Below are 47,652 nucleotides of genomic sequence, written 5' to 3' on the forward strand. Positions count from 1 at the left end.
ACTGAGGGCAGGTTGGAGGCCGAGAAATGCTGGTCGATCTCGGCTTGGTTTGCGCTTGCCTGGCCTGACGGCGGCGTATCGCTGGCGTCGGCGAGGATGCTGGCGTCGCCACACTCCTCGAGCTGCTGGATCAAAGAAGGCCACTTGCCCTGTGGGATGTAGAGGTCGGCAAACCCGACAAGGATCGCATCCGCCGGGCCCATGCGGGTGCCGGTGGTGCCAAGATAAGCGCCAAGATGGCCCGGCGCATGGGCGAGGATCATCGAGCCGCCGACATCCGGGACAAGGCCGATACCGCATTCGGGCATGGCGATCTGGGAGCTTTCGCCGACGATGCGGTGCGAACCGTGACAGCCCACGCCCATGCCGCCGCCCATGGTGAAGCCCTGAAGGAAGCTGACGACGGGTTTTTCGTATTCGTGCAGCTTGGCATTCATGCGGTATTCGTCGCGCCAAAAGGTTTGGCCAAAGCTGAAATCGCCTGCCTTGCCAGTGGCATAGAGGTCGGCAATGTCACCACCGGCACTGAACGCCTTGTCGCCCTCGGCGTCGATCACGATGAGCGCGACCTCGTCATTGTTGCGCCAGTCGTCCAGCGCGGCGTCGATCGCCTTGACCATTTCGTAGGTGACGGCATTCAGCGCCTTGGGGCGTTGCAGGGTGATGCGCCCGGCGCGGCCCTGAATACGGACGGAGATGTCAGACAATGGACGAGTTCCCGGTGTGTGAAACAGTAGGCATGCGACCGCACGGGTGGGCGCAGAATGCGCCCGCCATGGGGCGGGCGGGCGCATGCCGGATCGCTCGCGATCCGGCTAAGATGACGAGTACGGTATTCACGCGGCATCCGCGATCATCTGACGCGAGACGATCAGGCGCATGATTTCGTTGGTGCCTTCCAGGATCTGGTGCACCCGCAGGTCACGGACGATCTTTTCGATGCCATAGTCGGCAAGGTAGCCGTAACCGCCATGCAGCTGCAGACAGCCATTGGCAACCTCGAAGGCGACATCGGTGACCATCAGCTTGGCCATGGCGCAGAACTTGGTGGCGTCATGGGCCTTGTTGTCGAGCTTCCACGCGGCTTGCCGTAAGAAGGTGCGGGCGGCCTGAAGCTTGGTTTCATACTCTGCGAGACGGAATTGCAGCGCCTGGAACTGGTTGATGGATTTGCCGAAGGCCTTGCGCTCGGACATGTATTGCATGGTGAGGTTCAGGGCGTTCTGTGCGCCGCCAAGGGCACCGGCCGAGATGTTCAGGCGGCCACCGTCAAGACCGGCCATGGCGTAGGAGAACCCTTTGCCTTCGTCACCGATGCGGTTTTCATGCGGCACCTTGCAGTCATCGAACTGGACCTGCGCGGTGGGTTGGGAAAGCCAGCCCATTTTCTTTTCCAAGCCGCCAAAGGACAGGCCGTCGGCGCCGTCTTCGACCACGACGGTCGAGATGCCCTTGGGGCCGTCTTCGCCGGTGCGCACCATTGTGACATAGGCATCCGAGTAGGAACCGCCCGAGATGAAGGCCTTGGTGCCGTTCAACACGTAGGAATCGTTGGTTTTCTCGGCGCGGGTTTTGAGCGCGGCGGCGTCCGAGCCCGAGCCGGGTTCGGTCAGGCAGTAGGAGAAGACCTTGGACATGGTGCAGAGGTCGGGCAACCATTTCTGCTTGGTTTCCTCGCTGCCGAACTTGTCGATCATACCGCCGCACATGTTGTGGATCGACAGGAACGAGCCAACCGAGGGGCAGGCCATGGCAAGGGCTTCGAACACCAGCGTGGCGTCAAGGCGCGAGAGGCCCGAGCCACCGTATTCCTCGGACACATAGATGCCGCCAAGGCCCAGCTCGGCGATTTGCGGCCAAAGCTCTTTCGGGATGGTGCCCGCGGATTCCCATTCCTGCGCGTAGGGCGCGATATGTTCCTGGCCAAAGCCGTAGGCCATGTCAAAGATCAGGGTCTGTTCTTCGCTGAGTGCAAAATCCATCGCGCGGGTCCTTCTTGGTTCACCTGGGCCAGTGTCACTGGGCCCTGTTCCGAATTGAACGAGTGTTTAATTCCGAATTCTTACAGGAGTTTTGCAGGCCGTGAAATGGGGATTTGCGCCGGTCACGTAACGCTGACAGTACCCTTCATGCCGGGATGCCATTTGCAGAAATACTTGAACGTGCCTTTTTCGGCGAATCTGATGGAGCCGCTGGCGCCGCCAGAGAGGCTCTTGGTGCTCCAGCTCTTGTCGCGGGCGGTTGCGGTGTGCTCGAGCCCGTCCTCGTTCTTCCAGGTCACGGTGTCGCCGGGTTTGATGGTGATCTTGGCGGGTTTGAACTTGTTGCGCCGGATGGTGACTGTGTGGGTGGCGGCGTGGGCTGGGGTGGCCAATGCAAGGGGGGCGGTCGCAAAAAACGCTGTCGCTGTACGGCGGGAAATGGGTTTCATAAATAGTCTCCTGTTTCGCGTATTGCGGACAGGCTATCACAGATCGGCGTGGAATTCCTCGACCAGGTGGCGGACCACCGCCTTCAAAGCGTCCTCGCGGGTGTATTCGGCCTCGATCGCATCTTCGAACACGGCGCGCTGACGGTCGGCGGCGGTGCCCTGGGTCAGGATGTTGCGGGCGTTTTCAACCTCGGCCACGCAGCCCAGGGCCTCGGCATCCTGGGCGGTCAGTTCGATCATGTCGTCGATGGCCTGGGAAAACGGAATGATCTCGCCGGCGCCGAAGTCGATCAGCCCTTCGCGAATGCCATACCGCTGGGCCCGCCAGCGGTTTTCGGCAATCAGGAAGTTGTCGTAGAGCCGCCAGCGCTGGTTCTTCTGACGCAGCCGCCAGAGCATGCGCGACAGGGACTGGATCAGGGCGGCCAGGGTGAGGCAGGTTTCGAGCCGGGGCGACACGTCGCAGATGCGCGACTCAAGCGTCGGGTAGCGGTGCGAGGGGCGCAGGTCCCACCAGATTTTGGTGCTGTCTTCGATCAGGTCCAGATCAACCAGGGCGGCGACCGAGCGTTCATATTCGCCCCAGCCGTCCATTTTCGGCGGCAGCCCGGTGCGCGGCAGATTGTCGAATACGGTGAGGCGATAGCAGGCCAGGCCGGTATCTTCGCCATACCAGAAGGGTGAGGAGCAGCTGAGCGCCAGAAGATGCGGCAGGAAATAGCTGAGCTGGTTCATCAGGTCGATCCTGAGCTCGTTATCTCCGATGCCGACATGGACGTGGTTGCCACAGATCAACAGGCGCCGAACCACGCCGCCGAGGTCATCGCGCAAGGAGTCATAGCGGTCCTTGCGGGTGTGGTGCTGTTGCCGCCAGTCCGAGAACGGGTGGCACGAGGCGGCGATGGGGGCGAGGTTGAAATCGCCCGCCACCTGGGCGACGGTTGACCGCAGGCGTTTAAGGTCTTCGCGCGCCTCGGCGACATTGGTGCAGACCTTGGAACCGATCTCGACCTGGCATTCGAGGAATTCGGGGCTGAACTGACCCTCCAACTCGGAGGCGCAGCGTTCCATCAATTCGGCCGGAGCCGGCGCAAGATCGAGGCTGTCGCGGTCGACGAGCAGGTATTCCTCTTCGATGCCGATGGTAAAATCGGGGGTGGATTGGGCCATGCTGCACCTCCTGTCGGCTCGGAGCGGTTTGCGTGCGATGGGTCGAGTTCAACAGGTCGGCGGGCGGATTTCAAGTCTGGCGGGGATCAGTTTCGACAGCCGGATCGTACGCGAGCGGAGAAATCGCGATTTCACGAACCATTCATGCTAGGCTTGTGGCATTGCGAACAGGCTTTGAACAAAGGCCATTTTGAAAAACGGATTGGAGATTGAATTGTCGGTTACGAGACAAGTGGTTGGAATCCTGTGCGGTCTGGCCTTGGCCACCGGGGCAGCCGGGGCAAGCGACCAAGCCGCGTCGGTTCAATATGCCTGGGTTCAGCATGGCGGGCCGAGCGGCGCGGTGGTCCGGGCGATCAGCACGAGCAAGACCTGCCCGCAATTGAACCATGACGGGGAAGTCAGCAAAATGCATTTGCGCATGGATGCGCCGCCACACGGGTTCGAAGGGATATATGTCTGCGAAGCCGGTATCGCGCAGACCGCGCAGGGGCTGAGCATCGGACCGGTTGCGTTGCCGCCACCGGCCAAGGTGTTGGACCGGGTGGCGGTGATCGGTGATACCGGGTGCCGGGTGAATTACGGAGAGGTGCAGAATTGTACCGGCGATGGCAATGGCCCGGCCTGGGATTACCAGGGGATCGCCGATGCGGCCGCCAAATCCAAACCGGACGTGGTGATCCACGTCGGTGACATGCACTACCGCGAACATACCTCGGCCTGCGGGCAGAGCTGCAAACACGAGAATATCGGCTTCAACTGGCACAGTTGGGAGGCGGATTTCTTTCACCCCTCGAAGACGCTGATGCAGGCGGCGCCGTGGATCATGGTGCGCGGCAATCACGAGGATTGCGGTCGGGCCTGGCGCGGGTGGTTTTACTTCCTGGATCCCAACCCGATGAGCCGCAGCACGTGGCCTTTGGATTGTCCGGCGGCCTCGGAAGGGGAAAAGTCGTGGTTCTATACTGATCCGTATTCGCTTGAATTTGATGGGGTCCGGGTGATCGTGATGGATAGTTCCTACATCGCCGATGACTACCATACACCGGATCCTGCCACGGTGGCGCAATATGCGTCCGAATTTGGCATGGTCGAAGACATGGCCGGGCAGGACGCCAAGCCAAGCTGGTTGGTGACCCATCGGCCGTTCTGGGCGGTGGCCAGTTGGGGCACATCAAACGCCGGGCCGACCGATGCGACATTGCAGGCGGCCCTGGCGGCCAGCACACAGGGCAAGCTGCCGGACAATGTGAAGGTGACGCTGGCGGGGCATATCCACCTGATGCAGAGCCTGAGCTTTGCCGATGGGCGGCCGCAGCAGATGGTGTTTGGCAACAGCGGTACCAAACGTGACCCGGGGTTGGCCGATAACGGGCAGCTGCATGCCAATGTGGTGCGTGCTTTGGCCCGGCTGGGCGTGGCGCAGACGGGTTTTGCCTGGTCCGAGACCTTTGATTTCGGGCTGATCACACCGGATGCCAACGGCTGGACAGCCGCGGTGAAGGCCAAAGATGGCAGCACGATTGCCAGTTTCCCGATCCAGAAGTAGCGCGGTGTCGGCCGGCGCTCTGCGTTACAGACATGCCCGCAGCTCATCCATGGAACGCGCCGGGTAACCGCACCAGTCGAGTGCCTCGCGGGCCGAGCGGGTGACCAGAATGCGGTAATGCGGGTTGTCTCCATAGGCCAGTTCGAACATCCGGGCCATGCCGAAGGTGAGGTCACGCGGGGCGTAAAGCGCGGCATGGGTGATCATGGGTTGGGCGGCATAGCTGGCATAGGTCATCGCGACCAACGCCGTCATCTGGGGATAGTCCATGTCGACATCGACAACCGCTTCGAGGTCGAAAATCTGGGTCTGGCCCGGTGTATAGGCGGGGTTGTCCAGATAACGGGCATAGCTGTCACGAAGGTCGGCAAGAGTGATGCAGCCAATGCCTCTGGCATATACGGTTCTGCAATCCGGTAAGATGGCCAGTTCAAATGGCATTAGGGTCACCTTTCAAATCAGCGTAGCGATAAGGTGGTTGAATTACAACCTTGCGTTGCATTCGGCGGATGTCAATGTAATCGGCTGCCGCAGCTGCCCCTGGGGTTGGGTCAGGCACCTCTGTCGACGGTGCAGACCCAGGCGATCGCATCGTCAAGATCGTCAAACAGCCGGGTGACCACCACGTTCGACGTCTCGGTCAGGTTTTCGAAAATGCGTGCAAGGCCAAAGGTGGTATTGTCAGGGGCGAAGATGGCGCAACGCAGCCCGGTTTCAGTCTCGGCATAGGCCCGGGAAAACAGCGAAAAGACCGAGAAAAAGTCGGCGAACCCGGCATCGGTGCCGGTCATGTCGCTGAGATCCGCGAGATGCGGAAGGGCGGGATCGAAATCGGAAGAGGCGCGGAAGGTGTTGAACATGTCCTTGATCTCGGCAGCTGTGATGGCGCCCTGATAGTGGACATGGATATAGGCCTGATCGGGAAGGATTTCGTAATGGGTGGGCATTGGTCGTGGGTTTGCTTTCGCATTGGTTATTGTGTTGGGGTGATAGAATGGCCGAACACAAAAACACCCGCCGATTGAATCGGCGGGTGCAATCTAGTCTGTTTTTCCGGCGTGTCGAACCGGAAATTTTGTCTCAGTCCATCGGTTTGAAGTGGAACTCGCCGCCTTCCTTGAGGCCCGAGGGCCAGCGCGAGGTGATGGTCTTGGTGCGCGTGTAGAACTTGAACGCGTCGGGCCCGTGCTGGTTCAGATCGCCGAAGACCGATTTCTTCCAGCCGCCGAAGGTGTGATAGGCCAGCGGCACCGGGATCGGGACGTTGATACCGACCATGCCGATGTTGATCCGGTTGGCGAAATCGCGGGCGGTGTCACCGTCACGGGTGAAGATCGCGGTGCCGTTGCCGTATTCGTGATCCATGGCCAGCGACAGGGCTTCTTCGTAGGTCTGGGCGCGCACGGTCGACAGGACGGGCCCGAAGATCTCGGTTTTGTAGATGTCCATGTCCTTGGTGACGCGGTCAAACAGGTGCGGGCCGACGAAATAGCCGTCTTCATAGCCTTGCAGGCTGAAACCGCGGCCATCGACCACCAGTTCGGCGCCCTGATCGACGCCGGTTTGTACCAGGCGCTCGATATTGGCCTTGGCGGCGGCGGTGACAACGGGGCCATAATCGACATCATTGCCATCGGTGTAGGGGCCGACCTTGAGCTTTTCGATGCGGGGCACCAGTTTTTCGATCAGGCGGTCGGCGGTTTCTTCGCCCACCGGCACGGCAACCGAGATTGCCATGCAGCGTTCACCGGCGGCGCCGTAACCGGCACCGATCAGGGCGTCGGCGGCCTGATCCATGTCGGCGTCGGGCATGACGATCATGTGGTTTTTCGCACCACCGAAGCACTGGACACGCTTACCTTGCGCGCAGCCGGTGCCGTAGATGTATTCGGCAATCGGGGTCGAGCCGACAAAGCCGATCGACTGGATGGTCTGGTTGTAAAGGATCGCGTCAACCGCTTCCTTGTCGCCGTTGACAACCTGCAACAGGCCTTTGGGCAGACCGGCCTCTTCCATCAGTTCGGCCAGCATCAGCGGCACCGAGGGGTCGCGTTCGCTGGGCTTGAGGATGAAGGCGTTGCCGCAGGCGAGCGCCGGGGCAAACATCCACATCGGGATCATGGCCGGGAAGTTGAACGGCGTGATGCCGGCAGTGACGCCCAGCGGCTGGCGCATGGAATACATGTCGATGCCGGGGCCTGCTGAATCAGTGTATTCGCCTTTCAGCATCTGCGGCGCGCCGATGCAGTATTCGACAACTTCAAGGCCACGCTGCACGTCACCGGCGGCATCCGGCAGCGTCTTGCCGTGTTCGCGCGACAGCGCCTCGGCCAGCTTGTCCATGTCGCGATTCAGCAGGTCGACAAATTTCATCAGCACGCGGGCGCGACGCTGCGGGTTGGTGGCGCCCCATGCGGGTTGGGCGGCCTCGGCGGCGGCAACAGCGGCTTCGAGCTCGGCCTGGTTGGCGAGCGGCACTTTGCCCTGAACCTCGCCGGTATGCGGGTTCATGACATCTGCGAAACGGCCGGACGTGCCTTTGACGTGCTCGCCATTGATGTAGTGGGTAAACTCTTGCATGGGGGTCTCCTCCGATCAGGTCTGCGTGGAGTTTAGTCTTGCGGAATTGCCCGGAAAAGAGGCAAGGTTTCAAAAGATGTTTTGCAAAAATGCAAAGAGACGGAAATGAAGCCGCAATGGGATGATCTGAAAGTCTTTTTGGCCGTGGCGCGGGCGGAATCCCTGTCCGGGGCCGGAAAACGGTTGAAAATGGACCCGGCCACGGTGGGGCGCAGGATTGCCCGGCTGGAAGAGGCAATGGGGGTGCCACTGTTTTCCAAATCGCCGACGGGATACGTGATGACGCAAGAGGGCGAGCGGCTGATGCCGCATGCGGTGCGGGCAGAACAGGCGCTTGAAGCGGCGGAAACCGAGATGGCCGGGCAGGGCGGCGCACTCAGCGGTCAGATCCGACTGGGGGCGCCCGATGGCAGCGCCAACTTCCTGCTGCCGCAGGTCTGTTCAGAGATCGCAGCCGCCAATCCCGAGCTGGAAATCCAGATCGTGGCGCTGCCGCGGGTGTTCAACCTCAGCAAACGCGAGGCGGACATGGCGATCATGGTCAGCCGCCCCGAGACCGGGCGGCTGCTGGTCAGCAAACTGACCGATTACAAGCTGCATCTGGCGGCGGGGACGGATTACCTGCGCCGCAACGGGCCAATCAACACAATGGAGGACCTGAAGGATCATCGGATCGTGGGGTACATCCCGGACATGATCTTCGACAAGGAGCTCGACTATCTGCATGACAAGGCCTTTGACCGGGTGCAGCTGGCCAGCAATTCGGTTTCCGTTCAGATCAACTGGATCCGGCAGGGTGGAGGAGTCGGGGTGGTGCATGATTTTGCGCTTCCGGCCGTGACCGGGGTGAAAAAAGTGCTGACCGATCAGTTCAGCCTGACCCGTAGTTTCTATCTGGTGCGCCACGAGGATGACCGGCGGCTGGAGCGGCTCAATCGTTTTGCGGCGCTTCTGAGTGACGGGGTGCGGCGCGAAGTGGCGCGGTTGGAGCGCTTGGCGTAACCGCTCGGACTCACACTGTGGTTGATCCTGTGGCTTGACAGATTGCCGCATCCCGGCGACGGTTGGGATATTAAACAACAAAAACCGGAGGATGGCCGATGCTCGTGCACCAGATCTTGAAATCCAAGGGCGATGCCCGCGTGATTACCGTGGCGCCGGGGACGTCGGTGTCCGAGGCGGCGCAGATCCTGGCCGAGCGCCGGATCGGCGGGTTGGTGGTGTCCGAGGATGGCAAGACGGTCAGCGGCATCATCTCGGAACGCGATATCGTGCGCTCCCTGGCGTTGCGCGGCGCGGTCTGTCTGGACGAGAAGGTCGACCAGATGATGACCCGTAACCCGGTGAGCTGCGGCAAGGGCGAAAGCGCCGACGAGGTTCTGGAAAATATGACCAATGGCCGGTTCCGCCACATGCCGGTGGTCGAGGGCGACGAGCTGGTCGGGATTGTCACCATCGGGGACGTGGTCAAGGCACGGATGGACGAACTGTCGATGGAGAAAAACGCGCTGGAAGGCATGATCATGGGGCATTGAGCCCCTGTTTGTGGCGGCACATTCGTAGAAATACGAACTTGTATTTGATTGCGTGATACTGCATTGCAGCGTAAGAATATTACGCAGCCGCAGAAAACAGGAAAAGCCCATGCGCGTCGGACTTTACCCCGGAACCTTTGATCCGATCACGCTGGGTCATACCGATATCATCCGCCGGTCGGCCACGCTGGTGGATCGGCTGGTGATCGGGGTGGCAATCAACCGCGACAAGGGACCGTTGTTCAGCCTGGAAGAACGGGTTGAGATGATCGAGGCGGAATGTGCCCATCTGAGCCGCGAAACCGGCACCGAGATCGTGGCGCACCCGTTCGAGAATCTGTTGATTGACTGTGCCAAGGATGTCGGTGCGCAGATCATTGTGCGCGGATTGCGCGCGGTGGCGGATTTCGAATACGAGTTCCAGATGGTCGGGATGAACCGGGCGCTGGATGACAGTGTCGAGACGGTGTTTCTGATGGCCGATGCACGGCGCCAGGCAATCGCATCGAAGCTGGTGAAAGAGATTGCCCGGCTGGGAGGGGATGTCTCGAAATTCGTCCCCGAGGCGGTGAATGCGAAACTGCTGGCCAAGTTGGGACGGTAAGCCGGTTGTTGTTGGCCTGAAGCAGCCATTCGAAAACCCCGTCGCACGTCTTCCTTTTGCCAGAAATATCCCGGGGGGTCTGGGGGGCAGCGCCCCCCAGCCGGTCGGATTGCGAAGCAATTCGAAAGTCTGCTTCAGTCCAAAAGAGGACCCTCAGCGCCAGAAGGCCATCCACTCGATCATGTCTGCCATCTTGCGCAGCAGAAAAAGGATGCTTTCCCCACCATTCAGGAAGCTGTCGAGCCCGAGAAGCCCCAGAATCAGCAGTCCGAGAATGATGGCAATCTGGTTGGTCATGGATACCCCGGTACAAAAAAACCTGCCGGGGGTATGCCCCAGCAGGTCGATTTTCACAAGGCGCTGGCCGAGGTGCTCAGAGTTTGCCCATCGCAACGGCGACGTCGGCCATGCGGCAGGAGAAGCCCCATTCGTTGTCATACCAGGCCAGAACCCGCACGAGGCGGTTGCCCATGACCTTGGTCTGGGCCGGGGCGAAGATTGAGCTTTCCTCGGAATGGTTGAAGTCGATCGACACCAGCGGGGCCTCCTCATAGCCCAGAACGCCCTTCATCGAGGTGGCGGCGGCTTCGGCCATCACCGCGTTGATGTCGTCGACGGTGACGTCCCTGGATGCCGTGAAGGTCAGGTCCACGGCCGAGACGTTGGGGGTGGGAACGCGAATGGCGCTGCCGTCGAGCTTGCCGTTGAGTTCCGGCAGAACCTCGCCAAGCGCCTTGGCGGCACCAGTGGAGGTCGGGATCATCGACATGGCGGCGGCGCGGGCGCGGTAGAGGTCCTTGTGGCGGCGATCGAGCGTCGGCTGGTCGCCGGTATAGGCGTGGATCGTGGTCATGATGCCCGATTCAATGCCAACCGTATCATTGAGGACCTTGGCAACGGGGGCCAGGCAGTTGGTGGTGCACGACCCGTTCGAGATCATCACGTCTTCGGCGGTCAGCTGGTCGGTGTTGACCCCAAAGACGATGGTCTTGTCGACATTCTTGCCCGGGGCCGAGAGCAGCACCTTCCTGGCGCCGTTCCTGATATGGGCGTTGGCCTTGGTGCCGTCGTTGAATTTGCCGGTGCATTCCAGCACAACATCGCAGCCCGACCAGTCAAGTTCGTCCATGTCATAGGTCGAGAACATCTGGATGTCGCCTCGACCAAGGTTCAGGGTGCCGTCGCCGATGGTGACTTCGCCGGGGAAGCGGCCATGCACGCTGTCATACTTGATCAGATGGGCAGCGGAGTCGATCGGGCCGGTGGCGTTCAGCTTGACGACCTCGATATCGTCGCGGGTGGCGGCGATGTGGCTGAGGGTGCAGCGGCCGATGCGGCCAAATCCGTTGATGCCAACTTTGATGGTCATGAGGTGCGCTCCTGTGGGAATAATCCTGAACTTGGCGCTGTCTTTAGAGGGGATTGTCCCGCGCTGGTAGGGGGGATTTGGCATTGATAGCGGTAACTTGGAGGGGGTTGCGCTAACAGTTACGCCGGTTGTGGTGGCGGAGAGGGCAGCAGCGGGGGCCAGCCCCCGCACCCCCGGGATATTTTCGGCAAAAGGAAGTGTTGGGTTGGGCTTGACGGTTGCCGGGGTGGGGGACTAGCGTTCAGGCGCTCAAGTGGGCCCGCAGTGAGCCGAAACGGTGTGTGCCATTCTCGAATGTCGAAGGAGGATGTCATGGAAGAGCAAAAACCGAAAAGACGTGGGCGCGGGGTGAAGCGCGAGGGGCCGGTGGTGGCCGACGCTTTCAATCTGGGCCGGGCGACGGGGCGGGTCAGGGCGCATCAGTTGAACGACGGACAGATCGCCGAGTTTCGCGCCCGGGCGCTGGAGCTGTTGGAAGACTATGGCGTGGTGGTGATTCACCCGAAGGCGCACGCCGCTTTAATCAAGGCGGGCGCGACCGTGGGGAGCGCGGCGGATCGGCTGAAGTTGCCGCGTGGGCTGGTCGAGGAAGCGTTGCGCGAAACGCCGAAAGAGGCGCGATTGTGCGGCAAGGCTGCAGGGCGCGAGATTGCCCTGCCTCGGAGCGACGGGCAGTTCATCATGCGGACCGGAACCGGGGCGCATGGCTATGTCGATCCGCGGGACACCAAGTATCGCAATACCGACATGAAGGCTGTGCGCGAGATGGGGGCGGTGGCCGAGGGGCTGAACCAGGTTGGCTTTGTGGCGCATCCGTTTGTGCACGGGGTGCCCGAGGTCTGTGCCGATCTGCATGCCTTTGGCGAGATGGTAAACCGCACGACCAAGCACAACTGGATCCAACCTTATGGCAAGGAGGCGGTGGAGTATCTGATGCGGATGGCTGCCGTCGCGGCAGGGGGTGAGGCCGAATTGAAGGCCAACCCGGTGGCAAGTTGCATCACCTGTTCGTTCACACCGCTTGAGTTCAAGTACATGGACACCGAGTGCATCATCCAAGCGGGCAAGTTCGGCATTCCGCTGCATGCCTGTTCTCTGCCTTCCGCCGGGGGCTCGGCGCCGTTGACGGCAAGCGGCATGGTGCTGATGGCGGCGGCCGAGATTGTGGCGATGGTGGTATTGGCGCATGTGCTGGCACCGGGCGTGCCGGTGATTGCAACGCCACTGATGTTCACGCTCGATATGGCGACGGGCAGCGCGATGCAGTCCTGCCCCGAAAGCATCCAGATGGCGGCGATGGCGATCCAGCTGATGAAGGAAGGGTTTGGCCTGCTGGCGCATACTTACGGGTCGGGCTCGGACACGCCGGACGGGGATCGCCAGTCGATGGCCGAGCGGGCGATGCTGGGGCAGCAGGTGGCATTGGCGGGTGCGGATATCCTGGGGGGCGTGGGCCAGTTGGAGACGGCGACCGTGTTTTCACCGGTGCAGGCGGTTTTGGATGACGAGATCGGCTCGGTGATCCGCAAGGCGCTGACCCCGCCCGAGGTGAGCGCAGATGCGATGAATTTCGACGAGGTGATGGGGGTGCGCGTTGGCGGGCATTTCCTTGAAAGTGCGCAGACGCTGGATTTGTGCCGCGAACAGCACGTGCCCACCGTGTTCCTGCGCCAGGGGCGGGACGATTACGAAAAATCGGACCGTCGCACGGCGTTTGATGTGGCGCGCGAACGAGCCCTGGCGTTGATTGATGCCGCGCCGGAGGAAGGGTATCTGTCCGAAGATCAGAACCGCGAGATTGCCGATCTGGTGCAGGCCGGGGAGAAGGTGGTGCTTGAGGCGGCCAGCGGGTCGATGGACGTGATCTGACCCTGCGTCGGGGTTTGTAATCCGCTGGCGTTGAGGGCAAGATTGACCGTGGGACGGTGCGCAGTGAATGCGCACCCTACGGTGTTGCGCTAAGGACGAGGTGAGGCATGAGCGGGTTACTGGCACTGCTCGATGATGTGGCGGCGATTGCCAAGGTGGCAGCGGCGAGCGTGGATGATATCGCCGGTCAGGCGGCCAAGGCGGGGGCCAAGACCGCCGGCGCGCTGATCGATGACGCGGCGGTGACGCCGGCCTATGTCCAGGGATTCGAGGCGCGCCGGGAGTTGCCCATCGTCGGGCGGATCGCTCTGGGCTCCATTCGCAACAAGATGCTGATATTGCTTCCGATTGCGCTGTTGCTGTCCGCCTTTGCTCCGTGGATGATTGCACCTTTGCTGATGTTGGGGGGGGCGTATTTGTGTTTCGAAGGGGCCGAGAAGATCTGGCACAAGCTGTTCCCGCATGAGCATGTTTACGATGCGGCGGAGCATTCCGTCGGCGACCCGTCGCATCTGGAGGAAGAAAAGATCGCCGGTGCAATCAAGACCGATTTCATCCTGTCGGCCGAGATCATGACCATTGCGCTGGCGGCGATTCCGCAAAGCTCGTTCTGGTTCGAGGCGGCGACGTTGGCGATGGTGGGCGTGGGTGTGACCGTGGCGGTCTATGGCAGCGTTGCGGTGATCGTGAAGATGGATGATCTGGGCCTGCTGATGGCGAACAAGGGGCGGCTGGGCATGACCCGGGCGCTGGGGCGCGGGATCGTGGCTGGGATGCCGGGGTTCCTGGCAACGCTGATGGTGATCGGCACGGCGGCGATGTTGTGGGTTGGCGGTTCGATCATCCTGCACGGGCTGCACGAGATCGGCGTGCATGCGCCCTATGAATTGGTGCATCACTGGGCCGAAGCGGCGGCGCATGGTGTGTCCGAGGGGTTGGCTGGGGCGGTCGAATGGCTGAGCACGGCAGGGATGGATGCGGTATTTGGGCTGGCCGTTGGAGTGGTGCTGATCCCCATCGGTACGCGGGTTGTGGGGCCGGTTTGGACGGCGGTGTTCGGGAGCAAAGCGTAAGCTATGTCGGTTTGCCCTGTTATTCCCGGAAGGACGAAAACTAGTGAAACCTGTTGACATGGGAACACGCTGGGAATGGTGTTCGCTCGCTCGGGGCCTACGGATCTAAGATGCTCAACCTCTATTGCCTCTTTCACAAGTGTGGAAACAAGTATGTCGCAAACGCGCACCGTCAGTATCGTGGCAGCAGCGTGGACTTTGTCCCGGACGTGGTCCCGGAACAGGCGGGGTCGGTTCCGTCCTTTGATCAAGCGAACCGGGCCATAAACGTTCGGTGTCGCAATTTCGGTTTTGACGATTTGAACGACAACGGGCTTCTGGACATGCCCGATGTCCGATTTCTGGTTTTCACCCGCCACCCTGCCAGCTTTATCCTGAGTGCAGTGAAGTACCACCTGCGGGGCACTGAACGCTGGGCGCAATCGGAATTGCTGTCCAGGATTGGTGATGTTCCCCTGACCCCCGCGCTACAGGGGGCCCGGAATGCAGCAGAACAGCAAATCATCGCGATACGGCAGTTTCTGGGCATATACGAGCGTCAGGCCAGTCTGGTGCCATTGTTCGATGATGAGCGGGTGATGCGGGTCACGTGCGAGGAGCTCTTTACCACGACGTCGGACGATTTTTTTCAAGGTGTGGCCGAATTTCTGAGGGTCGGGCACAGCCGGCGGTTTGTGCAGGCTCTGAAGAACGCCTCGCCTGCGTATAAGGCGGATCTTCCAAAGCACTCCACGGGTGCTTTTAGATTGACCAATCCTTACTCGTTATTGGAGCCAGAGGCGCAAGCCGAATATGACAAGGAGTTCAGGGGGATCGAGAAAGTCCTAGGATACGGCTGAGCTCGGCGCGGATGGGCGCGGTGTTAATCCCGATGGCCACGCGGTGTGTCGGGCCGGTTTGCTAAGCGTTATTTTGGGGACGTGACGCACAAGGGGATATGCGGCAGGCGCCTATCCGTCTTTCTTCTTCCTGCGCACACTGATGAGCAACCCGATTGTCAAAAGCGCGATGGCGAGCATGCTGAGCGGGCTGAGGGTTTCGCCTAGGATCACTACGCCCAGCAGGCCTCCGGTGCCCGGCACGGCGGCAAGGATGATCGAGGTATTGGCATTGCCGATATTGCGCGAGGCATGGGCGATGAAGATCAAGCCGACCAGGTTGGGGATGAAGCCCTGGTAGATGCCCTGAAGCAGCAGGGGCTGCCATGATGCATCGGCCAGGCCCGAGGGCAGCCACAGCGCCCAGACCGGCAGGTAGAGCAGGGCGTTGACCACGGTGCCGCAGAAGATCACCTGCATCGCACCAAGCGACCAGCGCTCGGACAGGATGACATAGGTCGAAAAGAACAGGGCCCCGACGATGAACAGCAAATCGCCGATCCAGGCGTGTGCATGGCCGGCAGCGAAGCTGTCCGAGGCAAGAACCACGGTGGAGACCAGGATCAGCGCCGCGCCCAGAACCTGACGCGGGCCGGGGCGGGTACGGAACAGGAAGATGCCGAAGAGGATGCTGATCAGCGGCAGGATCCCGTTCATGAAAATGCCGCCATGGGCCGCCGGGGCATAATGGAAGGCGGAAAAGACGCTGAGGATATAGACCGGGCCGAGGATGAAGGAGATCACCGCGATCCGGGTCAGGGTGAGGTCGCGCCAGGGTTTGTAGTAGAGGCTGAGCGGCACGCCGATCAGCGCGGCCAGACCATAGCGCATGGCGGCGAGGTCATAGATCGTCAGGCTGCTGTCAGCGGCCAGGCGGCTGACCACCAGCCAGCCCGACCAGACGAAGACGATGCTCCACGCGGCGGCAAAGCCGGTGATCTGGGAGGGGGATTGCGTGGTCATGGGGGCGCGGCCAGTGCTTGAAACCATACGGCGAAGGGCCGTGAGGCAGCAGTAGGCGGTGGGTTGGAGAGAGGCAAGGGGGTGGCGTGGGCTGCGGTGTGAGGCTGGCTGGCACAAACGCCGTTTTTGCGGACAGAGCGGAATTTGGCTTTGCTGTTCTTTCGCGCGTTGGGGGTGACGCTTGATTACCCCTTGAGGACCGTCTTGTCGCTTGCCAAGAACTCCTCCACCCACACGGGAACTTTTAGCCCGCCAGCAACTTCAGCGTCTAGCGTCTGTTCCATTTCTTTGATGCGTTCCAGGTTTTGGATTGCTTCGTCCAACCGTTCGTAGGAAACAACGACGACGCCATCTTGGTCCGCGACGATCATGTCCCCTGTTTCGACCTCCTGTCCACCAATCTGCACTGGAAATCCTATTGATCCAGGTCCGGTCATATTCGGGGATGCGGGCGTCAGACCTGAGCACCAAACAGGCAAGCCAACGGGCACAATACCGTCATAGTCGCGAACGGGACCGTCGGTTACAAAACCCGCGGCGCCGTTGTTTTTCATCATGCCAATAAGTCTGTCTCCAGCCGCTGCGCAACCGGAATGCGCGGCAAATGCCGAGACGACCACTTCGCCCCCCTGAATGAATTTGAGTGCCGCAAATGTTGCAAGAACATCCGCGGGGCCGCAGTCGGCGGTCAACGCTGGTCCAGCAGCAACGCTTCGCAAATCACGACCGCCGCCAATTGGCTGGATTTTGGACGACAAAGCGCCACCGCCGAACAGTGCATCAACAACGAAACCTGTAGGCACGCCCTGAAATGCCGCTATTTGAGCATCCGACGGACGCCGCATCGAGGTCTTGATAGTTAGGGTCGGCGGAGCTTCGATCATTTTCGCATCCTAATCCAAAAGGTGATTTGGGTAGGGTGCAATAATTCCATGTTGTTCGCAATGTAACGCGATGCGCTATGAAGGCGGGCTTAAGTGTCAAGGCCCGCTTCGGGCTCAAAGCCGACATTGCCCAGCTGGCGCGGTAGAGGCCAATCGGGCAATGTCGTTATTGCCAAGGATCACATCAGTGATTTGACCTTCTCGGCCACAGCCTCTGCCGTGATGCCGAACTTCTCGAACAAAGTGCCGGCCGGGGCCGAAGCGCCGAAGCCGTCCATGCCGACAAAGCCGGATTTCACCGCGCGGCCACGTTCACCGGCCAGCCAGCGGTCCCAGCCGAGGCGCGCACCGGCCTCGATGCCAACCCGGACGGGGCCGGCGGGGAGGACCTTGCGGCGGTAGGCCTCGTCTTGCTGCTCGAAAAGCTCCCAGCAGGGCATCGAGACAACGCGGGTGCCGATACCTTCGGCCTGCAACAACTCGCGCGCGGCCATGGCGACCGAGACTTCCGAACCGGTGGCCATGAGGATCGCCTGGCGCTTGCCTTCGGCCTCGGCCAGGACGTAGGCGCCTTGGGACACAAGGTTTTTCTGCTTGTGCTCGGTCCGGAGCGTCGGCAGACCCTGGCGGGTGAGGGCCAGAACCGAGGGCGTGTCCTTCGATGTCAAAGCCAGTTCCCAGGCCTCGGCAGTTTCCACCGTGTCACAGGGGCGGAACGTGAGCGAGTTGGGGGTGGCACGGCAGATCGCAAGATGTTCGATCGGCTGGTGGGTGGGGCCGTCTTCGCCGACGCCGATGCTGTCATGGGTCATGACAAAGACCGACGGGATGCCCATCAGCGCAGCCATCCGCATCGACGGGCGGGCGTAGTCGGTGAAGACAAAGAAGGTGCCGCCATAGGGGCGCACGCCGCCATGCAGCGCCATACCGTTCATCGCTGCCGCCATGGCGTGTTCGCGGATGCCGTAATAGACATAGCGGCCTTTGCGGTTGTCGGTGTCAAACACACCGAGATCGCCGGTCTTGGTGTTGTTCGACCCTGTCAGGTCAGCCGAGCCGCCGATTGTTTCGGGCAGCACCGGGTTGATGACTTCCAAAGCCATTTCCGATGATTTCCGGGTGGCGACAGTGGGGGCCTCTTCCGAGATCTGGCGTTTCAAAGCGCGGACGCGGCCAGCAAGCGATTTCGGCACGTCGCGGGCGTAGATGCGGGCGAACTCGGCCTGGCGGCGTTCCGAGACGTCGGCGAGGCGGGCCTCCCAAGCAGCGCGATCTTCGGCGCCGCGGGCACCAACCTCTTCCCACCAGGATTTGATTTCGTCGGGCACCTCGAACGGGCCTGTGGTCCAGCCGTAGGTGGACTTGGCGTCCTGCAATTGGCCCTGATCGGTCAGAGCACCATGGCCTTTGGAGGTGTCCTGCGCGGCGTGACCGAGTGCGATATGGGTTTTGCAAGCGATCATCGAGGGTTTGTTGGTTTTCTTGGCGGCCGTGATGGCGGCGTCGATTTCATCCGGGTTATGGCCGTCGATTTCCTGCACATGCCAGCCGGCGGATTTGAACCGGGTGACCTGATCGGTGCTGTCGGAAAGGTCGACCGGGCCGTCGATGGTGATGTTGTTGTTGTCCCAGAAGACGATGAGCTTGCCCAGGCGATGGCGACCGGCAAGGGTAATCGCCTCCTGGCTGACGCCCTCCATCAGGCAGCCATCCCCGGCAATGACATAGGTGTGGTGATCAACGATTTTCTTGCCGTAACGGGCGCGCTGAATTTCTTCGGCCATGGCAAAGCCGACGGACATGGCGATGCCTTGGCCCAACGGGCCGCCGGTGGCTTCGATGCCCGGGGCGTGCCCGTATTCGGGGTGACCGGCGGTGATGGCGCCCCACTGGCGGAAATTCTTGATCTGATCCAGGGTCATTTCCGGGGTGCCGGTAAGATAGAGCAGCGAATAGAGCAGCATCGAGCCGTGGCCCGCTGACAGGATGAACCGGTCACGGTCGGGCCAATCGGGGTTGGCGGCGTCGAATTTCAGGTGTTTCGAGTAAAGTACCGTGGCGACATCGGCCATGCCCATCGGCATGCCGGAGTGGCCGGAATTGGCAGCGGCAACGGCATCGAGCGTCAAAGCGCGGATGGCGGCGGCGCGCATCCAGTGATCGGGGTTGGCGGCGCGAAGGGCGGCGATGTCCATGATGGTGTGATCCCTGTTAGGTAGCGTGTTGAGGCCCTGTTAGCAGCCTGCTTGTTAGCGGTAAATGCGCTAAATCGCGCTGATACGGAGGGATTACGGGAGGCCGATTGATGTGATGCGGCGGCGGAACCGAGGCCGTGGCAGGATTGTTGGTTTGGAATCAAGGATGAAGGCTTTAAACTTGATGCAATCTGGCAAGCCGGGCTTGATTCGCGTGACGCGGGAAATAGCTCTGATAGAGCAGATCGAGGCCGGGCGTGGACGCAGACGCACCGGGTATGGCGGCCAGAGCGTGCCCGGAACTACGGGCAAGTTGAACGAGGCGCAGAGAAAAAAGGACGGGGTATGAGCCAGGTTGAAGAACTGGAAAGCCGGATCACCAGCGCGCTGGACCGGATCGCCAAGGGGGTAGATGCCCTGGGTGGATCGGTCGAAGCCGCGGACCCGGAGGAGCTTGAAAAGGTCAAGGCCGAATTGGAGGACGAAAAGCTGGCCTCGGCGCAGCTGGAAGAGCGGATCAAGGCGCTTCATGAAAAGGAAGAGGCCCGGATGGCAGACCTGAAGGCACAGGTCGACACCCAGGCCGAGACCCTGAGCCAGTTGGATGACACGTTGCAGCGGTTGCGCAGCGCCAACGATCAGTTGCGCAGCGCCAACGCAGCCTTGCGAGAAGCCAATGAACAGGGTGTGGGTGAGCCGCATCTGATCAACAAGGCAATGCTTGCCGAGCTCGAGGCGCTACGTGCTGCACGGGCGGCGGATGTGGCCGAAAGCGAGGCTGTTCTGAGCGCGCTGGATGACTTGCTCAAGGCCGGGGAGGACGCGTAATGCCCGAAGTTGAAATCAATATCGGCGGTCGCGCCTTTGAAGTGGCCTGCCAGGCCGGTGAAGAACACTACCTGCAAACGGCAGCGGCGATGCTGGACAAGGAAGCGACGACCCTGTCGAGCCAGATCGGGCGGCTGCCGGAGGCGCGGATGTTGTTGATGGCGGGGCTGATGCTGGCCGACAAGACCGCCGGTCAGGATGACAAGCTGCGCGACCTGAAGGCCAAGCTGGACGATGCGCTGAGCGAGCTGGAAAAGCTGCGGAATGCGCCGCCGCCGGAGCCGGAGCAGGTCCAGGTGGCCGTGGTACCCGACAGCGTGACCGACAGCCTGGCGGAACTGGCTGCGCGCGCCGAGGCGCTGGCAGCGGAAGTGGAAGAAAAAGCGGGATAAGGTCATCGCCGGACGGTGGGTTGGAAACCCACGCTACGGACGATCCCTGTAGTATCGCAGAACGAACAGGCGGATTGCCGAGGCGAGGCCGCTGTCAAACCCGCGGGCTTCGTCGATTTCGGCGGCGAGGGCGTTCAATGGCTGACCGCGCTCGGCAGCGATGTCGCGGAAGGCCTGCCAGAATTCCTCTTCCAGCGAAACGCTTGTGCGGTGGCCGCGCAGGGTGAGGGAATGCTTGACCGGGCGGCTCATGTCTCGGGGTCGCGCTTCTTGCCGTCAAGCTCGCGGGTCGCCTTATCGGCGCGCGCCTGGTCGAGCGACTTCCGTGCCTTTGAACGACCAAATTTAACCGCATTTTCATCGGCTTGTGCGCGTTTTTTCACCTTTGCCCGGGCCTTGCGAGCCTTGTTGAAATTGACGATCTCAGCCATCGGCAGGTCCCACCATTTCTTCTGGCCGCACAATGCGGTCGAAGGTTTCTTCATCCACCAGCCCGAGCGCCAGCGCCTCTTGCCGCAGGGTGGTGCCATTGGCATGCGCGGTCTTGGCCAGACGGGTGGCAGCATCATAGCCAATCTCAGGGGCCAGCGCCGTGACCAGCATCAGGCTTTGTTCCATCAGCATCGCGATGCGGGGTTCATTGGGTTCCAGCCCGTCGATCAGGTTGTCGGTGAAGGCCGAGGCGGCGTCACCCAGTAGCTGCATGGATTGCAAAACGTTGTAGGCCATCATCGGTTTGAACACGTTCAGCTCGAAATGCCCCTGCGCCCCGGCAAAACCCACGGCGGCGTCATTGCCCATGACCTGGGCACAGACCTGTGTCAGGGCCTCGCATTGGGTCGGGTTGACCTTGCCGGGCATGATCGACGAGCCCGGTTCGTTGGCAGGTAGGATCAGCTCGCCCAACCCCGATCGCGGCCCCGAGCCGAGAAAGCGAATGTCATTGGCGATCTTGTTGAGGGATGCGGCGACGGTCTTGAGGCTGCCGGACAGTTGCACCAGGGCGTCATGGGCGGCCAATGCTTCGAACTTGTTGGGGGCGGTGACAAAAGGCAGGCCGGTGATGGCGGCGATTTCTTTGGCTACGGCAACGTCCCAACCTTTGGTCGTATTGAGACCGGTGCCGACGGCGGTGCCGCCCTGGGCCAGTTCGTAAATGTCGGCAAGCGCGGTTTCGAGCCGCTCAACCCCCCTGGCAAGCTGGTGGGCGTAGCCTGAAAACTCCTGCCCGAGGGTCAGCGGCGTCGCGTCCTGGGTGTGGGTCCGGCCAATCTTGATGATGTGATCCCAGGTGGTGGATTTGACCGACAGCGCCCGGTGCAGTTTGCGCAGGCCCGGCAGGGTCACATCCCGTGCGCTGGTGGCGATGGCGACATGCATCGCGGTGGGGAAGGTATCGTTCGAGCTTTGCCCCATATTGACGTGATCGTTGGGATGGACAGGGGATTTGCTGCCAATGGCACCGCCGAGAATCTCGATGGCGCGGTTGGCGATCACCTCGTTGGCGTTCATGTTGGACTGGGTGCCGGACCCGGTCTGCCACACCACCAAAGGGAAGTGATCGTCGAGCATGCCGCTGGCGACCTCCTGCGCGGCGGAAGAAATCGCGCCGGCCAGGTCCGCGGGCAGGCGGCCCAGATCGGCGTTGACCGAGGCGCAGGCCTGTTTGATCACGCCAAGCGCACGGACGATGGCGACCGGCTGTCGCTCCCAGCCGATGGGGAAATTGCTCAGCGAGCGTTGGGTCTGGGCACCCCAGTAGCGGTTTGCGGGCACTTCGATCGGGCCGAAGCTGTCGGTTTCGGTTCGGGTTGTGGTCATGTCGGTCCTCTGCGTGGTGGTGGGCTCAAAGAACGGCGGCAATCACCACCACTTCGATCATGTCCTTGCCGGCCAGATCGGCACCTACGCAGGCGCGTTGAGGCCAGTTTTCAGGTGGTCCGACCCAGTCGCACCAGACCGCGTCCATGGCCGGCTTGTCGGACATGTCACGCAGGTAGACCGTGGCCTGAATCAGGCCGGATTTTCCGCTGCCCGCCTGGATCAGCAGCTCTTCGATGGTCGCCAGCGTGTTGCGGGTCTGGTCTTCGATCGTGGCGCTTTCACTGGTGTCAGTGGCCACGGCGTAAACCCGGCCGTCATGGATGACGGCGGGGCTGCGGCCGGGATAGCGGCTGGGCAGGCGGGTGATCATTTGCGGAAACTGTCGAGGCTGACCACTTCGGCATCCTGATGGCTGTCGTCGGTGTCGACGTGATCGTCGCCGTCATCCGGGGTCGGGTCGTCGTCGTCGCCGTTGTCATCTTCGTCTTCTTCATGGCTTTCGAAGCGCAGGCCGAATTCGACCGAGGGATCGACGAAGGTCTGGATCGCATCGTATGGGATGTGCAGCGGTTCCGGGCTTTCGCCGAAATTCAAGGTGACCGAGAAGCCGTCATCGCTGACCTCGAGCGCGTCGAACCAGTGCTGCATGACCACGGTCATTTCTTCCGGGTAGCGTTCACGTAGCCACGGGGCCAGCTGGGCCTCGGGGTGGTTGGTGTCGAAGGTGATGAAGAAGTGATGCGCGCCGGGCAACCCGTTTTCCGCAACATCTTGCAGAACCTCCTGAATAAGGCTGCGCATAGCGCGGTGCATGAGGCTGCCATAATCTATGCTGCGCGTCATGTGGGTCTTTCCTGATCGGTCGTCTGCGTGGGTCTCGATTCTCACCATACGAAATTTGCCGGAAAGCGAAAGGGGGCAGGCGCGGGCTTAGAGGAATGAGCTGAGGTGGCCGGCACCAAGCCCTGCCAGTGCCATCGCTGCCAGTACCGGAATCATCGGCCAGCGCAGGATCATGAGAAGGAGCGCGGCCAGTACGGTGAGCAGGGCGGCGGTGAGGTTGAGGCTGGCGAACACCGGCATTGGGCCCGCGGGGGTGTTGAGGGTTTGGGCAAAGAGCGCGTGCAGAGCAAACCACAGCGACAGGTTGGCAATCACCCCGACCACCGCAGCGGTGATGGCGGTCAGTGCCCCTTGCAGGCGGGGGCGCGACAGCAGGTGTTCGACGTAAGGGGCCCCGGCGAAGATCCACAGGAAGCAAGGCACGAAGGTGACCCAGAGCGTTAATGCGCCGGCGGTCAAGGCCAGCCCGATGCCGCCCTGGCCGTGCCCGGCAAGAATGGCGGTGAACTCGGTCACAAGGATCAGCGGGCCGGGGGTGGTTTCGGCCAACCCGAGCGCGTCTATCATCTGGCCGGTGGTGATCCAGCCGTGATCGACGACAAGCGATTGCGTCATCCAGGCCAGCACCGCGTAGGCGCCGCCGAAGGTGAGCACCGCGAGCTGTGAAAAATAGAGCGCGATGTCGGTAAGGAACCGGGCGTTGAACGCCATGCAGAGAAGGATCGGGGCGGACCAGAGAGTGAGCCAGATCGCGATTGTGCGGAGCGTATGGGCGTGGCGGACCGGTTCTGTCGGCCTGGGATGGGTTTGCGGCGTGGTGTTGAGCAGCGCTCCGGTCAAGGCGGCCAGCGCGATGATCAGCGGGAAGGGCAGTTGCAGGGCGTAGATCGCGACAAAGGCGAGGATGGCCAGCGTCCAGCCAAGCGCGCCGGTCAGAGCCTTGGCTGCGACTTTACGCAAGGCCCCGATGACGATGATGATGACGGTCGCCTTGATGCCAAGGAAGGCCGACTGTACCGCGGGCAGCGTGCCGAACTGGAGGTAGAGCATGGCAAGCACTGCGATGATCAACGCACCGGGAATAACAAAAAGAAGGCCCGCGATCAGGCCTCCAAGTGTGCCGCGCAACCGCCAGCCGGCATAGGTGGCGAGCTGCATCGCCTCGGGGCCGGGCAGGAGCATGCAGAAACTGAGCGCGCCGAGGAAGCTCTTTTCGCTCATCCAGTCACGCAGTTCGACCAGCTCGCGGTGCATCAGGGCAATCTGCGCGGCGGGGCCGCCGAAGGACAGAATCCCGATGCGGCCAAAGACCCGGGTCAGGGCGGCAAGGCTGGGGGTGGTCATCGGTTTTCTCCGTCGCGGCGTGACGCTTTTTTAGGGCGTTGACGGGATTGCGGAAAGCAGAAAGCCGGTAAAGGAAGTGCAGGCTTCTGTTGCCAGGTGCCTGCGAACCCCGCCAAACGCTGCTAAGCGAGAGGGCTTAAGTTTTCGATAGATCGAACTGCTTACGCAGCCAGAGCCATCGGAGCTTTGTTGTCGTTTGCAACTAGCTTAGTTGAACCGATAACGGTGGTATCTCACCGGGACAAAGCTAACCCCTTTAGACGTTCGTCGATCCTATTTCGGCCCCATGATCCCCAAACGAAGGATATTTGGTGGAGCCGCCGGGTACCGCCCCCGGGTCCGATCCGCTTATTACGAGCGCGTTTATGTCCATAGTCCCGAAGGACATCTTCGATATAGGGTGCACGGCGGGATATCTCAACCCCGGGAAGTATTTGCGAAACAACGGCCCCGCGGATTATCGTGAATTGGGCGGAGGCGATCCTGCCCGATATTTTTATGGAGGATTAAGATGAATACGATTGTGAAAGTGGCCCTTGGGGGCATGTTCATATTTGGTGGTATGCCGGTTTTTGCACAGACCAACCTAGAACAATGCGGCCGCTATCCGGTCAATGAATCAAGCTATGCCTGCGAATGTGCGCCGGGTGAAACGTCCGGGTCGGTCTGGGGCAGCGGGCCTTACACGGCTGACAGTGACCTGTGTCGTGCGGCGCGTCATGCCGGTGTCATCACCCCGAAGGGTGGCCAGATCACGGTGGCGAGGGTGGCCGGCAAGGACGCCTATCAAGGATCGAGTCAGAACGGGGTCACCACCAGTGATTGGGGCAGTTACCAGCACAGTGTCGTAATCAAGGCGACTTTTGCGGCGGTGCCGAAATGCGTGAAATTTGATCCGTCCCTGTCGCCATTGAGCTGCTCCTGTGTGCCGAACGAAAAGCGCAGCGGATCGGTTTGGGGGTCAAGCCCTTATACCACGGACAGCGATATTTGCACCGCGGCACAACATGCCGGTTTGATCGGCGTTGAAGGGGGTACGGTGACCGTTCTGGCGCTGGACGGGCTAGGTGCCTATGCGGGCAGCGAGCATAATGGTGTGACCACCGCCGATTGGGGCGAATACGGTCAGAGCTATGTGTTTGACTGGAACCGGGACTGACCTGCGCGGTCAGGTTTTACCGGCTTCGCGTTCGCGAAAGACGGTTTCGGCGAGTTCCTGCGTGTAGGCCGCCAAAGCCTGGAGAGTGGCGTCGCAGACTGCGGCGTCGCGGGCATCTAGCGCGTCGGCGATACGGGTGTGCAACGCGATGATCTCGGCCCGCGAGCGGGCGGTGAAGGTGATCATGTTCATTAGCGGCTGCATAGCCTCGACCGCGCCGGCCAGTTGGTAGGACAGAACCGGATTGCCAGCCCCATCGACCAGCGCGCGGTGAAAGGCGACGTCGCTGTCGCAGAAGCTTTCGTCGCTGAGGCCGGGTTGGCCTTGGCGGTGGATCTCGGCGCGCATGGTGGCGAGGTGATCAGGGGTGCGACGCCGGGCCGACAACGGCGCGCAGGCGCGTTCCAGCGCATAGCGGGCCTCGCAAGCGGTCTCGAAGCTGACGGCATTCATGCTGAGCAGCAGGGTCGAGGTCGTGATCTGCTGCGGATAGGCGTCCTGGAACGACAGGCGATTGACGAAGGCCCCACCTGACGCGCCGCGCTGGGTGCGGATCAGCGATTGCGCAGCCAACCGTTTCAGCGCTTCGCGCACGGTGGGGCGTGAGACGTCGAACTGTTCGGCCAGCTCGGCCTCCGACGGCAGGCGCGCGTCAACGATCAATTCGCCCGAGACGATGGCATCGCGGATCGCCTTGGCAATCTGGGCCGAGAGGTCGGCGGGGCTGTTGGGATCAATTTTCAAATGTCTGACATTTCTTCTTGCGCCATAACGGCAATTGTCTGACATTAAGCACGAGACAGATGAGTCGCCAAGAGGAGTGTCCGAATTGTCGGCATTGGTGCAGAGGATCAACACGATGCGGGGGCCGCACTGGCTGGCGCTGTTTGCACTGATCCTTCTGTGTTGGGTGGTGCTCTATGCCATGGCGCTGCCAGCGGATTTACGCGCGGCATCAAAGCTTTACGGGGCAGAGTTCTGGGCCGAGCTGTGCACTGTAACACCCGATGCCGCAGGGTTTGCCCGGGTTGTGTTGATGTGGATCCTGATGTCGGCGGCGATGATGGCGCCCACGGCCCTGCCGGCTTTTGCGACTTATGATGACCTGGCGAAGCAGGCCCCGGGCGCGCGGTTTTCGCATTTGGTGAGCGGTTACCTGGTCATCTGGATCGGGTTTTCGCTATTGGCGGCGGCGGTGCAGATGGTTCTGTTCCGGCTCGACCTGCTGAGCGCTTTTGGTGACTCGCGCTCGCTCTGGCTGTCGGGCGGGCTTCTGATCGGGGCCGGGGCTTATCAATTCAGCACGCTGAAAAAGGCCTGCCTGAGCAAATGCCGGATGCCGCTGACGTTTTTCATGCAGTATTGGGATGAGGGGCCTTGGCGCAACGGGGTGCGGCTGGGTCTGGTGTGCCTGGGATGTTGCTGGGCGCTGATGCTGCTGGCCTTTGTCGGCGGCGTGACGAACGTGGCCTTCATGGGGTTGGCGACCTTGATGATGGCCTTGGAAAAATTGCCCGATATCGGGCGCTATCTGACGAAACCGCTGGGCGTGGCGCTGATCGGAACCGGGATCGCGTTTATGGCTTGGGCGATGATGTAACAGAACTGAAGAAAGCGAACGGAGGAATTCATGGCTGGGGACAAAATCGATACACCCGTCAAAATCGACAACAGGATGCCGGATAACCCGCGTTCGGGTCATGGCACCGTGCCGTGGGCGATCAAGGGCGAGCTGATCCTGAACTGTAACTGCACAGTGTTCTGTCCCTGCGTCGTATCGCTTGGGAAACACCCGCCGACCGAGGGCCATTGCCAGACCTGGGGCGCCGTTCGGATTGACGAAGGTCATTACGGCGATGAGGACCTGTCCGGATTGAACCTTGGCTTGATGATCGAGATTCCGGGCATGATGGCGCGGGGCAACTGGAAAGCTGCGGTCTTTATCGACGAGCGCGCCAGCGAGACCGCCTTCAACGGACTGGTTGATATTTTCAGCGGCAAGGCCAAGGGCACAACCGGCCTGTTCAAGGTGTTGGTTGGTGAGTTTCTTGGCGCCGAGCGCCAGCCGGTGTCCTATATCAACGATGGCAAGGAGCGCCGTATCGTTGTCGGTCGCAAGATCGAGGGTGTCGTGTTCCCGGTCGGTGGGAAGGACAAGGACGAAGATATTGTCATATCCAACACTGAATACTGGATGGGGCCGGACATTACCGTGGCCACCGCCTCCAAAGGCAAGCTGAGAGCCTTTGGCCGGGTCTGGGATTTTGATGGCCGCAGTGCCGAGATCTGTCAGATCGATTGGCACGGTCCCCGGTAAAGGGCTGCCCACGGGGCAAAACCCCGAAAAGAATTGCGCGCGAACACAAAGACACTGGAGCAGGTAGGCGAATGGGAGCTGCCTGCTCCGTATGGCAAATTCTAGAATAACAGGAGACCGGCAATGGCCGTCAAAATCGAAACGCTTCTTGATGCTGCGCGCAAGCATACCGATGACGTGATCAAACCGAATGTGGATGCTTGGAACGAGGCCGGCATCTGGCCGCGTGATGCGTCCGACAAGGCTGCTGCGTTGGGCCTGACCGGTTTGTATGCCCCCGAGGAGTGGGGCGGGCAGGGCCAGCCGCTGGGCGATGGCATTCGGGTTTACGAGGAACTGGGCAAGGGTGATGGGGCCTATGCCTTTGCCCTGTCGATGCACAATATCTGTACCTTCGCGGGCTGCGGGTTTGGCACCGAGGCGTTCAAGAAAAAATGGGCGCGTGATCTGACCTCTGGGCGTAAACTGGCCAATTTCGCGTTGACCGAGCCGCAATCGGGGTCGGACGCGGGCAACATGTATTCGCGTGCCGTGATCAACGACGATGGCACCTGGACGATCAATGGAGCCAAGGCCTGGGTGTCGCTGGCCGGTGAGGCCGACATCTATTTCACCGTGGTCAAGACCAGTGACAAGCCGGGCCACAAGGACATGGCGATGATTGCCATTCCGGCGGATGCTGAGGGGCTGAGTTTCGGGCCACGTTACGAGACGCCGTCATACGAGTTTCTGCCGCTTTCCGAGATGTACATGAAGGATGTCGTCGTCAGTGAAGACAACATCATCCTGCCGGTGGGCCAAGGGCTGCAAGGCTCGCTGATGGCGATTGATATTGCGCGGGTCTCGATTGCCTCGGGCTGTTGTGGGCTGATGGAGGCAGCGTTGGATACGGCGCTGGCCTATTCGAAGAACCGCAAGATGTTCAAAGGCGTGAACCTTGATCTCGACGGGATCCAGTGGATGTTGGGCGATGTGGCGACCGACTTGGAGGCCTCGCGGCTGCTTTATCGGGCTGCGGCCAATGCGCTGGGCACCGATGAAGGGCCGTTGATGGCGGCCCATGCCAAGCGCTTCGTGCCGGATGCGGCGGTGAAGGCGGCCAATACCTGCACCCAGGTTCTGGGCGGGATGGGATTGTTGAAACCTTACGGTCTGGATCGGTTGTCGCGTCTGAGCCAGATGCTGCGGATCGTCGATGGCACGACCGAAATCAGCCGCGTGGTGATTGGGCGGTCGTTGCAGAAACGCGCAGAAACCCTGCCCGATCTGCCGATCCCCAAAGGTTTTGGAGAAAGCTGAAGAAAATGATCGACTCGGATTACGTTAAAACCATGGCCCGTTACAACGACTGGCAGAACCGGCAGATGGAAACCTCCTTTGCCGTTCTGTCGGAAGAGGCGTTGCAGGCGGACCGGGGGGCGTTTTTCGGGTCGATCCAGGGGACTCTTAGCCATCTTCTGTGGGGCGATTGGATCTGGATGAGCCGGTTTGATGGCGGCGATGGGCCCGAGGGCGGTATCCCTGACAGTGCCGGAATGATCCTGACCTTTCGTGACTGGGCCGAGGCGCGTGATCGGATGGATGCGCGAATCCTGCGCTGGGCCGAGGGGGTGAGCACGGCGGACCTGGCCGGGGACCTGACGTGGTTCTCGGGGGCGGCGGGGTTCGAGGTGTCGCGGCCGCTGGCCATGTGCGTGACCCATATGTTCAATCACCAGACCCATCACCGGGGACAGTTGCACTCCATGGCCACTGCCACCGGGGCCAAGGATTGGGTCAGCGATCTGTTTTTGATGCCGGAAGAGGGAGACTGGCAATGACGGGAGCACTCATCAGTCCATCGCGGAGGCTGCGGCGGACGCCGTTCTCGGACGGGGTCGAGGCCGCCGGGGTCAAGGCCTATACGGTTTACAATCACATGCTGCTGCCAACGGTGTTTCGCAGCGTCGAGGAAGACTATCGGCATCTGAAAGAAGCGGTGCAGGTTTGGGATGTGGCCTGTGAGCGGCAGGTGGAAATCCGCGGACCGGACGCGGCGCGGCTGGTGCAGATGCTGACCCCGCGGGACTTGCGGGGCATGTTGCCAGGGCAGTGTTATTACGTGCCCATCGTCGATGAAACCGGCGGCATGTTGAACGACCCGGTGGCGGTGAAGATCGCCGAGGACCGCTGGTGGATTTCGATTGCCGACAGTGACCTGCTGCAATGGGTCAAGGGTGTGGCCTATGGCTATCGGCTGGACGTGTTGGTGGATGAGCCAGATGTCTCGCCCTTGGCGGTGCAGGGGCCGAAGGCGGATGATCTGATGGCGAAGGTCTTTGGCGACCGGGTGCGTGACATTCGCTTCTTCCGCTTTGATCTGTTCGACTTCCTTGGGCATGAACTGGTGATTGCGCGCTCGGGTTATTCGAAACAGGGGGGCTTTGAGATTTACGTCGAAGGCACCGAGATCGGCATGCCCCTGTGGAACGCGTTGATGGAGGCGGGCAAGGAGCTGGACGTGCATGCGGGGTGTCCCAACCTGATCGAGCGGATCGAGGGCGGCTTGCTGAGCTATGGCAATGACATGACGGACGAGAACACGCCGCATGAATGCGGGCTGGGTCGGTTCTGTAATACGCATACAGCGATTGGCTGCGTTGGGCGGGATGCGCTGTTGCGTGTGGCGCAGGAAGGGCCGATCCGCCAGATCCGGGCGATCGAGATCGACGGACCGGCGTTGCCGGGCTGTGACCGGCTGTGGCAGCTGCGTGCGGGCGAGCAGGTGGTGGGGCGGGTCAGCTCGGCCACGTGGTCGCCGGATTTCAGCACCAACGTGGCGATCGGCATGGTGCGGATGACGCATTGGAACGCAGGAACGGAATTGGCGGTGGAACTGCCGGACGGAACGCGGCGCGACGCGATCGTGAAAGAAGGGTTTTGGCTGTAAGGCCTGATGAGAGGGCAGGAGTGGGGGCCAGCCCCCACGCCCCCGGGATATTTTTGGCAAAAGGAAGAGAGGGGGGTCCCCTCAGTGGAAAGGATGGATGACATGTTCAACGCGTTGGTGGTCCGCAAGGACGAGGAAAGTGGCAAGACATCGGCTGCGGTCGAAGAGATTGCTCTGGATGACCTGCCCGCAGGTGAGGTGACCGTGGCGGTGGAGTATTCCACGGTGAATTACAAGGACGGGCTGTGCATCGGGCCGGGCGGCGGGCTGGTGCGCAACTATCCGCATGTGCCGGGGATTGATTTTGCCGGAACCGTCGAGGCCAGCGAAGATGCGCGTTACAAGCCGGGAGATAAGGTTGTGCTGACCGGCTGGCGCGTGGGCGAGGCCCATTGGGGTGGCTATGCCCAGAAGGCGCGGGTCAAGGCCGATTGGCTGGTGCCGCTGCCCAAGGGGCTGGACACGCGTCAGGCGATGGCGGTGGGTACCGCCGGGTTCACGGCGATGCTGTCGGTGATGGCGCTGGAGGATCACGGCATCAAGGATGGCCCCGTGCTGGTGACTGGTGCTGCCGGGGGAGTTGGATCGGTGGCGACGGCGATCCTGGCCAACCTGGGTCATGAGGTGGCCGGTGTGACCGGGCGGCCCGAAACGGAAGAGTACCTGCGCGGTCTTGGCGCGACCCAGATCGTGGCACGCGAGGAGATCAACGAGACCACCAAGCGGCCGCTTGAGGCCGAGACCTGGGGCGGCTGCGTCGACGCCGTGGGTGGCGACATGCTGGCCCGGGTGCTGGGCCAGATGAAGTATGGCGCGTCGGTGGCTGCCGTGGGTCTTGCCGGGGGCGCGGGCCTGCCGGCGACGGTCATTCCGTTCCTGCTGCGCGGTGTGAACCTGCTGGGCATCGATTCAGTGATGCAGCCCTATGACAACCGGCTGCGCGCCTGGGAGCGGATCGCCAGCGACCTGCCGATGGACAAGCTGGAAGCGATGGTGCGGCCTGCGACGCTGGCCGATCTGCCGGGGCTGGGCCGCGACATCCTTAAGGGCCAGGTGCAGGGCCGCGTCGTGGTGGATGTGAACGCCTGATCGGCGGTTGACAGATCTGGGCGGCATTGCCATGGTGCCGCCCATGATCACACACGCACATATCGCTTGGTTTTTTGTCCCTGTTTCATAACAGTGGGCGGATGAGCATTTGTGCATGAGATGAAGACCGCCGCGGGCGGTCTTTTTCATTTCCACACCTCTCGCGGCTTGCGAAAGGAGATGGGAAATGGGCGAGATTTCAATTCGACGACTGGTGCCGGATGATATTGGCGCGCTGGGCGAGATGGTGGGCGCCCTGGCGCGCCATCACGGCGACGAACCGGGCGCGGGTGATGCCGAGTTGCGACGCGACTGTTTGGGCAATGATCCTTGGTTGACGGTGTGGATTGCCGATGTAGCGGGCACGCCGGTGGGTTATGCCGCCTGCCAGCGCCGGGTGCAGATGCAGTTCGGGCGGCGCGGAATCGAGCTGCACCATCTGTTTGTTGATGCCGCACGGCGCGGGCAGGGCGTTGGTGCCGATCTGGTGGGCAGGGTGAAAGAATGGGCCGAGCGCGAGGCCTGCGAGTTTGTGGTGGTCGGGACCGAGCCGGACAACATAAGGGCACAGGGGTTCTATCTTGGGCTGGGATTTCAGCAGGTCGCCTTGGACGGTGTGCGGTTCTGGCTGCCGGTGGGGCCTCGCTAAGGGCGCGTGTGGGCGGTATGATTTCGACCAACGAGACGAATCTGAAAGGACGCGGGCCATGAGCTATGACAATGACAACATCTTCGCTAAGATCATGCGAGGCGAGGTGCCCTGCGAGAAGCTGTACGAAGATGACAACACGTTCGTATTCATGGATATCATGCCGCGCGCCGATGGCCATTGCCTGGTGATCCCGAAAACACCCTGTCGCAACATACTCGATGCGAGCCCGGCGCAGATGAACGCCTGCATGGCGACGGTGCAGAAAATGGCCCGCGCGGTGATGAAGGCCTTTGATGCCGAAGGCGTAACCTTGCAACAGTTCAGCGAGGCAGCAGGCGGGCAGGAGGTGTTCCACCTGCATTTCCACGTGCTGCCCCGGCGCGAGGGGGTCAAGCTGCGCCCGCCGGGGAGCATGGAAGATTTCGGGGTTCTGAAGGCCAATGCCGACAAGATCCGGGCGGTGCTTGCAGAGGTGTGAGCGCGGACTTCCAAGAAAAGAAGCCGGGGCCTTGATTGTGCAAGGCCCCGGCTTTTCCTTTTCGTGCTCCGTTTAGGGAGCGATCAGCCGAACATCTCGTTCGTCATGTTGTTGTACCAGCTATGGGCGTAATCTGCCTCGCGCTTGAGGTAGAGCGGTGACGCATCCATCGGGGTCAGCCCGCCGGACCCTTCAATGCCTTGCAGGACGTCCTTTTCCTTGTTGTGCTGGTAAATGGCCGCCACGGTGAAGCCATAGTCGCTGCCAGCGAGGCTGTAGCAGACATTCATGAAGGGCACTTCTTCGGGGTCGCGATCATTGATCAGTTCCACAACCGCGTAGGCGGCAACCTTGGCCTGGCTGTTGGCGGCATACCCGGACTTGGGCATGGTGGTGGCATTGGCGGCATCGCCGACCACGTGGATTCCCTTGTGGATTTTCGACTCGAACGTCGTCTTGTCGACCGGGCACCAGTCGCCATCCACCAGCCCCGCGACATGGGCAATCTTGCCGGCCATTTGAGGCGGAATGGCGTTGATCACGCCGCCCTCGAGCGATTCAAGATCGGTTTCAAGTGTCATGGTCGACGCATCTAGGTTTTCGATCCCACCGCCCAGCGTCACCGGGAACCATTCGATAATCGCATTGCCGGTGTTGAAGCCGTAGAGCCGTTCCCATGCCTGCTGGAACAGCTTGCGCTTGGAGTGGGTTTCCTTCTGATCGAAGATCAGCACCTTGGACTTGGGTTTGTGTGTCTTCAGGTACTGAGCGATCAGGCTGGCCCGTTCATAGGGTCCGGGCGGACAGCGGAACGGATTGGGCGGAGCGATGATCGAGACGACGCCGCCATCGGGCATTTCCTCGAGCTGTTTGCGCAACAATGCGGTCTGCGGCCCGGCCTTCCAGGCATGGGGGACGATTTCGGCCGCTTCGGCGCTGTAGCCGGGGATCGCCTCGTATTTGAAGTCGATTCCGGGCGACACGATGCAGCGCTCGTAGGGGATGGACGCGCCTTCCGATGTCATCACCAGTTTCTTGTCGGCATCGATGGCAGTGACTGTATCATGCACGACCTTGATGCCGCGATTGGCAATGGCTTCGTATCCGAACGCGATCTGGTTGATATTGCGGACACCGCCGATCACCTCGTTGCTCATGAAGCAGGTGTGGTAGGTTTTCTTGGGTTCGATCAGTGTCACCTCGATCGTCGGATCAAGCGTGGCGATATAGCGGGCCGCTGTTGTGCCGCCGCAGCCGCCACCAATGATGACAACGCTCTTGCCGGCCGCGCGCGCGATTGAAGGCATTCCGGTGACCGCAGTTGATACGGCCGCCCCTGTGCCCAACACGACAAACTCTCGGCGGTTTAGGGTCTTGTTCCTGGTCATCGAAGTTCTCCCATCCTTCGTGTTCGTTCCGTGAGAGCCGGTCATTGCTGGCTCGCATAATAATGCAACAGTGCCTCGAAGGCGTCTTCGCCCTGTTCTTCAAAGAGGCTTTTGACCTTGGCGTTCATTTTCGGAGACTGTTCGCTCCGGCCTTCCTGCATGTCGTAGAAGGCGTTGCTCAGGTAGGTGACCCACTGGCCGGCCAGCATTCCGGATTCCTCGGTGCCCTCGCCGCCATTCTTGTGGCAGCTTTCCTGGCAGTAGTTCTGGTGCAATTCCTTGCCACGGGCCGCGAGGTCCGCGTCGAATTCCTGCTTGGCGGGCTGGAACGACATGGATTCGAAGTAATCCCCCATGATTTCCAGCTGGTCCTCGGAATATCCCTTGGCGATGCGGTTCATGATCGTGCCAGAGCGTTTGCCGCTTTGGTAGGCTCGCATCGTGTCGAAGAAATAGTAGAAATCCATACCGGCAAGCGAAGGCATCGACATGCCGTTGCTGTTGCCGACAACGCCGTGACAGGCGGTGCAGGGGCCGGCGAGAACCGTTGCGATATTGTCCGCAGCCCGGGCATCAGGTGTTACCGAAACCGTGAGCAGGGCAGCAAGTGCCGTGGAGACTCGTCCTTGGCGCATTAAAGTGTCGATCATGGTGTCCTCCCAAACATCCGGAGCGGGCTGCCGTGTTTTCGGATTTGTGAGCAAGCCTTCCGGTGCGACCATGGTGTGCAGGCCTCGAGGGGCGCAGTTGACACATGTCAAGGATGCGTCGTTTGGTCTCGGGCTGGATGGCGGGTTCGAGCGCAAAGGCCGTTGACAATTTTGATTTAAGACACCGCAGACAGTCTGTCTGCTGCGCTGTCAGCGCGCCGGTTCGATGTTGATGATCGGCCCGAGCCAGATGGAGATGGCAGCATGCAAAAGAAAACGGCGCCGGAGGTGCCCGGCGCCGCGTTGGTTTTCGGTATCGACCGGGCTTATTCAGCGGGCTCGGCGACCCCATGCTTCTCGCGCAGTCCGTCGCGATAGAGAGCCTTGATCAGTGCGGCGCACATCAGGCCCATCACCATGGTAAAGGGCAGCGCGCCGATGATCATGGCCGCCTTGAGCGCGTCCATCGGGTTGGTATCCTTGCCCGCCGTCAGGATCAGCGAGCCAATCACTGCGGTCAGGATCAGGCCCCAGACGATCTTGTGCTTGTTGCCGATCTTCTCGTCACCGCCCGACATGATGGTGTTCATCACCAGGATGCCGCTGTCCGCCGAGGTCACGAGGAAGGTCATGATGAGCACAACGCACATGATGGTCAGGCCCGAGAGCAAGCCACCACTGATCATCTGGCCCAGCGTCGCAAACAACTGGTTGGTCTGGGACGCGCCGCTGATTGCGCCTGCGGCAGTACCGTTGAGTTCCAGATCAATCGCCGTGCCACCAAGGATGGTCATCCAGGCAAAGCAGACAAGCGCCGGTGCAACAACGCAACCGATGATGAATTCGCGCACGGTCCGGCCCTTGGAGATACGGGCCAGGAACAACCCGACAAAGGGCGAGAACGCGATCCACCAGGCCCAGTAGAATGTGGTCCAGGCGGATTGCCAGCCAAACTGACGGCCATCATTGCCCGCAGCATAAACTGCCGCCAGCGTTTCCTCGTCCAACTCGGCAGCGGCCCCTGTCAGGCCCGCCTTGAAACCGTCAAAGCTGCCCCAGGGTCCGGTGGCACCGGCCATCAGATCACCTGCCAGAGGTTTGGCGGCTTCGGGCAGGGCGGCGGCAAAGGCATCGGCCGATTGCGGGCCATAAGAGCCAAAGCTGAGCGAGAAGAAGTTGATGATGTAATCGACAAATGCCGACCCGTAAGTTGTCATCGCAAACACGAACGACCCGAAGAACACAAAGGTGAACAGCAGGACCAGCGACAGAACCAGGTTGAGGTTCGACAGGTATTTCACCCCGCGCCCGACACCCGATACCGCCGAAATGATCGACATCGCCATGATAGCCACAAGGCCGGCAATCAGACCTGCCTTGGAGGGGACCGGTACTTCGCCGCCCATTTCCATGATCCATTCGACCCCGGTGATTGCATAAACACCGTCGATGAACTGGCTGACGCCAAAGCCGATGGTAACGGACACGCCGAGGATGGTGGCAACCACACCCAGAACGTCGACGACATGACCCAGCGGGCCGTTTACATGTCTGCCAAACAGCGGCGTCAGCGCGGAACGGATGGTCAGCGGCATTTCGCGTGTGTAGGCGTAATACGCCAGTGACAACCCGGTCACCACATAGATCGCCCAGGCGTGGAAGCCATAATGCGCGAAGGTATAGCGATAGGCCGAGCGAATGGCCTCTTCCGAGCTTCCGGCCACTTCACCGGCAACAACGACCGGGTTTGATCCCCACAGGCTCAGCGGTTCGGCAGTGGCAAACACCATCAGGCCGACGCCAAGACCAGCACCAAACATCATCGAAAACCAGGAAAAGTTAGAAAACTCGGGTTTCTGGCCCGGCACACCCATGACCTTGCGACCGGACTGGGGCAGGATCGCTATGACCAGAAGGAAGAAGGCGAAGAAGCCGACGATAAAAATATAGAACTGATTGAACAGGCCCAAGAGCATGCTGTTGACGCTGCCCAGCGTGGTATTGGCGTTGCCCGGCCAGACCAGGGCCCAGATCACCAGGGCGACCATGATGCCCTTGGAGATCAGTGCGATGGCGAGGCTGTGGCCCTCGTAAAAGCCGGAGACCTGTCTTCGGATATCGAGATCCGTGAAAGGTGGTTTGATATGCATTATCCCTGTCCTTGTTAGCATGGGACAAACGGTGCGCTTCCCCGCTGGCCCGGTTGGGGCCGGTCCCGTGGCCGTTAGGATGGTGAAAAACCTGCGTAAAAATTGGGCAGAAACGACGGTCTGCCATGCGGTTTGCGACCGTTTGTCGCGCGGGATTGCCGAAAACGGTGGCTATGCAGAAATTGCTATTATGGAATGTTTTTTGGGGGCCTCGGGCGCGTTTGGGGCCGATTTCGGCCAATCCGGCCCATAAAAGGCGCGCGAATGATTGAGACAGCAAGGGAACACGCGATGGCATACATTGCCGACAAGACGCTGGAAGAGATCGACGGCGAACGCTGGCCGATGCCGTGCTGCGCCTCGTATATCGAAGCGACCTGTGCGGTGCTGCGCAAGAAACCGCTGGGCATGTTCACCATCGAGGATCTGCGGATGATGATCGCGCAGGATATCGGGGCGGAAGTTTTAAAACCGCTGGTGATGGAGAGGTTGGCCGAGAACCCGTTGGCCGAGGGCGATTACTATCCCGGCGACTTGTTGGAAGCGGCGGCCAGGCGATGGACCGAGGATACCGATCTGCAAGACTTGGCGCGGGCGCACGGCAAGTGAACGCGGCACGCGGTTTCACCCTTGCCCGGAGGTTCGGCTTGCGGTAGCGATTGCCTGTTCGCTGCGGCGAACTGCCCGCGAGGCGTGGCTTTGCGAGGCTGGCTGGAAGACCTGCCGGAAAGGGGATGCCCGTTCCGCGGGCGCAAATCCCATCAACGGTAATATCAGATGGAGATGCGCCATGACGCAGCTTGATATCAATTGGGTGCGGGCCCAGTTTCCCGCCTTTGAGGTGCCCGCATTGCAGGGGCAGGCGTTTTTCGAGAATGCGGGCGGGTCTTACACCAGCCGCTTTGTGATTGACCGGCTGGAGCGGTTCTATCGCGAACGCAAGGTCCAGCCTTATGCCCCCTATGAAGCCTCGCGCCTTGGCGGTGAAGAGATGGACGAGGCGCGCGTGCGGCTGGCGTTGATGCTGGGGGTAAATACGGATGAGGTGTCGTTCGGACCTTCGACGACGCAGAACACCTACGTGCTGGCCCAGGCGTTCCGCCAGTGGCTGAAACCGGGCGAGGCGATCGTGGTGACCAACCAGGATCACGAGGCCAATACCGGCCCGTGGCGGCGGCTGGCCGATGAGGGCATCGAGGTTCGCGAATGGACGCTTGATCCGGAAACCGGGCATCTGGACCCGGCGGCGCTTGAGGATTTGCTGGACGAAAAGGTCAGGCTGGTGTGTTTCCCGCATTGCTCCAACGTGGTCGGCGAAATCAACCCGGTGACCGAAATCACCGCAATGGCGCACGCCGCAGGCGCCTTCGTCTGCGTTGACGGGGTGAGCTATGCCCCCCACGGGATTGCCAACGTGGGTGAACTTGGGCCGGATATCTACCTGTTTTCAAGCTATAAAACCTACGGGCCGCACCAGGGGATCATGGTGATGCGCCGCGGATTGGGCGAGCAGTTGCCCAACCAGGGGCATTTTTTCAATGCCGACTCGCTTTACAAACGCTTCACCCCGGCGGGGCCGGATCACGCTCAGGTCGCGGCCTGTGCCGGTATGGCGGATTATATCGATGCGTTGGCCGAGCATCACGGGCTGTCCGGCGATACGGCGGCGCGCGCGGAAAGTGTGCATGACCTGATGCGCGATCACGAGGTTTCGCTTCTCCAACCGGTGCTGGATTACCTACGGACCAAAAACGGTGTGCGTCTGTTGGGGCCAAGCGACGCGGCAACCCGTGCACCGACTGTGGCGGTGGACCTGGGCGTTGAGGCTGAACCAGTGGCGGCAAAGCTGGCGTCGCATGGAGTCATGGCCGGAGGCGGTGATTTCTACGCAGTACGCGCCCTCAAGGCGATGGGGGCGGACGCCGAGAAGGGCGTGCTGCGTCTGAGTTTCGTCCACTACACCAGCGAGCCCGAGATCGAACAACTTCTACGCGCGCTGGACGCCGAGATATAAAGTGTTCGGGCAGCGGGTGCGATTTGGCGTTCTGCTGCCTGAACAGCCTTGAATTCAGGAAATTCTTGCCCGAACGGCCTGTTTGGCCCTAGCCTTTTGCTCAAAGTTGCGCGGGAGAAGGGGGGAAACATGGTCCTGACGTCAACGCAAGGCCAGGACGGCCTGCCACGCTATTTTGCCAATGTCTTCGAGATTGCGGCACGGATGCCATTGGGGCGGTTGGATTTCGTGATGCCCGATGGGCGGACCTTTCGCGCCGAAGGGCAGAATGCCGGGCCGGTCGCCGAACTGCGCCTGCATGACTTGGACGTTTTCTCACGTTTGATCCGCGAAGGCGAGCTGGGGTTCTGTGATGCTTACCTTGAAGGGCAGTGGAGTACGCCGGATCTGCAGGCGTTTCTGGACCTTTTGAATGCCGGCAATGACGAGCTTTATCGCGGCTTTCCGGGGCAGGCGATTCTGCGGATGCTGGAACGGTTCCGCCATTGGATGAACTCGAACACCAAGGAACAGGCAGCCGAGAACATCAGCTATCACTATGATCTGGGTAACGAATTCTACAAGCTGTGGCTCGATGAGACGATGACCTATTCCAGCGCCCTGTTCGAGACCGGGCAAGAGAGTATGGAAGCCGCACAGAAAGCGAAATATGCCGCATTGGTGGACCAAATGGGCGTGGAGCCCGGCGATCACGTGCTGGAGATCGGCTGTGGCTGGGGCGGGTTCGCCGAATATGCCGCCAAGGAGCGCGGGTTGCGCGTGACCGGGTTGACCATCAGCGAAGAGCAATTGAAGTTTGCCCGCGAGCGCATTGAAAAGGCGGGGCTTTCCGACAAGGTCGAGCTGAAGATGCAGGACTATCGCGACGAGGCTGGCCGCTATGATGGGATTGCCAGCATCGAGATGTTCGAGGCCGTCGGCGAAAAATACTGGCCGGTTTATTTCGACAAGGTGCGCGATTGTCTGTCGCCCGGAAAACGCGCTGTGTTGCAGATCATCACGATCAACGAGAAACGGTTCGACGTCTATCGCAAGGGGGTGGACTTCATCCAGAAATACATCTTCCCGGGCGGTATGTTGCCGTCAAAGACCGCGCTGCAAGCCGAGGTTCTGAAGGCGGGTATGACCGTCGAGGCGATGCGTGCCTTTGGCGAAAGCTACTCCCAGACCCTGCGGCGCTGGCACGAGACATTCAACGACCGCTGGGACCATGTCAGCGCATTGGGGTTCGACGAGCGCTTCAAGCGGATGTGGAATTTTTATCTGACCTCTTGCGCTGCGGCCTTTCATGGGGGAAATTGCGACGTAGTTCAGATCACCCTTTCCAACCCGAGAGCCGAATAGATGCCCACATCCGCACGACTTGCCGCAGCTGTCTGTTACGGATTGCTGGCGTGGATCGTGTCGGGGATGGTCATAGAAGTCGTACCCGAAAAGGAAAACTGGGGCAGTTTTCAACCCTTCAACGCGTTGGTGGGGCTGGTTGTCGGCTGGTTCGTCGTCGGCAAGCGGGTTCGGGTGGACTACGTCACCGCGATGGGGATCGGGTTCACCGGCATGGTGGCGGCGGTATTCTGGGTTCTGTTCTTTCATTCCTTCAACACGATGCTGGAACTGGCGCTGGACCGGCGCTATGACGGGCCGGTCGAGGCGATTGTCTCGATTTTCAAGATCGCACTCGAATATTCGGCCTACCTGGTGCATGTGCATATTATCGCGACCCTCGTGGTCGGCGGCATTCTCTCTGGTATGATTGCCGAATTTGTTGACCGTCGCTGGTCGTAAGTCCAAGCTGCAAGAGTTTGATTTTCATGGAAAACCTGTTTCTTTACGGCACCCTGAGACATGCCGGGTTGCTGGAACTCGTGGCCGGGTGTCCGGTTGGAAACCTGGCCTGTGAACCGGCACGGCTTGAGGGGCATCGGGTCAGCTGGGCCAAGGGCCACGGTTTTCCGCTCATCGAGACCCGATCTGCGGAGGTTGCCGAAGGCCTGCTGTTGCGCGGGGTCGAGGGCGAGGTGCTAGCCCGGTTGAATTTCTATGAATTGGGGTTCGGGTACGATCTGCGGGACGTCACGGTCGAGAGTGCGAATGGGCCGGTGGCGTCCAAGGTCTATTTTCCACAGCCGGGACTGTGGCAGGCAGGCGAAGCGTTCTCGATCGAGGTTTGGGCGCGCGATCACTGGCCACTGACGCGTCATTCCGCGGCCGAAGTGATGAGCTATTTCGGGCGGCTGAGCGGGGAGGAGGTCGCCAGACGCTTCGGCATGATCGGCACGCGGGCCAATGCCCGGTTGCTGGCAGAACATGATAACGTGCCGTGTGAGCTGCGCAGTGGCCTGGGGGTTGAAGATGTTGAGCTGATTGCCAGCGAAACCAACTATGCCGGGTTTTTTCTTATGGAAACCAGGCATTTGCGCCACAGCCGTTTTGACGGCACGCGCAGCGATGTGCTTGATCGGGAGGTGTTCATCGCCGGGGATGCAACCACCGTGCTGCCTTATGATCCAGACCGCGACCGGGTGATGCTGGTCGAGCAGTTCCGCATGGGGCCCTATGCGCGCGGCGACAGGCATCCCTGGTCGCTGGAACCAATTGCTGGTCGGATTGACGGCGGAGAAAGCGCCGAGGCCTGCGGTGCGCGCGAAACGGTCGAAGAGACCGGGCTGGAAATTCAGCGGCTGGAGCCGATCTCGCGCTATTATGCGACGCCCGGCTATTCGACCGAGATGTTTCATTCCTTTGTCGGAATTGCCGATTTGCCCGACGATGCGGCGGGGCTGGGCGGCGCGATTCACGAGCACGAGGACATTCGCAGCCATGTGATTTCCTTTGAGCGCGCCATGGCGTTGGTCGACAGTGGCGAAATCAACAATGCGCCGCTGATCCTGTCGTTGCTGTGGCTGGCCCGCGAACGTGAACGGTTGCGGCAGCGCTAGGACGGTTTTCCGGCTGAAAAGCCTTTTCGAAAACATGGGTTTCCAATGCGTTGAAACGACGGGGGAATGATCTTTGCGGCCCGGGCGATGCTTGAGTTCCCGCCGGTGAGTCCCTACACGTTGAGAGACACAGGATTCCCGAGGATTATACGCCATGACCGACCCCGTATTTGCCGCTGATCTTGCCCAGGCCGTAGGGAACACACCGCTGATCAAGCTGCGCCGGGCAAGCGAGGAAACCGGCTGCACCATCCTTGGCAAGGCCGAGTTCCTGAACCCGGGTCAATCGGTCAAGGACCGCGCGGCGCTGTGGATCATCAAAGACGCGGTGGCGCGGGGTGATCTGAAACCCGGCGGTACGATTGTCGAGGGCACGGCGGGTAACACCGGCATCGGTCTGGCGCTGGTGGGCAGCTCGATGGGGTACAAGACGGTGATTGTCATCCCCGAGACCCAATCCGAGGAAAAGAAGGACATGCTGCGCCTTGCCGGGGCCGAACTGGTCCAGGTGCCGGCGGCGCCCTATCGCAACATCAACAATTTCATACGTTACTCTGACCGGCTGGCGCAGGAACTGGCCAAGACGGAGCCCAATGGCGCAATCTGGGCCAACCAATTCGACAATGTCGCCAACCGTCTGGCCCATGTCGAGAGCACCGGGCCGGAAATCTGGGAACAGACCGGCGGCACGGTCGACGGGTTCATCTGTGCCGTGGGATCGGGGGGCACGCTGGTGGGCACAGCAATGGCGCTGCAGCCCAAGGGCGTGAAGATCGGCATTGCCGACCCGATGGGCGCAGGACTCTACAGTTTTTACACCACCGGCGAGATGGCCATGGAAGGCGGGTCCATTGCCGAGGGTATCGGCCAGGTGCGGATCACCAAGAACCTGGAAGGGTTCACACCGGACATGGCGTACCAAGTGCCCGATGAAGAGGCGTTGCCTTATGTTTTCGACCTTCTGGCCGAAGAGGGGCTGTGCCTGGGCGGGTCGAGCGGCATCAACGTGGCCGGTGCGGTGCGGATGGCCCGTGAAATGGGGCCGGGGCACACGATCGTCACCGTGCTGGCAGATTACGGCACGCGCTATCAGTCCAAGCTGTTCAATCCGGCCTACCTGAAGGAAAAGAACCTGCCGGTGCCGGACTGGCTTGACCGGGCGCCGCAGGCCCTCCCGTCGGTCTTTGTCGAGCAATAAAAGGATGTCGCGCGTGATGGGCAGGCTGCGCCAGGTTTTCATTTGGATGGTTCTGGCGCTTGGGCTGGCTTTGCAGGCCGGGCCGGGTGCGGCGCAGGCGCTGACAATCGAGGATTTCGAGGCCTGGGCGCAGACCGCGATCCGGGCGGAAGAAGCGGTCGAGGCCGGACGGGCCTCGGACGTGGCGATGCAGGGGCTGCGGGCCGAACTGGACCAGTGGCGGCAGGCCTTTGCCGATGCGCAATCGATCAATAGCCGTACGATTGCCGCCGTCGAGGCCCAGCTTGGCGCGTTGGGACCGGCCCCGGAAGACGGAAACGAGCCGGAAGATATTGCGCTCCAGCGCGCCGATTTGTCCTTGCGGATGGCCGAGCTGCAGGCCCCTGCCAAATCGGCCCAAGTGGCATTGTCGCGTGCCAACGTGTTGATTTCGACAATCGACGAGATATTGCGTGAGCGTCAGACCGAAGAGCTGTTGGAGCGCGGACCGATCCCGCTCAATCCGGTGATCTGGCCACGCGGGTGGAGTGCCCTGACCCTGTCGCTTCAGAACACGCGCGGCGAAATTCTGAATGCCTGGGGCAACAATGTACAGCGCAAGGCGTTTCTGGAAAATCTGCCGGCGGTGATCGCGCTGGCCTCGCTGGGGCTGTTACTGCTGTTGCTGAGCCGGCGTTGGATGTTGCGCTGGATGCATGCGGTACAGGCGCGTGAGGCCACTCCGACACGGTGGCTGGTGGCCTTTGCGCTGTCGCTTGGGCAAGTGGTCCTGCCTCTTCTTGGGCTGGCAGCGTTGGTCGAGGCCGCCTATCTGACCGAGCTTGTCGGGCTGCGGGTCGATCCGCTGTTGGGCGAGGTGGTCAATGGTGGCCTCTATGTTTTCATTGCCCTGTGGCTGGGTGTGAGGATTTTCCCCAAGGGCGAGGCGCTGCATTACCCGATGCATTTCAGCCCGGAGCAACTGCGCCAGGGGCGTTTGATCACCGGGTTGATCGGCGGTGTTCTGGCGCTGCGCGGCTTCCTCGCTGAACTGGTGCGCTATGACAACTGGTCTGATCCGGCACGTGCAGTGGTTTTTTTCCCTTTGATCTTGCTGGGTGGGGTGTTGGTCTGGCAGTTGGGCCGTCTGCTCCGCCTGCACGGGACCGCGGCGCTGAAGCAGGCCGAAACCGAAGCGGACGCGGTGCGCTTTACGGAACAGCTTTACCGGCTGTTGGGCGTGGCGCTGATGGTGCTGGCCTTTGCCGGGCCGCTGCTGGCGGCCGTCGGCTATTTGCCGGCGGCGCAAAGGGCATTGTTCCCGACCCTGGAATCGCTGTTGCTCTTGGGGTTTGTCCTGGTGATCCAAAGGGTTCTGGCCGAGGTCTATGTTCTGGCGCGCGGCCGGGAAGAGGCCCGCGACGGGCTGATCCCGGTGCTGGCCGGAATGGTTCTGATCGCTGTGGCCGCACCTCGATTTGCCTTGATCTGGGGCGTGAGCCGGACCCAGCTTGACGAACTGTGGCGGCAGGCGCGCGACGGATTCCAGATTGGCGACACGGTGATCAGCCTGAGTGATTTCCTGGTCTTCGTGGTGGTCTTTGTGACCGGCTACATGATGACGCGATTGGTGCAGGGGGCGCTGAAGAACACCGTGCTGCCCAAGACGCGGATGGAGAAGGGCGCGCAGAATTCGTTTGTTTCCGGCATCGGTTACGTCGGTATTTTCCTGGCTGCGCTGATTGCGATTACCAGCGCCGGGATCGATCTGAGTTCGCTTGCCATCGTGGCCGGGGCGCTGTCGGTGGGGATCGGTTTCGGGTTGCAGAATATCGTGTCAAACTTTGTCTCGGGCATCATCCTGCTGATCGAGCGGCCGATTTCCGAGGGCGATTGGATCGAAGTGGGTGGCACCCACGGCACGGTGCGTGACATCTCGGTGCGGTCGACCCGGATTGAAACCTTCGACCGGTCCGACGTGATCCTGCCCAATGCCGACCTGATCAGTGGCAAGGTCACCAACTATACCCGCGGCAAGACGGTGGGCCGGGTGATCGTGCCGGTGGGCGTGGCCTATGGCACCGATACCAAGAAGGTCGATGCCGTGCTGCGTGAGATCGCCGAGGCGCATCCAATGGTGCTGGGCCATCCTGCGCCGTCAGTGGTGTTCCAGGGGTTCGGGGCGGATTCGATGGATTTCGAGATCCGGGCCATCCTGCGCGATGTGAACTGGATCCTGAGCGTGAAATCCGAGATGAACCACGAGATTGCCCGACGCTTTGCCGAGGAAGGCATCGAGATACCCTTTGCTCAGCGCGACGTGTGGCTGCGCAACCCTGAGGCCTTGCGGGGCGATGAGCCGTCCGAGACCGGCACACAAGAACCGGGCGAAGGGGGGCGGGGCAAAAGCGACGCGGGTGAACAGCTGGATGACAGTGATTTTGATGATCCCGACGGGGACGGAGGTGACCGGTGAGCGAAATGCTGTTTCGAGACGACGCCTATATGCGTGAGGCCGTGGGCGTAGTGACCGGGCACACGCCGGAAGGTGGCATAGTGGTGGATCGTTCGATCTTCTATCCCACTGGTGGGGGGCAGCCCGGCGACAGTGGCCGCATCGGCTGGAACGGTCGGGACATGCAGATCGCCACGGCAGTGAAGGGTGAGGGCGACGATATCGTGCTGGTGCCGGCCGTGCCGATGGCGCTTCCGGCGGTCGGCACTCAAATCACTCAGGAGATCGACTGGGAGCGTCGTCACCGCCATATGCGGGTGCATACGGCGATGCATCTTCTGTCGGTGGTGTTGCCGCTGCCGGTGACCGGTGGGCAGATCGGTGCCGAAAAGGGACGTTTGGATTTCGCCATGCCAGAGCCGCCCGAGGACAAACAGGCGGTCGAGGATGCGCTGAACGAGCTGATAGACCGTGACCTGGTGGTCTGGGAAAGCTCGATTACCGATGAGGAGCTGGACGCCAAGCCTGGGCTGGTCAAGACCATGTCGGTCCAGCCACCGCGCGGCGCGGGCAAGGTGCGGTTGGTGGCGATCGGAGAGGGTGAAGAGCAGATCGACCTGCAACCCTGTGGCGGTACCCACGTGGCGCGCACCGCCGAGATCGGACGCATCCGGCTGGGCAAGGTCGAGAACAAGGGCAAGCAGAACCGCCGGGTGCATATCTATCTGGATTGAAGGCTGACTGCTTGGTGTGACGGCAAGCGGGTCGAGGACCTGCGGGGACAGCAATAGGCCAAGTCCCAGTCCCAGTCCCGGGTGCCAGTCCGGATGAAATCCTATGTCCGCCGTCAGAAAGACGAGAACTGGGTGCCTGACGACTGGCTCAGGGATATAGGCATCAACCCGGGCGGGCCGGGGATTGATCTTGACATGACCGCCGATGGCAACAAGTGGCACCGGGTGGAGCGGGGCAGACTCATGCCAGCCGGTTCGACCGTCGAGGTGGTGGTGATCCGGGACAGCGCCGGCCGCTCGGCTTACATGGCCTTTTATTCGGCGCGCTGGACCGCCAATGTCTCGTTCAAGCGGGTGAAACTTGACGAAGGCTGGGGTCGCAACGCAGCCCCCGGGCCGGTTTCAGATGCAAAGGGCAGTGCTGTGTTGGTGGTGGCTTCAGGCACCACGCCCGAGCCGTCGAACAGCAACGCCCTGGCGCGGATGGTGCAACGCGAGTTGCGGCGGTTTGGTTGCTGCGAAAAGGACATGGATGGTGTCCGGGGCGGGCGACCGAGTCGTTGCAGAACTACAACCACCGGCATGGCAGTCTTTGGCCGACAGACAGAGCCACGGCGGAGGTGCTGGAACGGATGCTGGCGGCGCGCGCAACGGCCTGCGGCGTCGATTGACCCCCGCAACAGCGCTGTTTAGGTCATAACGATGGCGCGCGCGATTTTTACTTCAGCCCCCCTTGCGGCCCCCTTGCTTTTTTGGATACACCCGTCGGCGGAGCGGTGGCCGAGTGGTCGAAGGCGCACGCCTGGAAAGTGTGTAGGCGGGGAACCGTCTCGAGGGTTCGAATCCCTTCCGCTCCGCCACCCACCCCAGTCTCTGTCAACAAACTGCCTTTTTCCCTGTTTTCTCCCGTTTTTCCGGGGGCTTGGACTGTGGCATTTTCCAGAGAGACGACCGTTGTGCCGCTGTTCAGGGCGATTTCACCAGGTTGTCTCCGGAGGCACCATCACGCGCTTCGGTTAGGGCAAAAATTCCCTGCTAACAGGGAATTAACAGGGAAATTTCCAGGAATCTGAACCTTACGGCTAAACTACCTCATAAATTCTGACGTAATTTTGTCTGACGTCAGCACCAATGGGACAGTTTAGGGTGATTTGATAAGAGAGGGTTTCTGGCACATCGTAACCACCAAG

The 47,652-nt window shown here is 61.2% G+C and carries 51 protein-coding genes, 1 tRNA gene and 1 other RNA gene (1 of these 53 cut by a window edge); 30 read left to right on the plus strand and 23 right to left on the minus strand.

Features of this window, described 5'->3' with window-relative positions:
* The 4 genes from RXV86_RS17370 to RXV86_RS17385 form a co-directional block, all read right to left on the minus strand.
* Positions 1-707: the 5' portion of an enoyl-CoA hydratase/isomerase family protein gene (locus RXV86_RS17370; RefSeq protein ID WP_316301523.1), read on the minus strand. It extends 319 nt beyond the left edge of the window; 707 of the gene's 1,026 nt are visible here — the first part of the coding sequence; its start codon is at positions 705-707; its stop codon lies off the left edge, out of view.
* 129 nt (positions 708-836) lie between these two features.
* A complete protein-coding gene (locus RXV86_RS17375; protein ID WP_316301524.1) occupies positions 837-1,982 on the minus strand; it encodes an acyl-CoA dehydrogenase family protein in 1,146 nt (381 codons plus the stop codon).
* A 122-nt stretch (positions 1,983-2,104) separates the two neighbouring features.
* On the minus strand, positions 2,105-2,431 hold the full coding sequence (locus tag RXV86_RS17380) for a cupredoxin family copper-binding protein (protein WP_316301525.1): 327 nt from the start codon (positions 2,429-2,431) through the stop codon (positions 2,105-2,107).
* A gap of 36 nt (positions 2,432-2,467) precedes the next feature.
* Positions 2,468-3,601 carry a carboxylate-amine ligase gene (locus RXV86_RS17385; protein ID WP_316301526.1) on the minus strand — a complete coding sequence of 378 codons (1,134 nt, stop codon included), beginning with the start codon at positions 3,599-3,601 and terminating at the stop codon, positions 2,468-2,470.
* Between the two features lie 214 nt (positions 3,602-3,815).
* On the opposite strand from RXV86_RS17385, the gene RXV86_RS17390 reads away from it, so the two are divergent.
* Positions 3,816-5,150 carry a metallophosphoesterase gene (locus RXV86_RS17390; RefSeq protein ID WP_316301527.1) on the plus strand — a complete coding sequence of 445 codons (1,335 nt, stop codon included), beginning with the start codon at positions 3,816-3,818 and terminating at the stop codon, positions 5,148-5,150.
* Positions 5,151-5,174: 24 nt separating this feature from the next.
* Here the strand turns inward: RXV86_RS17390 and RXV86_RS17395 are convergent, their stop codons facing one another.
* The 3 genes from RXV86_RS17395 to RXV86_RS17405 all read right to left on the minus strand — a co-directional run bounded on the left by RXV86_RS17395 (position 5,175) and on the right by RXV86_RS17405 (position 7,730).
* Positions 5,175-5,591: a hypothetical protein gene (locus RXV86_RS17395; RefSeq protein WP_316301528.1), complete on the minus strand. Its 417-nt coding sequence runs from the start codon at positions 5,589-5,591 to the stop codon at positions 5,175-5,177.
* Positions 5,592-5,701: 110 nt separating this feature from the next.
* Positions 5,702-6,097 (minus strand): STAS/SEC14 domain-containing protein, encoded by a 396-nt coding sequence (locus RXV86_RS17400; protein WP_316301529.1) that lies wholly within the window; start codon positions 6,095-6,097, stop codon positions 5,702-5,704.
* Between the two features lie 133 nt (positions 6,098-6,230).
* On the minus strand, positions 6,231-7,730 hold the full coding sequence (locus RXV86_RS17405) for a CoA-acylating methylmalonate-semialdehyde dehydrogenase (protein ID WP_316301530.1): 1,500 nt from the start codon (positions 7,728-7,730) through the stop codon (positions 6,231-6,233).
* Positions 7,731-7,835: 105 nt separating this feature from the next.
* Here RXV86_RS17405 and RXV86_RS17410 point away from each other — a divergent pair, with 105 nt between their 5' ends.
* The 3 genes from RXV86_RS17410 (at position 7,836) to coaD (ending at position 9,869) form a co-directional block, all read left to right on the plus strand.
* A complete protein-coding gene (locus RXV86_RS17410) occupies positions 7,836-8,732 on the plus strand; it encodes a LysR family transcriptional regulator (RefSeq protein WP_316301531.1) in 897 nt (298 codons plus the stop codon).
* A 98-nt stretch (positions 8,733-8,830) separates the two neighbouring features.
* A complete protein-coding gene (locus RXV86_RS17415; protein WP_316301532.1) occupies positions 8,831-9,265 on the plus strand; it encodes a CBS domain-containing protein in 435 nt (144 codons plus the stop codon).
* Positions 9,266-9,374: 109 nt separating this feature from the next.
* Positions 9,375-9,869 (plus strand): pantetheine-phosphate adenylyltransferase, encoded by a 495-nt coding sequence (coaD, locus tag RXV86_RS17420; protein ID WP_316301533.1) that lies wholly within the window; start codon positions 9,375-9,377, stop codon positions 9,867-9,869.
* A 153-nt stretch (positions 9,870-10,022) separates the two neighbouring features.
* On the opposite strand, the gene RXV86_RS17425 is transcribed toward coaD, so the two are convergent.
* Both RXV86_RS17425 and gap read right to left on the minus strand, forming a co-directional pair.
* Positions 10,023-10,166, minus strand: a complete 144-nt coding sequence (locus RXV86_RS17425) for a hypothetical protein (protein ID WP_316301534.1) — start codon at positions 10,164-10,166, stop codon at positions 10,023-10,025.
* Between the two features lie 76 nt (positions 10,167-10,242).
* Positions 10,243-11,238, minus strand: a complete 996-nt coding sequence (gene gap / locus RXV86_RS17430; protein WP_316301535.1) for a type I glyceraldehyde-3-phosphate dehydrogenase — start codon at positions 11,236-11,238, stop codon at positions 10,243-10,245.
* Positions 11,239-11,550: 312 nt separating this feature from the next.
* On the opposite strand from gap, the gene RXV86_RS17435 reads away from it, so the two are divergent.
* From RXV86_RS17435 to RXV86_RS17445, 3 genes are all read left to right on the plus strand, one after another.
* Complete coding sequence (locus RXV86_RS17435) at positions 11,551-13,107, plus strand: trimethylamine methyltransferase family protein (protein WP_316301536.1); 1,557 nt, start codon at positions 11,551-11,553, stop codon at positions 13,105-13,107.
* 107 nt (positions 13,108-13,214) lie between these two features.
* Positions 13,215-14,180 carry a DUF808 domain-containing protein gene (locus RXV86_RS17440; RefSeq protein ID WP_316301537.1) on the plus strand — a complete coding sequence of 322 codons (966 nt, stop codon included), beginning with the start codon at positions 13,215-13,217 and terminating at the stop codon, positions 14,178-14,180.
* Between the two features lie 110 nt (positions 14,181-14,290).
* Positions 14,291-15,019 (plus strand): hypothetical protein, encoded by a 729-nt coding sequence (locus RXV86_RS17445; RefSeq protein WP_316301538.1) that lies wholly within the window; start codon positions 14,291-14,293, stop codon positions 15,017-15,019.
* Between the two features lie 111 nt (positions 15,020-15,130).
* Here the strand turns inward: RXV86_RS17445 and RXV86_RS17450 are convergent, their stop codons facing one another.
* The 3 genes from RXV86_RS17450 to tkt all read right to left on the minus strand — a co-directional run bounded on the left by RXV86_RS17450 (position 15,131) and on the right by tkt (position 19,100).
* Positions 15,131-16,021: a DMT family transporter gene (locus tag RXV86_RS17450; RefSeq protein ID WP_316301539.1), complete on the minus strand. Its 891-nt coding sequence runs from the start codon at positions 16,019-16,021 to the stop codon at positions 15,131-15,133.
* 185 nt (positions 16,022-16,206) lie between these two features.
* Positions 16,207-16,905: an RraA family protein gene (locus tag RXV86_RS17455; RefSeq protein WP_316301540.1), complete on the minus strand. Its 699-nt coding sequence runs from the start codon at positions 16,903-16,905 to the stop codon at positions 16,207-16,209.
* 179 nt (positions 16,906-17,084) lie between these two features.
* Positions 17,085-19,100: a transketolase gene (gene tkt / locus RXV86_RS17460; RefSeq protein ID WP_316301541.1), complete on the minus strand. Its 2,016-nt coding sequence runs from the start codon at positions 19,098-19,100 to the stop codon at positions 17,085-17,087.
* 166 nt (positions 19,101-19,266) lie between these two features.
* On the opposite strand from tkt, the gene RXV86_RS17465 reads away from it, so the two are divergent.
* The 3 genes from RXV86_RS17465 to RXV86_RS17475 are packed head-to-tail and all read left to right on the plus strand — an operon-like array spanning position 19,267 to position 20,320.
* Entirely contained in the window at positions 19,267-19,449 is a 183-nt protein-coding gene (locus RXV86_RS17465; protein ID WP_316301542.1) for a hypothetical protein, read from the plus strand.
* Positions 19,446-19,928, plus strand: coding sequence for a hypothetical protein (locus tag RXV86_RS17470; protein ID WP_316301543.1), 483 nt, complete (start codon positions 19,446-19,448; stop codon positions 19,926-19,928). The genes RXV86_RS17465 and RXV86_RS17470 overlap by 4 nt, the downstream gene beginning before the upstream one ends.
* On the plus strand, positions 19,928-20,320 hold the full coding sequence (locus RXV86_RS17475) for a cell division protein ZapA (RefSeq protein WP_316301544.1): 393 nt from the start codon (positions 19,928-19,930) through the stop codon (positions 20,318-20,320). Before RXV86_RS17470 ends, RXV86_RS17475 begins: the two co-directional genes overlap by 1 nt.
* 33 nt (positions 20,321-20,353) lie before the next feature.
* Here RXV86_RS17475 and RXV86_RS17480 read toward each other — a convergent pair whose 3' ends face one another.
* From RXV86_RS17480 to ssrA, 7 genes are all read right to left on the minus strand, one after another.
* Complete coding sequence (locus RXV86_RS17480; protein WP_316301545.1) at positions 20,354-20,572, minus strand: ribbon-helix-helix domain-containing protein; 219 nt, start codon at positions 20,570-20,572, stop codon at positions 20,354-20,356.
* Entirely contained in the window at positions 20,569-20,751 is a 183-nt protein-coding gene (locus RXV86_RS17485; RefSeq protein WP_316301546.1) for a DUF4169 family protein, read from the minus strand. Before RXV86_RS17485 ends, RXV86_RS17480 begins: the two co-directional genes overlap by 4 nt.
* Entirely contained in the window at positions 20,744-22,141 is a 1,398-nt protein-coding gene (gene fumC / locus RXV86_RS17490) for a class II fumarate hydratase (RefSeq protein WP_316301547.1), read from the minus strand. Before fumC ends, RXV86_RS17485 begins: the two co-directional genes overlap by 8 nt.
* A 25-nt stretch (positions 22,142-22,166) precedes the next feature.
* Complete coding sequence (locus RXV86_RS17495; protein WP_316301548.1) at positions 22,167-22,514, minus strand: RidA family protein; 348 nt, start codon at positions 22,512-22,514, stop codon at positions 22,167-22,169.
* A complete protein-coding gene (locus RXV86_RS17500) occupies positions 22,511-22,987 on the minus strand; it encodes a ClpXP protease specificity-enhancing factor SspB (protein ID WP_316301549.1) in 477 nt (158 codons plus the stop codon). The genes RXV86_RS17495 and RXV86_RS17500 overlap by 4 nt, the downstream gene beginning before the upstream one ends.
* An 87-nt stretch (positions 22,988-23,074) precedes the next feature.
* Positions 23,075-24,331, minus strand: coding sequence for a chromate efflux transporter (gene chrA, locus RXV86_RS17505; RefSeq protein ID WP_316301550.1), 1,257 nt, complete (start codon positions 24,329-24,331; stop codon positions 23,075-23,077).
* Between the two features lie 75 nt (positions 24,332-24,406).
* Positions 24,407-24,756: a transfer-messenger RNA gene (gene ssrA / locus RXV86_RS17510) on the minus strand.
* 86 nt (positions 24,757-24,842) lie between these two features.
* Here ssrA and RXV86_RS17515 point away from each other — a divergent pair.
* On the plus strand, positions 24,843-25,490 hold the full coding sequence (locus tag RXV86_RS17515; RefSeq protein ID WP_316301551.1) for an LCCL domain-containing protein: 648 nt from the start codon (positions 24,843-24,845) through the stop codon (positions 25,488-25,490).
* 9 nt (positions 25,491-25,499) lie between these two features.
* Here the strand turns inward: RXV86_RS17515 and RXV86_RS17520 are convergent, their stop codons facing one another.
* On the minus strand, positions 25,500-26,234 hold the full coding sequence (locus tag RXV86_RS17520; protein ID WP_316301552.1) for an FCD domain-containing protein: 735 nt from the start codon (positions 26,232-26,234) through the stop codon (positions 25,500-25,502).
* 115 nt (positions 26,235-26,349) lie between these two features.
* On the opposite strand from RXV86_RS17520, the gene RXV86_RS17525 reads away from it, so the two are divergent.
* The 8 genes from RXV86_RS17525 to RXV86_RS17560 all read left to right on the plus strand — a co-directional run bounded on the left by RXV86_RS17525 (position 26,350) and on the right by RXV86_RS17560 (position 32,955).
* Positions 26,350-27,090, plus strand: coding sequence for a DUF2182 domain-containing protein (locus tag RXV86_RS17525; RefSeq protein ID WP_316301592.1), 741 nt, complete (start codon positions 26,350-26,352; stop codon positions 27,088-27,090).
* 75 nt (positions 27,091-27,165) lie between these two features.
* Complete coding sequence (locus tag RXV86_RS17530; protein WP_316301593.1) at positions 27,166-27,807, plus strand: DUF1326 domain-containing protein; 642 nt, start codon at positions 27,166-27,168, stop codon at positions 27,805-27,807.
* A 123-nt stretch (positions 27,808-27,930) separates the two neighbouring features.
* A complete protein-coding gene (locus RXV86_RS17535; protein ID WP_316301553.1) occupies positions 27,931-29,106 on the plus strand; it encodes an acyl-CoA dehydrogenase family protein in 1,176 nt (391 codons plus the stop codon).
* A gap of 5 nt (positions 29,107-29,111) precedes the next feature.
* Positions 29,112-29,627: a DinB family protein gene (locus tag RXV86_RS17540; protein ID WP_316301554.1), complete on the plus strand. Its 516-nt coding sequence runs from the start codon at positions 29,112-29,114 to the stop codon at positions 29,625-29,627.
* Positions 29,624-30,736 carry a dimethylsulfoniopropionate demethylase gene (locus tag RXV86_RS17545; RefSeq protein WP_316301555.1) on the plus strand — a complete coding sequence of 371 codons (1,113 nt, stop codon included), beginning with the start codon at positions 29,624-29,626 and terminating at the stop codon, positions 30,734-30,736. Before RXV86_RS17540 ends, RXV86_RS17545 begins: the two co-directional genes overlap by 4 nt.
* 102 nt (positions 30,737-30,838) lie before the next feature.
* Positions 30,839-31,825: an acryloyl-CoA reductase gene (acuI, locus tag RXV86_RS17550; protein WP_316301556.1), complete on the plus strand. Its 987-nt coding sequence runs from the start codon at positions 30,839-30,841 to the stop codon at positions 31,823-31,825.
* A 187-nt stretch (positions 31,826-32,012) separates the two neighbouring features.
* Positions 32,013-32,474, plus strand: a complete 462-nt coding sequence (locus RXV86_RS17555; protein WP_316301557.1) for a GNAT family N-acetyltransferase — start codon at positions 32,013-32,015, stop codon at positions 32,472-32,474.
* Between the two features lie 58 nt (positions 32,475-32,532).
* Entirely contained in the window at positions 32,533-32,955 is a 423-nt protein-coding gene (locus RXV86_RS17560) for an HIT family protein (RefSeq protein WP_316301558.1), read from the plus strand.
* An 83-nt stretch (positions 32,956-33,038) separates the two neighbouring features.
* Here RXV86_RS17560 and RXV86_RS17565 read toward each other — a convergent pair whose 3' ends face one another.
* From RXV86_RS17565 to RXV86_RS17575, 3 genes are all read right to left on the minus strand, one after another.
* A complete protein-coding gene (locus RXV86_RS17565) occupies positions 33,039-34,343 on the minus strand; it encodes an NAD(P)/FAD-dependent oxidoreductase (RefSeq protein ID WP_316301559.1) in 1,305 nt (434 codons plus the stop codon).
* Positions 34,344-34,384: 41 nt separating this feature from the next.
* Positions 34,385-34,993: a hypothetical protein gene (locus RXV86_RS17570; RefSeq protein WP_316301560.1), complete on the minus strand. Its 609-nt coding sequence runs from the start codon at positions 34,991-34,993 to the stop codon at positions 34,385-34,387.
* A gap of 326 nt (positions 34,994-35,319) precedes the next feature.
* Positions 35,320-37,143 (minus strand): BCCT family transporter, encoded by a 1,824-nt coding sequence (locus RXV86_RS17575; protein ID WP_316301561.1) that lies wholly within the window; start codon positions 37,141-37,143, stop codon positions 35,320-35,322.
* A 79-nt stretch (positions 37,144-37,222) separates the two neighbouring features.
* On the opposite strand from RXV86_RS17575, the gene RXV86_RS17580 reads away from it, so the two are divergent.
* The 11 genes from RXV86_RS17580 to RXV86_RS17630 all read left to right on the plus strand — a co-directional run bounded on the left by RXV86_RS17580 (position 37,223) and on the right by RXV86_RS17630 (position 47,322).
* A complete protein-coding gene (locus tag RXV86_RS17580; protein WP_316301562.1) occupies positions 37,223-37,396 on the plus strand; it encodes a hypothetical protein in 174 nt (57 codons plus the stop codon).
* Between the two features lie 38 nt (positions 37,397-37,434).
* Positions 37,435-37,752 carry a contact-dependent growth inhibition system immunity protein gene (locus RXV86_RS17585; RefSeq protein ID WP_316301563.1) on the plus strand — a complete coding sequence of 106 codons (318 nt, stop codon included), beginning with the start codon at positions 37,435-37,437 and terminating at the stop codon, positions 37,750-37,752.
* Positions 37,753-37,933: 181 nt separating this feature from the next.
* Entirely contained in the window at positions 37,934-39,157 is a 1,224-nt protein-coding gene (locus RXV86_RS17590; protein ID WP_316301564.1) for an aminotransferase class V-fold PLP-dependent enzyme, read from the plus strand.
* Positions 39,158-39,286: 129 nt separating this feature from the next.
* Positions 39,287-40,501: a cyclopropane-fatty-acyl-phospholipid synthase family protein gene (locus RXV86_RS17595; RefSeq protein ID WP_316301565.1), complete on the plus strand. Its 1,215-nt coding sequence runs from the start codon at positions 39,287-39,289 to the stop codon at positions 40,499-40,501.
* Entirely contained in the window at positions 40,502-40,942 is a 441-nt protein-coding gene (locus RXV86_RS17600) for a TrgA family protein (RefSeq protein ID WP_316301566.1), read from the plus strand. It abuts the gene before it with no gap.
* Positions 40,943-40,968: 26 nt separating this feature from the next.
* Positions 40,969-42,096, plus strand: a complete 1,128-nt coding sequence (locus RXV86_RS17605; RefSeq protein ID WP_316301567.1) for an NUDIX domain-containing protein — start codon at positions 40,969-40,971, stop codon at positions 42,094-42,096.
* A gap of 154 nt (positions 42,097-42,250) precedes the next feature.
* Positions 42,251-43,294: a cysteine synthase A gene (locus RXV86_RS17610; protein WP_316301568.1), complete on the plus strand. Its 1,044-nt coding sequence runs from the start codon at positions 42,251-42,253 to the stop codon at positions 43,292-43,294.
* 4 nt (positions 43,295-43,298) lie between these two features.
* Complete coding sequence (locus RXV86_RS17615; protein ID WP_316301569.1) at positions 43,299-45,749, plus strand: DUF3772 domain-containing protein; 2,451 nt, start codon at positions 43,299-43,301, stop codon at positions 45,747-45,749.
* On the plus strand, positions 45,746-46,462 hold the full coding sequence (locus RXV86_RS17620; protein ID WP_316301570.1) for an alanyl-tRNA editing protein: 717 nt from the start codon (positions 45,746-45,748) through the stop codon (positions 46,460-46,462). The genes RXV86_RS17615 and RXV86_RS17620 overlap by 4 nt, the downstream gene beginning before the upstream one ends.
* Positions 46,463-46,555: 93 nt before the next feature.
* On the plus strand, positions 46,556-47,155 hold the full coding sequence (locus RXV86_RS17625) for a hypothetical protein (RefSeq protein WP_316301571.1): 600 nt from the start codon (positions 46,556-46,558) through the stop codon (positions 47,153-47,155).
* A 77-nt stretch (positions 47,156-47,232) separates the two neighbouring features.
* A tRNA-Ser gene (locus RXV86_RS17630) sits at positions 47,233-47,322 on the plus strand.
* Positions 47,323-47,652: the final 330 nt, after the last annotated feature.

Source organism: Aliisedimentitalea sp. MJ-SS2, from assembly GCF_032586155.1.
In the GTDB taxonomy this organism is placed as follows: domain Bacteria; phylum Pseudomonadota; class Alphaproteobacteria; order Rhodobacterales; family Rhodobacteraceae; genus JAWHTC01.

Excerpts from the sequence above, each read along its gene's own strand:
- RXV86_RS17535 (WP_316301553.1), top strand. The coding sequence starts at position 27,931 with ATGGCCGTCAAAATCGAAACGCTTCTTGATGCTGCGCGCAAGCATACC.
- RXV86_RS17545 (WP_316301555.1), top strand. The coding sequence starts at position 29,624 with ATGACGGGAGCACTCATCAGTCCATCGCGGAGGCTGCGGCGGACGCCG.
- RXV86_RS17495 (WP_316301548.1), bottom strand. The coding sequence starts at position 22,514 with ATGATCACCCGCCTGCCCAGCCGCTATCCCGGCCGCAGCCCCGCCGTC.
- RXV86_RS17380 (WP_316301525.1), bottom strand. The coding sequence starts at position 2,431 with ATGAAACCCATTTCCCGCCGTACAGCGACAGCGTTTTTTGCGACCGCC.
- RXV86_RS17410 (WP_316301531.1), top strand. The coding sequence starts at position 7,836 with ATGAAGCCGCAATGGGATGATCTGAAAGTCTTTTTGGCCGTGGCGCGG.
- RXV86_RS17475 (WP_316301544.1), top strand. The coding sequence starts at position 19,928 with ATGCCCGAAGTTGAAATCAATATCGGCGGTCGCGCCTTTGAAGTGGCC.
- RXV86_RS17515 (WP_316301551.1), top strand. The coding sequence starts at position 24,843 with ATGAATACGATTGTGAAAGTGGCCCTTGGGGGCATGTTCATATTTGGT.
- RXV86_RS17415 (WP_316301532.1), top strand. The coding sequence starts at position 8,831 with ATGCTCGTGCACCAGATCTTGAAATCCAAGGGCGATGCCCGCGTGATT.
- RXV86_RS17625 (WP_316301571.1), top strand. The coding sequence starts at position 46,556 with ATGAAATCCTATGTCCGCCGTCAGAAAGACGAGAACTGGGTGCCTGAC.
- RXV86_RS17485 (WP_316301546.1), bottom strand. The coding sequence starts at position 20,751 with ATGGCTGAGATCGTCAATTTCAACAAGGCTCGCAAGGCCCGGGCAAAG.
- RXV86_RS17585 (WP_316301563.1), top strand. The coding sequence starts at position 37,435 with ATGGCATACATTGCCGACAAGACGCTGGAAGAGATCGACGGCGAACGC.
- RXV86_RS17435 (WP_316301536.1), top strand. The coding sequence starts at position 11,551 with ATGGAAGAGCAAAAACCGAAAAGACGTGGGCGCGGGGTGAAGCGCGAG.
- RXV86_RS17425 (WP_316301534.1), bottom strand. The coding sequence starts at position 10,166 with ATGACCAACCAGATTGCCATCATTCTCGGACTGCTGATTCTGGGGCTT.
- RXV86_RS17530 (WP_316301593.1), top strand. The coding sequence starts at position 27,166 with ATGCCGGATAACCCGCGTTCGGGTCATGGCACCGTGCCGTGGGCGATC.
- RXV86_RS17605 (WP_316301567.1), top strand. The coding sequence starts at position 40,969 with ATGGAAAACCTGTTTCTTTACGGCACCCTGAGACATGCCGGGTTGCTG.
- fumC (WP_316301547.1), bottom strand. The coding sequence starts at position 22,141 with ATGACCACAACCCGAACCGAAACCGACAGCTTCGGCCCGATCGAAGTG.
- RXV86_RS17385 (WP_316301526.1), bottom strand. The coding sequence starts at position 3,601 with ATGGCCCAATCCACCCCCGATTTTACCATCGGCATCGAAGAGGAATAC.
- RXV86_RS17555 (WP_316301557.1), top strand. The coding sequence starts at position 32,013 with ATGGGCGAGATTTCAATTCGACGACTGGTGCCGGATGATATTGGCGCG.
- RXV86_RS17455 (WP_316301540.1), bottom strand. The coding sequence starts at position 16,905 with ATGATCGAAGCTCCGCCGACCCTAACTATCAAGACCTCGATGCGGCGT.
- RXV86_RS17595 (WP_316301565.1), top strand. The coding sequence starts at position 39,287 with ATGGTCCTGACGTCAACGCAAGGCCAGGACGGCCTGCCACGCTATTTT.
- acuI (WP_316301556.1), top strand. The coding sequence starts at position 30,839 with ATGTTCAACGCGTTGGTGGTCCGCAAGGACGAGGAAAGTGGCAAGACA.
- RXV86_RS17470 (WP_316301543.1), top strand. The coding sequence starts at position 19,446 with ATGAGCCAGGTTGAAGAACTGGAAAGCCGGATCACCAGCGCGCTGGAC.
- RXV86_RS17395 (WP_316301528.1), bottom strand. The coding sequence starts at position 5,591 with ATGCCATTTGAACTGGCCATCTTACCGGATTGCAGAACCGTATATGCC.
- chrA (WP_316301550.1), bottom strand. The coding sequence starts at position 24,331 with ATGACCACCCCCAGCCTTGCCGCCCTGACCCGGGTCTTTGGCCGCATC.
- RXV86_RS17480 (WP_316301545.1), bottom strand. The coding sequence starts at position 20,572 with ATGAGCCGCCCGGTCAAGCATTCCCTCACCCTGCGCGGCCACCGCACA.
- RXV86_RS17540 (WP_316301554.1), top strand. The coding sequence starts at position 29,112 with ATGATCGACTCGGATTACGTTAAAACCATGGCCCGTTACAACGACTGG.
- gap (WP_316301535.1), bottom strand. The coding sequence starts at position 11,238 with ATGACCATCAAAGTTGGCATCAACGGATTTGGCCGCATCGGCCGCTGC.
- RXV86_RS17500 (WP_316301549.1), bottom strand. The coding sequence starts at position 22,987 with ATGACGCGCAGCATAGATTATGGCAGCCTCATGCACCGCGCTATGCGC.
- RXV86_RS17565 (WP_316301559.1), bottom strand. The coding sequence starts at position 34,343 with ATGACCAGGAACAAGACCCTAAACCGCCGAGAGTTTGTCGTGTTGGGC.
- RXV86_RS17450 (WP_316301539.1), bottom strand. The coding sequence starts at position 16,021 with ATGACCACGCAATCCCCCTCCCAGATCACCGGCTTTGCCGCCGCGTGG.
- coaD (WP_316301533.1), top strand. The coding sequence starts at position 9,375 with ATGCGCGTCGGACTTTACCCCGGAACCTTTGATCCGATCACGCTGGGT.
- RXV86_RS17445 (WP_316301538.1), top strand. The coding sequence starts at position 14,291 with ATGCTCAACCTCTATTGCCTCTTTCACAAGTGTGGAAACAAGTATGTC.
- RXV86_RS17440 (WP_316301537.1), top strand. The coding sequence starts at position 13,215 with ATGAGCGGGTTACTGGCACTGCTCGATGATGTGGCGGCGATTGCCAAG.
- RXV86_RS17590 (WP_316301564.1), top strand. The coding sequence starts at position 37,934 with ATGACGCAGCTTGATATCAATTGGGTGCGGGCCCAGTTTCCCGCCTTT.
- RXV86_RS17525 (WP_316301592.1), top strand. The coding sequence starts at position 26,350 with ATGCGGGGGCCGCACTGGCTGGCGCTGTTTGCACTGATCCTTCTGTGT.
- RXV86_RS17580 (WP_316301562.1), top strand. The coding sequence starts at position 37,223 with ATGGTGAAAAACCTGCGTAAAAATTGGGCAGAAACGACGGTCTGCCAT.
- RXV86_RS17615 (WP_316301569.1), top strand. The coding sequence starts at position 43,299 with ATGTCGCGCGTGATGGGCAGGCTGCGCCAGGTTTTCATTTGGATGGTT.
- RXV86_RS17570 (WP_316301560.1), bottom strand. The coding sequence starts at position 34,993 with ATGATCGACACTTTAATGCGCCAAGGACGAGTCTCCACGGCACTTGCT.
- RXV86_RS17405 (WP_316301530.1), bottom strand. The coding sequence starts at position 7,730 with ATGCAAGAGTTTACCCACTACATCAATGGCGAGCACGTCAAAGGCACG.
- RXV86_RS17610 (WP_316301568.1), top strand. The coding sequence starts at position 42,251 with ATGACCGACCCCGTATTTGCCGCTGATCTTGCCCAGGCCGTAGGGAAC.
- RXV86_RS17600 (WP_316301566.1), top strand. The coding sequence starts at position 40,502 with ATGCCCACATCCGCACGACTTGCCGCAGCTGTCTGTTACGGATTGCTG.
- RXV86_RS17465 (WP_316301542.1), top strand. The coding sequence starts at position 19,267 with ATGAAGGCTTTAAACTTGATGCAATCTGGCAAGCCGGGCTTGATTCGC.
- RXV86_RS17400 (WP_316301529.1), bottom strand. The coding sequence starts at position 6,097 with ATGCCCACCCATTACGAAATCCTTCCCGATCAGGCCTATATCCATGTC.
- RXV86_RS17575 (WP_316301561.1), bottom strand. The coding sequence starts at position 37,143 with ATGCATATCAAACCACCTTTCACGGATCTCGATATCCGAAGACAGGTC.
- tkt (WP_316301541.1), bottom strand. The coding sequence starts at position 19,100 with ATGGACATCGCCGCCCTTCGCGCCGCCAACCCCGATCACTGGATGCGC.
- RXV86_RS17560 (WP_316301558.1), top strand. The coding sequence starts at position 32,533 with ATGAGCTATGACAATGACAACATCTTCGCTAAGATCATGCGAGGCGAG.
- RXV86_RS17375 (WP_316301524.1), bottom strand. The coding sequence starts at position 1,982 with ATGGATTTTGCACTCAGCGAAGAACAGACCCTGATCTTTGACATGGCC.